This window comes from Micromonospora sp. C97 (genome assembly GCF_018070385.1).
GTDB lineage: Bacteria > Actinomycetota > Actinomycetes > Mycobacteriales > Micromonosporaceae > Micromonospora > Micromonospora parva.
Window position 1 is genome coordinate 114,080 of sequence record NZ_JAGPXU010000010.1, and the last position, 57,671, is coordinate 171,750.

The following is a 57,671-nucleotide window of genomic DNA, read 5'->3' on the forward strand; positions in this document are numbered from 1 at the left end:
CGACTCGGAGCACTCGGCGCTGGCCCAGTGCCTGCGCTCCGGGGCGCGCGGTGAGGTGCGGCGGCTGATCGTCACGGCCAGCGGCGGCCCGTTCCGGGGTCGGCGGCGCGACGAGTTGACGCAGGTCACGCCGGAGCAGGCGCTCGCGCACCCGACCTGGAACATGGGGCCGGTCGTCACGATCAACTCCGCGACCATGGTCAACAAGGCGCTGGAGGTGATCGAGGCGCACGAGCTGTTCGACGTGCCCTACGCCGACATCACCGTGATGGTGCACCCGCAGTCGGTGATCCACTCGATGGTCGAGTTCGTCGACGGCTCGACGATCGCCCAGGCCAGCCCACCGGACATGCGGCTGCCGATCGCGCTCGGCATGGGCTGGCCGGACCGGGTTCCCGAGGCCGCCACCGCCGTCGACTGGACGGCCGCGCACACCTGGGAGTTCGCGCCGCTCGACGACGAGGCGTTCCCGGCCGTCGCCCTGGCCAAGGCCGCCGGGGAGGCCGGGCGCTGCCGCCCGGCGATCTACAACGCGGCGAACGAGGAGTGCGTGGCCGCGTTCGTGGCGGGCCGGCTGCCGTTCCTCGGCATCGTCGACACACTCGAACGCGTGTTGGAGGAGGCTCCGGACTTCGACGAACCAGGTACCGTCGAGGACGTGCTCGCGGCCGAGTCGTGGGCGCGCGCGCACGCGCAGGAGATCATCGCGGGTTCGGTGGAAGGAGCTTGATGTCGTACCTGCTCGGGGTGGTCCTCTTCGCCCTGGCCATTCTCATCTCGGTGAGCCTGCACGAGGCCGGTCACCTGCTGACCGCCAAGGCGTTCGGGATGAAGGTCACCAAGTACTTCGTGGGTTTCGGCCCCACCATCTGGTCGTTCCGCCGGGGTGAGACGGAGTACGGACTCAAGGGCATCCCTCTCGGCGGCTTCTGCAAGATCGTCGGGATGACGCCGCAGGACGACGACGTCGAGCCGGGCGACGAGTCGCGGGTGATGTGGCGCTACCCGGTCTGGAAACGGACGATCGTGATGGCCGCCGGGTCGATCACGCACTTCGCGCTCGCCCTGGTCACCATCTGGATCCTCGCCGTCTCCGCCGGCCTGCCCAACCCCGACTTCCCGACCACCGACGCGCAGGCCCGCCAGGAGCCCGCCGTCATCCAGCTCAGCGATTGCGTGGTCCCGGAGAACGCGGTGCGGGCGTGCACCTCCGCCGACGCGGCCAGCCCGGCCGCCCAGGCGCAGTTGAAGAACGGTGACCGGATCACCTCGATCAACGGCACCCCGATCGGCAACTACGGCGACCTGCTCACCACGCTGCGCAGCCTCAAGCCGGGCGAAACCGCGCAGATCGCGTACGTCCGCGACGGGCAGCCCGCCACCACCAGCACGGTGCTCGCGCAGACCCAGCGCCCGCCGCTGGACGATCCCAACGGCACCGCCGCGCCGGTGGCCGCGCTCGGCGTCGGGCTCGTTCCGAGCACGCCCACCCGCGTGACGTACGGCCCGGTCGGCGCCTTCGGCGCCACCGCCGACTTCACCGGTGACCTGGCCGTCGGCACCGCCCAGGCGCTCCAGCGCCTCCCGCAGAAGGTCCCCGCCCTGTGGACCGCCCTCACCGGCGGCGAACGGGACGTCGACACCCCGATCAGCGTGGTCGGCGCCAGCCGGCTCGGCGGCGAGGCGGTGGAGAACAACGCCTGGCTGGTCTTCTTCATGCTCTTCGTGTCGCTGAACTTCTTCATCGGCGTGTTCAACCTGCTGCCGCTGCTCCCGGTGGACGGCGGCCACATCGCCATCGCCTGGTTCGAACGGGCCCGCTCCTGGGTCTACGCGCGGATCGGTCGGGCCGACCCCGGCCGGGTGGACTACCTCAAACTGATGCCCTTCACGTACGTGGTGATCCTGATCGGTGGCGCGTTCACGCTGCTGACCATCGCCGCGGACGTCGTCAACCCGATCACGCTCTTCTCAAGGTGAGTGCCTGAAGTGACAGCTATCAGTCTCGGTATGCCCGCCGTGCCGCCCCCGTCGCTCGCTCCCCGTCGGGCCAGCCGCCAGATCATGGTCGGTTCGGTTCCGGTCGGTGGTGGCGCTCCGGTGTCGGTGCAGTCGATGACCACGACCCTCACCTCCGACGTCAACGCGACCCTTCAGCAGATCGCCGAGCTGACCGCGTCCGGCTGCCAGATCGTCCGGGTGGCGGTGCCGTCCCAGGACGACGTGGAGGCGCTGCCCGCGATCGCCAAGAAGTCGCAGATCCCGGTGATCGCCGACATCCACTTCCAGCCCAAGTACGTCTTCGCCGCGATCGACGCCGGCTGCGCGGCGGTCCGGGTCAACCCGGGCAACATCCGCCAGTTCGACGACAAGGTCAAGGAGATCGCCCGGGCCGCCGGGGACGCGGGGGTGCCGATCCGGATCGGCGTCAACGCCGGGTCGCTGGACAAGCGCCTGCTGAGCAAGTACGGCAAGGCCACCGCCGAGGCGCTTGTCGAGTCGGCGCTGTGGGAGTGCTCGCTCTTCGAGGAGCACGGCTTCCGCGACATCAAGATCTCGGTGAAGCACAACGACCCGGTCGTGATGATCCGGGCGTACCGGCAGCTCGCCGAGCAGTGCGACTACCCGCTGCACCTCGGCGTCACCGAGGCCGGGCCGGCGTTCCAGGGCACCATCAAGTCGGCGGTCGCCTTCGGCGCGCTGCTGGCCGAGGGGATCGGCGACACGATCCGGGTGTCGCTCTCCGCCCCGCCGGTGGAAGAGATCAAGGTCGGCAACCAGATCCTGGAGTCCCTCGGTCTGCGCGAGCGCGGCCTGGAGATCGTCTCGTGCCCGTCCTGTGGGCGGGCCCAGGTGGATGTCTACAAGCTCGCCGAGGAGGTCACCGCCGGTCTGGAAGGGCTGCCGGTGCCGCTGCGGGTCGCCGTCATGGGCTGCGTCGTCAACGGTCCGGGTGAGGCCCGGGAAGCCGACCTCGGCGTCGCCTCCGGCAACGGCAAGGGCCAGATCTTCGTGAAGGGGCAGGTCGTCAAGACGGTGCCTGAGGCGCAGATCGTCGAGACGTTGATCGAGGAGGCGCTGCGGATCGCCGACGAGATGGGCGCCGAACTCCCCGAGGAGCTGCGCGGGCTGGTCACCGGCCCGACCGTCACCGTGCACTGATTTCCATCTGGACGAAGCGGCCGTTCCCCATTCGGGGAACGGCCGCTTCGCGTCAGTGCTGCTGTGGTTTTCGTGGGTTGTGGCGCTCGTGCTCGTGGTGATGTTCGCGTCTCAGTGGTGGCGTTCGTGTGTCGTGGCGCGGTGCTGGCGTCACTCGGATTCGGCGAGGATCGCGTACAGCTTGCGTCGGGTCTCGTCGAGCACCTGAGCGGCCCGCTCGCGCTGGTCGTCGGTGCCGTGCATCATCACCTGGCGCAGGGCGTTCATCGCCTGTGCGCCGGAGTCGCGGATGTCGTGCCAGCTGCTCACCGTGCCCTGGGCGACGTCCGCCCACGGCGGGGTCTGCGCGGCCTCGGTGGCCTCGGCCTGACCGGCCTCGCTGACGGTGAACCGCTTCCGCCCACCACCGGACTCCTCGGTGCTGGCGACGATCACGCCCTCGTCCTCCAGTAGCTGGAGGGTCGGGTAGATCGAGCCCGGGCTCGGCCGCCACGCACCGCCGGTGCGGGAGTCGATCTCCTGGATCATCTCGTAGCCGTGCATCGGCCGCTCGGTGAGCAGGGCCAGGACGGAGGCGCGGACGTTGGGGCGTCGGCCCCGACCCCGTCCACGGCCCCGGCCGCCCCAGGGGCCGCCGCCGGGTCCGTGCTCGTGGCCATGACCGTGCGGGCCGGGCGGGACCGGCGGGAAGCCGAATCCCCGCATCCGGGCTTCGTGCATCGGGTGGTGCTGTCGGTGGAACCTCATCGGGCTATTCCCTTCGGAGGACTATCGCTGATGCATCAACGATATATCGGCAATGCATCGTCGGCAACCAGCGGTTCCCAAACCGTACGTACGTCTTGCTAAAGTCTCGGTCATGCGCCTGCTACCCCCGCCGGGTCCGTCCCGGGTCCTCACCCTCGGCACCCTGGTCAAGACCGTCGGGCGGGGCCTCTGGCTCGTCGCCAGCGCGCTCTTCCTCACCCGGTCGGTCGGCCTCTCGGCAACCCAGGTGGGCATCGGGCTGACCATCTCGGCTCTGGTCGGGGTGCTGGCCAGCACACCGAGCGGCTACCTGGCCGACCGCGTCGGCCCACGTGGAGTGCAGGTCGGTGCGCTGTTCGCCGCCGGCACCCTCACCATCGGCCTGATCGCCGTCCGGTCGCTGCCCACGCTCGTACTGGTGGGAGCCGCCACCGCGCTCGCCGACGCGATCGAACGCGGCGCCCGCGGCGCGCTGATCGCCGGAGCGATCCCGGCCGGCGAGCGGGTCCGCACCCGCGCCTACCTGCGAGCCACCACCAACGTCGGGATCTCCGTCGGTGCCGTCCTCGGCGGCTTCGCCATCGCCGCCGACACCCGCACCGCTTACGTCGCGCTGATCCTGGCCTCGGCGGCGACGTCACTGGCCGCGGCGGTGATCTTCCTCCGACTGCCGACCGTCGCCCCGGTCGCCGCCCCGGCGCACGGCCCTCGACTGGTCGCCCTCCGCGATCGCCCGTTCCTCGCCTTCACACTGGTCGACGGGCTGATGTCGATGCACTTCAGCCTGCTCACCATCGCTCTGCCGCTGTGGATCGCCGGCCACACCCGGGCCCCCGCCTGGATGATCTCCGCGTTGACGCTTGTCAACACCGTGCTGGTGGTGCTCCTTCAGGTCCGCGCCGCGCGTACCGCCGCCACAGTGCCCGGAGCCGCCCGCGCCGCCCGTCGAGCCGGCGTCGCCATCGCCCTGGCCTGCGTACTCTTCGCCGCCAGCGGTGCGCTGCCCACGGCCGGCGCGGTGAGCCTGCTCGGCCTCGGGGCGGTCGCCCACGTCACCGGTGAGCTGTGGCACTCCGCCGCCGGCTGGGGCATCTCCTTCGGGCTGGCACCGGCGGACGCCCAGGGGCAGTACCAGGGCGCGTACGGCATGGGCTACGAACTGGGCAAGATGCTCGCGCCGGTGGTGGTGACCTCCCTTGCGCTCGGCTGGGGCGTACCCGGCTGGCTTGTGCTCGGTGCCCTGTTCCTCCTGCTCGGAGCCCTGGTGCCCCCGGTCGTCCGATGGGCCGGGCGGACGCCGCCCCGTGAAGCCGGTGCCGGCCTTGTCACTCGACCGGCGGAGCGGGGGGTCAATCTGGCAGGCTGATAGTCGTGCTGACGGTGCCGGTACGCCAACTGGGGGAATCGGAGCGGCGCGCGGTCGAGCGACTGCTCGACCATGACCCGTTCGCGGGCGCGCAGGTCGCCGAGCGGATCGCCGCGCGCGGGCTCTCCTGGTGGCGGGCCGAAGGCAGAATCCTGGGGTACGGAGCCCGCCGCAACCTCGAATCACTCTGCTGGCTCGGCGGCAACCTGACCCCGGTGCTGGCCAGCGATGCCGCGGTGGGCGCCTTCGCCGACCTGCTCGCCGGCGAGGAACGGCTCTGCTCCTCCATCGTCGGCCGGGCCGACGCCGTCCTCGGGCTGTGGGACCGCCTCTCCGACACCTGGGGGCCAGCGCGAGACGTCCGCCCCAATCAGCCGCTGCTGGTCACCGACACGCTGCCACCCGTACCGGCCGACCCGGAGGTACGCCAGGTCCGCTCCGGCGAGGTCGACCGGCTCTTCCCGGCGGCGGTAGCCATGTACACCGAAGAGGTCGGCGTCTCCCCACTCGCCGAGGACGGCGGACGCAGCTACCGCCGGCGGGTCAACGACCTGGTCCGGACCGGTCGCGCGTACGCCCGCATCATCGACGGCAAAGTGGTGTTCAAGGCCGAACTCGCCGTTGTCACCAAGCGGACGGCGCAGATCCAGGGCGTCTGGGTGGCACCGGAGTGGCGGGGCCGGGGGATCGCCACCGCCGCCATGGCAGCCGTGGTGCGCGACGCGCTGCTGCGGGTCGCCCCCACCGTCAGCCTGTACGTCAACGACTTCAACCTCCCGGCCCGCCGCGTCTACGAGCGCTGCGGCTTCCAGCCGATCGGCACCCTGGCCACCGTCCTCTTCTGACCGCTGCGGGTGGGCCGCGGTGGGGTATCCCTGCAGATCTTGCAAAGGCCGCTGGCCGGCACCCCGGGTTGCGGGTGCCGGCCAGCGGTCCGAGTCGTGCGGTGGTCTTGCTGTTCGGTCGTGCGAATCCGGGTCAGCTGTTCCAGTGCTGGGCGACGAGGTCGGTGGCCTGCTGCTCCCACTGGGCGTAGGCGTCCGGGTACGCCGAGACCTGCACGGTCTGCGCGGCGTCGGTCAGTGGCATGTCCTGCCACCCGTCGACCTGCTTGAGGCCCTTGAGGAACGCGGTCGTGGAGTACTCGGGGTCGGTGATCTGCTCCGGGGTACCCCAACCACTGGACGGGCGCTGCTGGAACAGGCCCAGCGAGTCGTGGTCGTTCTTGTCGCCGAGGTGGCCCAGGTTTTCCAGCTTGGACTCCTGCAGGCTCGTCGCGATCGAGATCACCGCGGCGCGCTCGGGCAGGCCGGCCTTCTTCGTCGCGGCGATGATCGCCTTGACGTTGGCCGTCTGCTCGTCGTTGAGGGTGATGTGCGACTGGTCGCCCTGCGGCTTCGGCGCCTGCACCGCCACCGCGGCGGGCTTGGCGTCCACGGCCGGGTTGGCGTGGGCGGCGATCGGGCCGGCGAAGACACCACCGGCGAACGCGAGACCAGCAACGGACAGCATGCTCTTACGGAAGATCGTGTTCATGGGGGTAGCTCCTTCGGGGGTAGGAACACCCGAACCGCCAAAGGGGGGAACGGCGGCGGGGTGTGAGCACCTCGTCCGGCGCTGCACAAACAAACGGGAAAAGTCTCAGGGGTCGGCGACTTCACGGGCGCGGGGGCTCGTGGCGCCGGGGTCCAGGTGTAACGACCGGGGGGCCGGGGTCATTCCGGGGGTGGCCCAACCCGTCGGCACCCAGGTGGAGGCGATGCCTGCGGTCGATCGTGGGGATCACAACGACCGGGCGGCCGGGGTCATTCCCCGGTGGCCCAACCTGTCGGCACCCCCATCACGGCGGTGCCTGCGCTCGGTCGTGGGGACCATAACGACCGGGTGGCGGCGGGCATTCCACCCTGCCAGACCCCGGATCCCGGATCCCGCGCCCGCGAAGACCGGGCGGCGGGAGGTCCTGCTGCGATCGTCAGGGTGTGTAACGACCCCGGCCCGGCCACGATTCCCGCCTGCGGGTGCCCCCGGCCACCACCCACAAACACCCCACAACCCGACACACCACCCACACAACCACGGCCCCACGGCGCCGAAGCGGCCCGCACGCCCGTGATCCACTCGGGTTCCCGGAAACCGGGGTATCCGGGACGCCGGGACACCCCGACTTCATGAAACCCGAGTCGATCAAGAACCCCGAAGACGCCCCGTCGGGTGTTCGGCCGGGCGTACGGGTCGTCCGGGCCGTGCCGTGCGGTAGGGGCGGGCCCGGGACGGATGGTCGATGGCGGACGGGGCCGACGGTCGACGGCGGACAGGGCCGACGGTCGATGGCGGACGGGGCCGACGGTCGACGGCGGACGGGGCCGATGGGTGACGGCGGACGGGGCCTGGGCCGGTCCGCCGCTGCTCCTGGCTGAACCGGCGGAGGCCCTGCTCAGGACCGGAAAATCGGTTGAGTTGACGGGTTGGCGCCGGCAGGCTGAGGTCTCCGCCACCCACGTCCCGGAGGACTTTCCATGCGCCTGCTCCGTGATCTGTGGGGCACCTCGACCCGCCGTATGACGATAGTGGCCGTTCTGATCGTGGTGGGCGCCGCTGGGCAGGCGGGCGCGTCGGCACTGGCCGGCGCGGTGCTGGTGCATCGTTCTGCTGGCTTCTTCGCCGTGTTGGCCGGGGCTCTGGTCGCTGTGGTCCTCAGCGACCTCGCGGTGAGCCTGTTGATGGCCGGCCTGACCGCCGACTGGTCCGCCGACGTGCGTCGCCGGCTCTGTCGCGTCGCTCTCGGGCAGGACCTGCCCACCCTGGAGACCACCCCGGTGGGTGAGCTGCTGGACCGCATCGACGGGGATGTCTATCAGGTGGCGTCGGCGGTTCGTAACCAGGGCACCCGGCTGGCTCAGGGCCTCTGCGTCGGTCTGTTGTCGATGGTGGTCGCGCTTGTCGTCTGGTGGCCGGCGGGGATCGCGATGCTGCTGCTCACGGTGGTGCTCGCAATCGGACTGCGTCGGCCCACGGCACGGATCGGCCCGGCCCGGATGGCCGAGGAGGAGGCGTGGTCCGACCTGGCCGCCGTGATGGAGGAGGCGGTGCACGGCCAGGATGACGTACGCACCAGTTTGGCGCGGCCGTACGTGCTGCGGTTGTACGCCCGGCGGGCCGCTGCCGTGCTGTCGCGGGGCAGTGTGGTCTGGGTGTTGTCCGCCCGGGTGGCGACGGTGGCCACCGCGACGATCCGGGCTGGCATCGGCGCGGTGGTGCTCGGCGGTGCGTGGGCGTTGGCCACCGACCGGATCGACGCCGCCCGGCTCACCGCCATCTGGCTGCTCGCCCTGGCGTTCGGGGCCACCGCGGAACATGTCAGCCGGATGGTGCCGGAGATCCAGGAGGCTCTCGGCGCGTGGGCCCGGGTGCAGTTGCTCTACAAGGCCCGGCAGGAACCGGTCGGCGGGGCCAGCCCGAGCGAGGGCGACCTGCGCATTCGGGACCTGACATTCGGGTACGGGGAGAGTGACCGGGGGGCCGCGCTACGCGGGCTCAGCCTCACCTTCGCCCGTGGTCGGTCGTACGCGCTGATCGGACGGACCGGTTCGGGCAAGTCGACGTTGGCGAAGGTGCTCACCCGGGCGGTCGACGTGCCGCCGGGCACTGTCTTCCTCGGCGGCACCGACCTGTGTGACCTCGACGTCGAGCAGTTGCGCCGCTGGGTGGCGCTGGTGCCGCAGCGTACCGAGATCCTGGCCGGCACGCTCGCCGAGAACGTCGCGCTCTTCGACCCGGAGCTGCTCGACGCGGCGGCCCGGGCGCTCGACGAGTTGGGCCTGGCCGGTTGGATCGCCGAGTTGCCGGACGGGTTGGCGACCCGGCTGGGGGAGGGCGGGCATGTGCTCTCCGCCGGTCAGGAGCAGTTGGTGGCGTTCGCCCGGATCCTGGTGCGGGAGCCGCACGTGGTGATCCTCGACGAGGCCACCGCGCGCCTGGACCCGGTCACCGAGGCGCGGGTGCAGCGCGCCACCGAACGGCTGCTGCGCGACCGGATCGGCATCGTCATCGCGCACCGGCTCTCCTCGGTACGCCGCTGTGACGAGGTGGTCGTCCTGGCCGACGGCGCGGTGGTCGAGGCCGGTCCGCTGGAGACGTCGACCCGCTTCGCCGAACTGTTGGCGACCAGCCACGCCGCCGCGTACGCCACGGTGACGCCGTCGGGTCGCACCAGCGCCGGCACCGACCTGCTGGTCGGCCCCGACCCGGCCAACGCCTGGCCCAGCGAGCCGGTCGCGCCGGTGCCCGCCCTGGTCGGGCCGACCGAGCCGGTCGCGCCGACCCGGGCCGATCCGCCGCCACTGCCGCCCGTGCCGCCGGCCAGGACGCTGCGGGAGATCTTCCGGCTGTGCACCAACGATCCCCGGTACGGTGCGGCGGCGATCGTGCTGTTCCTCGGCCTCAGCCTGCTCGGGCTGGACGGCCCGGTGCTGCCCTGGCTCTGGGCGGACCTGGTCGACGGGACGGGCAGCCCGTACCTGCCGGCGGTGGGGATCGTCGCCGGGTTGTTGATCACCCTGCCGCTGCCGTTCTACACCCATGTCTGGTTCCCGCAATGGTGGGTGCGGCAGATGCTGCGCATCGGCCTTCGCCTGGTGCACGGCCAGACCGGGCCGCGTCGGGTCAGCTCACACACCCCGGCCGAGGTGGTGGCGCAGGGTGGGGACACCGAGCGGGTGGTCCAGCTCGCCGACAACGTGCTGGACCAGACCGTCGCGCTGGTGCTCGTGGTCGCCATGACGGCGGTCACCGGCAGTGTCGTACCCGGGCTGTTCTTCCTCGGCACGATGGTCGTCTCCGGGCTGGCCGCGACGTTGTTCGGGCCGAAACTGGAGCGCGCGGCCCGGGCGACGGTGGCGGCGCGGGCCGCGTTCGCCACCGCGCTGGTCTCCGCGCTCTCCGCGGCGCGGACGGTGAAGCTCGCCGGCGCGACCACTGCGGTGCTGCGTCACCTGGCGGGCCTGGACGTGCTGCGCAGCGACCGGCAGCGGCGGGAGATCGCGGTGCAGGTGTGGGCGCGTTCCACCCCGTCGATGGCCAGCGGGCTGCTGCCGATCGGCGCCTGGGCGTTGTACCTGAACGGTTCGCTCTCCGCCGGGGCGGTCCTGGTGGCCGTCTCCACGCTGGGTGCGGCCCGCTGGTTCGCCTGGACCACGGCGTCGTTGATCTCGCAGCTGCCCTCGGCGCGGGTCTGGACCCGGCGAACCGCGGCGATGACCGGGGTGAGCGCGTACTCGGCGGGGGTGCCGGAGGTCGACCTGACCGCCGGGACGGCGCCCGCGCCGACCATGCCGCCCCGCCACCCGCTGCGTCGGCTGGAGTTGCGCGGCTTCGGGGTGGTGCACTCCGACGGTACGGTGGCCGTCCGCGACGTGGACCTGACCGTGCAGCGGGGCCAGTTGGTGCTGGTCGTCGGGCCGGTGGGGTCGGGCAAGTCGTCGTTGCTGCGCGGGCTGGCCGGGATCGTGCACCACACCGGCGAGCTGGCCTGGAACGGTGACCCGGTCACCGAGCCGGAGCTGTTCCTGCGTCCCAACCAGGTCGGCTACGTCGCCCAGTTGCCCCGGGTGCTGTCCGGCACGGTGGCCGACAACATCGCCCTCGGGCACCAGGTGGACGCGGCCGGGGCGGTCAGCACCGCCCAGCTCGACCATGACCTGGCCGCCGCCGGTGGAGGGCTGGGCCTGCTCATCGGGCACAAGGGCACCCGGCTCTCCGGGGGGCAGTTGCAGCGGCTGGCGCTGGCCCGAGCGCTGGCCCCGCGTACCGAACTGCTGGTCGCCGACGACGTGTCGTCGGCGCTGGACGTCACTACCGAGCTGGCGCTGTGGGAGGCGTTGCGCGGCCATGGCGTGACGGTTGTCGGTTCGACGGCGAAGCGGGCCGCGTTGGTCCGGGCCGACCACGTGGTGGTGCTGCTCGGCGGCACGGTGGCGGCCCAGGGCACCTGGCAGGACCTGGAGGGCGACTGGTCGCACCTGGCCGGTTGACCGACGGTCGGGGTTCAGGCGGCGCGGGCGTACTGGGCGGGCCCGGAGTAGGCGACGCCGAGCTTCGCGGCGGCCCGGCGCGGCCAGTAGGGGTCGCGCAGCAACTCCCGGCCCAGCAGCACCAGGTCGGCCTCGCCGCCGGCGACGATCTGCTCGGCGTGCTCAGGCTCCACGATCAGGCCCACCGCGCCGGTCGGCACGCCGGCGTCGCGGCGGATCTGGGCGGCCAGCGGCACCTGGTAGCCGGGGCCGAGCGGGACGCGCTGGTCCACGCTCACCCCGCCGGAGGACGCGTCGACCAGGTCGACGCCGACGCCGGCCAGCTCACCGGCGAGCACCACGCTGTCGTCGATCGTCCAGCCACCCTCGACCCAGTCGGTGGCGGAGATCCGGGTCAGCACCGGCACGTCCTCGCCGACCGCGGCGCGCACCGCGCGGGCCACCTCCAGGGTCAGTCGCATCCGGGCGGCACGGTCGCCGCCGTAGCCGTCGGTGCGGTGGTTGGTCAACGGCGAGAGGAACTCGTTGAGCAGGTAGCCGTGCGCGGCGTGGATCTCCACGGCGGCGAAGCCGGCGTCCACTGCGCGCTCGGCTCCGGCCGCGAACGCCTCGACCACACCGGCGATGCCGGCCTCGTCCAGGCTGGTCGGCGTCCGGTAGCCGGCGGTGAACGGCTCCGAGCCGGGGGCGACGGGCGTCCAGCCGCCCTCGGCGTCCGGCACGCCGCCGCGCTCCGGCGCCCACGGACGGTAGGTGGAGGCCTTGAAGCCGGCGTGGGCGAGCTGTACGGCCGGCACCGCGCCGTGGGCGGCGACGAACGCGGTCACCGGCCGCCAGGCGTCGACGTGCGCACCTGACCAGAGGCCGGTGTCCTGCGGGCTGATCCGGCCCTCGGGAAGCACGGCGGTCGCCTCGGTCAGGACCAGGCCGGCGCCGCCGACAGCACGACTGCCGAGGTGGATCAGGTGCCAGTCGGTGGGCAGACCGTCGGGGCCGGCGGAGTACTGGCACATGGGTGCCATGGCGATCCGGTTGGGCAGTGTGACAGCGCGCAGGGCCAGGGGAGTGAACAGGGAACTCATGGGGTCATCCTCTCCGACACGACGACGGGCCCCCGGGGAGAGGGGCCCGTCGTCGTCTGGGTGAACCGATCAGGCAGGAACGGGGCTGAGCTCGGGTCGGGTGTCGGCTGCCGGCTCCGGCTCGGTCAGGTCACGCCGGCCGGCGGACTCGTACGCGGTGCGGTCGAGGGTGCCCTCGCGGGCGGCGACCACCGTCGGCACCAGTGCCTGCCCCGCGACGTTGGTGGCGGTGCGGATCATGTCCAGGATCGGGTCGATGGCCAGCAGCAGGCCGGCGCCGGCCAGCGGCAGGCCCAGCGTGCTGAGGGTGAGGGTGAGCATCACGATCGCGCCGGTCAGACCGGCGGTGGCCGCCGAGCCGACCACCGAGACGAAGGCGATCAGCAGGTAGTCGCCGATGCCGAGCTGCACGCCGAACACCTGGGCCACGAAGATCGCGGCGAGGGCCGGGTAGATGGCGGCGCAGCCGTCCATCTTCGTGGTGGCGCCGAAGGGCACCGCGAACGAGGCGTACTCGCGGGGCACACCGAGCCGCTCGACGGAGCGCTGGGTGACCGGCATGGTGCCGACCGAGGAGCGGGACACGAAGGCCAGCTCGATCGCCGGCCAGGCACCGGCGAAGAAGCGCAGCGGGTTGAGCCGGCCGGCAAGGATCAGGACCAGCGGGTAGACCACGAACAGCACGATGGCGCAGCCGACGTAGACGGCGGTGGTGAACTTCGCGAGGGGCGCCAGCAGGTCCCAGCCGTACGAGGCGACGGCGTTGCCGATCAGGCCGAGGGTGCCGATCGGGGCGAGCCGGATGACCCACCAGAGCGCCTTCTGGACGATCTCCAGCAGGGAGCGGTTCAGCGCCACGAACGGTTCGGCGGCCTCGCCGACCAGCAGGGCCGCGGCACCGATGACGACGGCCAGGAAGACGATCTGCAGGACGTTGCCCTCGACGAACGCGCCGACCGGGTTGGTGGGCACGATGCCGGTGAGGAAGTCGGTCCACGAACCGGTCTTCTTCGGCGCCGTGGCGCCACCCAGGTCGAGGGTCACCCCCTTGCCGGGGTTGGTGAGCAGGCCGAGGCCGATGCCGATGCTCACCGCGATCAGCGCGGTGATGCCGAACCACATCAGGGTCTTGAGAGCGAGCCGGGCGGCGTTGGCGACGCCACGCAGGCTGACCACGCTGACCACGATGGCGGTGAAGACCAGCGGCGGCACGGCCAGCTTGAGCAGCTGGATGAAGAGGCTGCCGACGGTGTGCAGGGTGCTGGTCAGCCAGCTCAGGTCGTTGGTGCGGGCCAGGAAGCCCAGCGCCACGCCGAGCACGAGGCCGAGCAGGATCTGCACGGAGAAGGGAATTTTGCGCAGGCTGAAGGGCATGAAGATCTATCCAATTGTCCGGTCCGATCGGGGCAGGCGTAGAAACGGCTAGCCCGGACAGATGCCACTGGCCTGCAGTCGGAGATCGACATACAGGCGGACAGTGAGGCCCCAGACATTGGTCATCGCTCGCCGACGTTACGCCGATTCCCGCTTATTGGAAGGACCGATCGGGGTGAGGCTCCTTACAGAGGGCCAGTGCGGTGGCGGTGCACAGGCCCCACAGCACCGCGAGGGCGAGGATCAGTCGTTCCAGCACCCCCACCAGTGTGCCCCGGCCGATGACGAGCATCGCCAACCCCACAGTGGCGCAGAGCGGCAGGGCCAGCACGGCGGCCCCGCCCGCCAGTCGGCGCACCATGCTGCCGACCGACCCGGAGACGGCAAGCGTGATCATGGCGAAGACCACCGCCGCGGTCGCCGCGATGCTCGCGCCGCCGTGCACCAGGTCCGCCGTCGTCGCCCGCTCGAACGGTGGCAACGGGCAACCGTCGGAGCAGGTCACCGCCCCGGACACGGCGGTGAACACGGCCCCGGTGGCGAGCAGCGCCGGAGCCGCCGCCCACACCCCCGGGGGCAGCGCCGCGCCGATCAGCAGCAACGCGGCGGCGAGGGCCAGGATCCCGATCCGGTACGTAGCGGCGTGGGCGCTGCCGGCGATGCCCGCCTCGCTGACGTACCCCGTGAGCCCTGGACCGGGACCGGCGACCACGGCGAGCGTCACCGCCACCGCGCCGGCCAGGGTGCAGCCGGCCGCGGCGGACCCGGCGGCCCGGCGGGCGATGTCCCCGCCCGTCGTGGGCGCGCTCGGGGCGGCGGACCGAACCGGCTCAGCCACGCCCGTGCGGCGTGCGCCAGCCCGACTCGTCCGGCCCGAGTGGCACGATGCCGCTGGGATTGATCTCCCGGTGCGTGCCGTAGTAGTGCCGCTTGATGTGGTCGAAGTCCACCGTCTCGCCGAAGCCCGGCGTCTGGAACAGGTCCCGGGCGTACGCCCAGAGCACCGGCATCTCGGTCAGCTTGTCGCGGTTGCACTTGAAGTGCCCGTGGTACGCCGCGTCGAAGCGGACCAGCGTGGTGAACAGCCGCACGTCCGCCTCGGTGATCGCGTCGCCCATCAGGTAACGCTGCCCGGCCAGCCGCTCGGAGAGCGCATCCAGCCGGGCGAAGAGTGCCCGGAACGCCTCGTCGTACGCCTCCTGCGAGGTGGCGAACCCGCACCGGTAGACGCCGTTGTTGACGTCGGCGTGGATCTCGGCCATCAGCGCGTCCATCTCGGGGCGCAGGTCGACCGGGTACAGATCCGGTGCGTCGGGCCGGTGCAGCCGCCGCCACTCGGTGGAGAAGTCGAGGGTGAGCTGCGGGTAGTCGTTGGTGACCACCCGGCCGGTCAGGGTGTCCACCAGCGCCGGCACCGTCACCCGGCCGGTGTAGTCGGGGTCGGTGGCCAGGTACGCCTCGGAGAGGAAGCTCACCCCGAGGACCGGGTCGAAGCCGTCCGGGTCGAGGGCGAACGCCCAGCCCCGCTCGTCCCGGATCGGGTCGACGGTGCCCAGCGAGATCGCGTCGTCCAACCCGAGCAGGCCGCGCACGATCCTCGCCCGGTGTGCCCAGGGGCAGGCGCGGCACCAGATCAGCCGGTAACGGCCGGCCTCCAGTGGCCAACGGTCCTCCTCGTCCGGGCCGCCGCCGGGTGGGGCTGTCGAGTCGGCGGTGACCCGACCGGTGAACCGGTTCGGCTGGCGGACGAACGCGCCACCGCCGCTGGTCTCTGCGCTGAACTGGGCCCGGGCCATGCCGTCAACCTATCCGCTGCCGGCGCGGATATCCTGGCGGCCGGCAGCCCCCGCGACCCGGTGGGCGTGCCCCACCCCCGCCGTCTGCACCCCCTAAGGACTCGCGATGACCGTGGCATACCTGGTGGCCGGTGTCCGTACCCCGATCGGCCGGTACGCGGGCGCGCTGGCCGGCGTCCGCCCCGACGACCTGGCCGCGCACGTGATCCGTGAACTGGTCGCCCGCCACCCCTCGGTGGACTGGGCGCGGGTCGACGACGTCGTGCTCGGCTGCGCCAACCAGGCCGGCGAGGACAACCGCAACGTGGCCCGGATGGCGGCGCTGCTGGCCGGCCTGCCCGAGGAGGTGCCGGGCGGCACCGTCAACCGGCTCTGCGGCTCGGGGCTGGACGCGCTCGCCACCGCCGCCCGATCCATCGTCGCCGGGGACGCGGAGTTGGTGATCGCCGGCGGGGTGGAGAGCATGAGCCGGGCGCCGTTCGTCATGCCGAAGGCGACGTCGGCGTACTCCCGCTCGGCGGAGGTGTACGACACCACGCTGGGCTGGCGGTTGGTGAACCCGTTGATGCGTGACGGCTGGGGGGTCGACTCGATGCCGGAGACGGCGGAGAACGTGGCCGCCGAGTACGGCGTCAGCCGGGCCGAGCAGGACGCCTTCGCGTACCGCTCGCAGCAGCGCGCGGCCAAGGCACAGGCCGACGGCCGCTTCGCCGAGGAGATCGTGGCGGTGTCCGTGCCGGCCGGTCGTCGGGAGACCCGGCTTGTCGAGGTCGACGAGCACCCCCGGGAGACCACGCTCGCGAAGCTGGCCGCGCTGCCCACCCCGTTCCGCGACGGTGGCACGGTCACCGCCGGCAACTCCTCGGGCGTCAACGACGGCGCGGTCGCGCTGCTGGTGGCCAGCGAGGCGGCGGTTTCCCGGTACGGCCTGACCCCGCTGGCCCGGATCGTCGGTGCCGCGGTGGCCGGTGTGCCGCCGCGGATCATGGGGATCGGCCCGGTGCCGGCCACCCGCAAGCTGCTCGACCGCGTCGGCGTCGGATTGGACGCCGTGGACGTGGTGGAGCTGAACGAGGCGTTCGCCGCGCAGTCCGTGGCGGTGCTGCGTGAACTGGGGCTGCCGGTGGACGCCGACCACGTCAACCCGAACGGTGGGGCCATCGCGCTGGGGCACCCGCTCGGTGCCAGCGGGGCACGGCTGGCGCTGACCGCCGCCCTGGAGCTGCGCCGTCGCGGCGGCCGACGGGCGCTGGCCACCATGTGCATCGGCGTTGGTCAAGGCATCTCGCTGTTGCTGGAGTCAGCCGCCTAGAGTGGTCCACACCACACGACCCGCGGGTCGGCCGGCGCTCGCGCGTGCCCGTGGCACGCCCGTCCGCCGGTGCCGTCCCGCGCCGCGGCGATGAACTGGGGAGCACACTGATGCCGGACGGACTGCCGACCGAGATCGATCTGACCAGGCCGAGCGCGGCCCGGGTGTATGACTACTTTCTGGGTGGGGCGCACAACTTCGAGATCGACCGGCAGCTGGCCGAACAGATTGCCAGCATGACCCCGAATCTCGCCGCCACCATGCGGTCCGGTCGGGAGTTCCTCCGCCGGGCCGTCCGGGTGCTGCTCGACGCCGGCATCGACCAGTTTCTCGACATCGGCTCCGGGATCCCCACCGTGGGCAACGTGCACGAGGTGGCGCAGGGAGTGAACCCCAAGGCCCGCGTGGTGTACGTCGACATCGACCCGGTGGCCGTCGCGCACAGCCGGGAGCTGCTCGCCGGCAACGAGCTGACCGGGGTGATCCACGCCGACCTGCGGGAGCCGGAGCGGATCCTCGCCGAGACCCGACAGCTCGGGCTGATCGACTTCAGTCGACCGGTGGGCATCCTGCTGGCCGGGGTGGTGCACTTCATCCCGGACGCCGACCGTCCCGAGGCGATCCTGGCCACCCTGCGGGAGGCCGCCGCGCCGGGCAGCTTCCTGGTCATCTCGCACTCCACATTCGAGGACCAGCCGCAGGAGATGCTGGACGCCCAGCGGCTCTCCGCCCGTACCGCCACCGAGATCACCCTGCGCTCCCGCGCACAGGTCACCGGTTTCTTCGGCGACTGGACCGTCCTGGAACCGGGTGTCGTGCACATGCCGCTCTGGCGTCCCGACTCACCGTCCGACGTGGACGAGCACCCGGAGCGGTTCGGCGCCTTCGGAGGCGTCGCCCGGTACGACCAGCCCGCCGGCTGACCCCGTGGCCGCCGTCCCGGACCCCGCCGGGGTCGACGCCGGCCGGGACCCCGCCGGGGTCGTTGCCGGCTGGGCCGATGCCGTGGGGTACGCCGCCGACTGGGCCCGCGCGGTGCGCCGTCTCGGTTTCGTGCCACTGAGCCTGGCCGAGACCGAGCGGCTGCTGCTGGCGCACACGGTCCGGCTGGCCCAGGCGATACGGGCGGAGCCGTTCAGCGTCGGCCCCGCCGAGGAGGTCGGGCGGGCCCTGGTGGAGGCGCACCTCACCGAGCCGCAGGCGCTGGAGTGGACGCTGCACGCGCTCGGCGCGACCTTCGGGCGGCGGGTTCTCAGCGACGGTGACCGGCCGGCCGACCTCGCCGACCGGATCGCCGCGATGCAGGGCGGCCTGGCCGCCGGGTTCGCCCGCGCGCTGCGCGACCGCACCTTCAGCCAGCAGGAGCGCATCGCCCGGTCGGCGTGGCAGGCGCGTGACGAGGTGGAGCAGGCGCTGCGCGCCAGTGAGGCGCGGTTCCGGGCGGTGTTCACCGGAGCCGCGATCGGGATCGGCATCGCCGGCGTGGACGGCCGGATCATCGACGTCAACCAGGCGTTCGCCGACATGCTCGGCTACTCGATCGAGGAGTTGCGCGAGATCAACGTGGCGGGGCTGTTCCACGCCGACGACGCCGCCGGGATGTGGGAGCTCTACCAGGAACTGATCGAGGGCAAGCACGACGCGGTCCGGGTGGAGAAGCGCTACTACCGCAAGGACGGCAGCGTGGTCTGGACGGATCTGGCCGTCTCACTGATCCGACACGAGGGACGGCCACGATTCACCGTCGCGATGATGGAGGACATCACCGAGCGGTACCAACTCCAGCAGCGCCTGCGTTTCCAGGCGCTGCACGACCCGCTGACCGGGCTGCCCAACCGGACGTTGTTCTTCGAGACGTTGGGACGGGTGCTGGACACCGCGGGTGTCGGGCAGCGGGTCGGGGTGTGCTTCCTCGACCTGGACGGCTTCAAGGCGATCAACGACAGCCTCGGTCACGACCTCGGTGACCGGCTGCTGGTGATGATCGGTCGCAGGCTGGCCGCGTGCGTGGCCGACCACGGTCACCTGGTTGCCCGGATGGGGGGCGACGAGTTCGTGATCCTCGTCGCGGGCGGCGACGACGCCGACGACCCGGTCGCCGTCGCCGAGGCCGCGCTGGCCGCCGTCGCGGCCCCGGTCCACGTCGGTGAGCACCAGTTGGCCGTCTCGGCCAGTGTGGGCATCGTGCAGTGCCCCGCCTCGGAAACCACCGCGTCGGAGCTGATGAAGGCCGCGGACACCACGCTCTACTGGGCCAAGGCGGCGGGCCGGGGCCGGTGGGCGGTCTACGACCCCGAGCGCGGCGCCCGGGACATCGCCCGGTCGGCGCTGGTCGCCGGGTTGCCCGCCGCACTCGACCGGGGCGAGTTCGTGTTGCACTACCAGCCGATCGTGTCGCTGCTGGAGGGCAGCATGCTCGCGGTGGAGGCGCTGGTCCGTTGGGAGCACCCGGAGCTGGGCCTGATCGGGCCGGACCGGTTCATCGGGCTGGCCGAGGAGACCGGCCTGATCGTCCGGCTCGGCGAGTGGGTGCTGCGGCGGGCCTGCGCGGACGCCGAGCGGTGGTGGCGGGAGTTCCCGGACGCCCGGCTGGTGGTCAGCGTCAACCTCGCCGCGCGGCAGGCCGACGAACCCGCCATCGTGGACACTGTGGCCGACGCGTTGCGGACCAGTGGGCTGCCCGCCGAGCTGCTCCAGCTGGAGTTGACCGAGAGCGCCGTGATGGGCAGCGCCGGAGAGCCGCTGCGCAGCCTGCACCGGCTCGCCGCGCTCGGTGTCCGGCTGGCAGTGGACGACTTCGGCACCGGTTACTCCAACCTGGCGTACCTGCGCCGGTTGCCGATCCACTGCCTGAAGCTCGCCGGCCCGTTCGTCGAGGGCATCCGCGCGGACGGGACCGACGAGGCCGCCGACCACCGCGACGAACGGATCGTCGACGCGTTGGTCCGGTTGGCGCACGCCCTGGAGCTGTGGGTCACGGCCGAGGCGGTGGAGACCGGCGTGCAGGCGGAACGGCTGCGGGCGCTGCGCTGCGACACCGGGCAGGGCCGCTTCTTCGGTGCCCCGGCCCCGGCTGACGCGATCACCGCCCGGCTGCGTGGCGAGGGAGCACTGCCGTGAGCGGGGGACCGTTGCGGTCTGGTCGGCGGCGACGGAGGGTGGCGGCGTGGACCTGACGGACTCGCAGACGGTGGTGACCGTGGTGGCCGGGCTGGCCATCCTGGCCGGGTTGGCCGGCGTGGTGGTGCCCGGTCTGCCGGCGCTGCCGCTGTGCTGGGGTGGCGTGCTGGTCTGGGCCGTGTTCGGCGGTGCCGGGCTGGGTGGCTGGGCGGTGTTCGCCGCCGCCACACTGGTCGCCGCGACCGGCGCCGTGATCAAGTACGCGTGGCCTGGCCGGAACTTGAAGCGCACCGGTGTGCCGACGTCCACGCTGCTCGCCGGCGGGGTGCTCGGCATCATCGGGTTCTTCGTGGTGCCGTTCGTCGGGTTGGTGCTCGGCTTCGTGGCGGGGGTGTGGGCGGCGGAGCGGCTGCGGCTGGGCAGCAACCAGCTCGCCTGGCCGTCCACCGTGCAGGCCCTCAAGGCCGCCGGCCTGTCGATCCTTGTGGAGTTCCTGGCCGGCCTGCTCATAGCCGCCCTCTGGGTGGCCGGCCTCCTCCTGACCTGACCTGCCCCCCAACCCGGGGGTTGGGGGCGCGGGGCACTTTTGGGTACGGGCGACGTGCCCGTGCGTGAGAGAGAGGCGTGCCCCGCGCCACCGGTGTCGGGCGGTCCGAGCGCCCGGGGTGGGGCCCTGATCGGGCCTGGTCACTGGTCCAGGATGCGGGCCGGGGTGGCTGGACGGCAACGCAATTAGCCCACCGGGAGTGAGATTCCCACCGACTACGTATTGACCGCCTTGATCGGCCGGGTCGACACTTTGCCCACTCGCACGCGGAACCACCTCAGGGAGGTGTGCAGTGGCCACGACGCCCGTGCCGACCGCCGAGCAACCGATGGACGACGACGCCCGACGGCTCGCTGAACTCGGCTACAAACAGGAACTACGCCGCAAGTGGAGTGGCTTCTCCAACTTCGCCATCTCCTTCTCGATCATCTCGATCCTGGCCGGTTGCTTCACCACCTTCGGTCAGGCGTGGAACAACGGCGGGCCGGTCGCCATCTCCTGGGGCTGGCCGCTGATCTCGCTGTTCATCCTGATCATCGGCTTCTGCATGGCGGAACTGGTGTCGGCGTACCCGACAGCGGGCGGGATCTACTGGTGGGCGGCCACGATGGGTCGTCCCGTACACGGCTGGTTCACCGGCTGGCTGAACCTGATCGGTCTGGTGGCGGTCACCGCCTCGGTCGACTACGGCTGCGCGACGTTTCTCAACCTCACCCTGTCGGCGCTCTTCGACGGCTGGGCCGGGACGCTGCGGCAGGCGTTCATGCTCTTCGTGATCATCCTGGTGCTGCACGGGCTGATCAACATCTTCGGGCACCGGATCATCGACGTACTCCAGAACGTCTCGGTCTGGTGGCACGTGGCCGGCGCGGCCGTCGTGGTGGCCATCCTGGTCTTCGTTCCCGACAACCACCAGAGCTTCCAGTTCGTGTTCACCGAGCGGTTCAACAACTCCGGCTTCGGTGACGGCGACATCGGCGGGCTGACGTTCTGGTTCTACGTGCTGCCGCTGGGTTTCCTGCTCACCCAGTACACGATCACCGGCTTCGACGCCTGCGCGCACGTCTCCGAGGAGACCCGGGGCGCCTCGCAGGCCGCAGCCCGTGGCCTCTGGCAGTCGATCTTCTACTCGGCGGTCGGTGGCTGGATCCTGCTGCTGGCGTTCCTCTTCGCGGCCACCGACGTCGAGGCGGTCAACGCCGCGGGCGGCTTCTCCGGCGCCATCTTCGAGTCCGCGTTGACCCCGGTCTTCTTCAAGATCGTCATCATCATCTCCACCATCGGCCAGTTCTTCTGCGGCATGAGCTGCGTGACCTCGATGAGCCGCATGGCATACGCGTTCAGTCGGGACCGGGCGGTGCCCGGATGGCGGCTCTGGTCGACCGTCGACCGCAACGGCACCCCGGTCAACGCCATCATCGGCGCCACGCTGGCCGGTCTGGTGCTGACCCTGCCGGCGCTCTACGAGAGCTCCGCCGGCATCCCGATCGCCTTCTACGCGGTGGTCTCCGTCGCGGTGCTCGGGCTCTACCTGTCGTTCCTCATCCCGATCGCGCTGCGGCTGCGGATGGGCGACCGGTTCGTCCCCGGGCCGTGGACGCTGGGCCGCAGGTACAAGCTGCTCGGCTGGATCGCGGTGATCGAGATCGCGATCATCGCCGTGTACTTCGTGCTGCCGATCGTGCCCGCCGGGGTGCCCGGCAACGACGGGTTCACCTGGTCGGCGGTGAACTACGCGCCGTTGGCCGTGGGCGGGGTGCTGCTGGTCGTCGCCGTCTGGTGGTACGCCTCGGCCCGCAAGTGGTTCACCGGCCCGGTCCGCACTGTCGACGAACGTCGTGAGTGATCGGTGACCGTCGAGGAGCGGCTCTGAACTCGTCCAACTTCCGGCGGGCGAGAGTTCAAGGGATGTGAGCGCATGATCCGCAACGAAATCACCGCTGAGCTTGAGGCGCCGGACCGGCTGTTCCAGATCACGCACGTCAGTCGGACGCACACCCAGCTGTGGCTCCAGGCAGATGCCAGCTCCACCCACGAGTACCGGCTTGAGGTGCTGTTCCAGGACGTGACGTACCTGTGCACGCCGTTCGTGCTGCGCGGCCTGTCGCTGCGCAGGGCGCATCCCGAGCAGACGCGCCGTCTGACGGGGCTGCACGAACTGGCGGTCGAACCCGGGTGGGGCGTCTATCTGCTGTCCCGCAGCCACGACTGGTTCGTGGTTTCGTCGAGCCCTCTGTGGGCCGAGGCGAAACTGAGCTACTCGGCCGAGCCGGTGTTCTGGTCGTACACCGGCAAGGAGGACATCGTGGTGTCGATGGGGACTGTGAAGTGACGTGAGGGTGGGGCCGGCGTTCGGAGTTCGGACACCGGCCTCGCCGTGTCACCTCGGCGGCGACCGACGGCTCCCGGTCTGCCCGGATGTGCATCGCACCAAGCCCGGGCGCGGCGACGAACGATCGGACGACGCGGACGAACTCGCGGTTTCGTTCCCAGGCGGCACGGGGCATTGACGGTGATCCGGTTTGCCAGTAGACCTTGGTGATGGAGGCCCGCGAATGAGGAAAGCACCGCTCACGCTGGAACAACTGCGGGTCGCCGTCGCCGAGGGTGAGATCGACACCGTGGTGCTGGCCCTCGTCGACATGCAGGGTCGCCTCCAGGGGAAACGGTTTCACGCGCCGTTCTTCCTCGATCAGGTCGCCGAGCACGGCAGCGAGGGGTGCAACTACCTGCTCGCCGTCGACGTGGACATGAACACCGTCGACGGGTACGCGATGTCGAGCTGGGACCGCGGCTACGGCGACTTTGCGATGGTGCCCGACTTCGCGACCCTGCGCCGGGTGCCCTGGCAGCCCGGCTCCGCCCTGCTGCTGGCCGACCTGACCTGGCTGGACGGCTCGGGTGACGTGGTTGCCTCGCCCCGGCAGATCCTGCGCCGGCAACTGGACCGGCTGGCCGAGCACGGGCTGACCGCGTACGCCGGCACCGAGCTGGAGTTCGTGCTGTTCCGCGACTCGTACGAGGACGCCTGGCGGCGCGGCTACCGGGACCTGACCCCGGCGAACCAGTACAACGTGGACTACTCCCTGCTCGGCACCGCCCGGGTGGAGCCGCTGCTGCGCCGCATCCGCACCGAGATGGCCGGCGCCGGGCTCACCCCGGAGAGCGCCAAGGGCGAGTGCAACCTCGGCCAGCACGAGATCGCCTTCCGGTACGACGAGGCGGTGGCCTGCGCCGACCACCACGTCATCTACAAGAACGGGGCCAAGGAGATCGCCGCCCAGGAGGGCATGGCGATCACCTTCATGGCCAAGCCGAACGAGCGGGAGGGCAACTCCTGCCACATCCACTTCTCGCTGCGGGACTCGTCGGGTTCGTCGGCGATGCTCGGCGACGGGCCGGCGCACCTGAGCGAGACCGGGCAGCGGGTGCTCGCCGGGCTGTTGGCCACCATGCGGGAGTTCAGCCTGCTCTTCGCCCCGAACATCAACTCCTACAAGCGGTACCAGCCGGGCTCGTTCGCCCCGACGGCGCTGCGCTGGGGCGTCGACAACCGCACCTGCGCGTTGCGGGTGGTCGGGCACGGGCAGGGCATGCGGGTGGAGAACCGGGTGCCCGGCGCCGACGTCAACCCGTACCTGGCGATCGCCGGGCTGGTCGCCGGCGCGTTGCACGGCATCGACGGTGAGTTGGAGTTGGGGCAGGAGTGCGCCGGCAACGCGTACGACGACCCGGAGGCGGAGCGTGTCCCCACCACGTTGCGCGACGCCCTGGCCCTGTGGGAGGGCTCGACGGTGGCCCGCGAGGCGTTCGGCGACGAGGTCGTGGCCCACTACGCCAACCAGGCGAGGGTCGAGCTGGCGGCCTTCGACGCCGCGGTGACGGACTGGGAGCTGACCCGTGGCTTCGAACGCCTCTGACCCCCCGAAACCCGCCGCGATCTTGCACTTTGTGTCGCCGGTCTGCGTACAGATAAGGCTTTTGCCCGGGCAGAAACTGCAAGATCGCGTAGGGGAGGGGTGGGTGGGGCGTGACAGTTGTTGTTGACCCGGCCTCGGGGCAGGGGTTTCGGGAGGTTCCTGGGGCCTTGGTGGGGGACGTCGACGCCGCGATCTCGCGGGCGGCGGCCGCGTTCGAGGCGTGGCGGGGCGTCGGGCCGGGGGACCGGGCGCGGTTGCTGCGGCGGTTCGCCGCCGTTGTGGACGCGCACGTGGACGAGCTGGCCGGGCTGGAGGTGCGCAACTCCGGGCACACCATCGGCAACGCCCGCTGGGAGGCCGGCAACGTCCGTGACGTGCTCGACTACTACGCCGGAGCCCCGGAGCGGCTGACCGGCCGGCAGATCCCCGTGCCCGGTGGGCTGGACGTCACCTTCCACGAGCCACTCGGTGTGGTCGGCGTGATCGTGCCCTGGAACTTCCCCATGCCGATCGCCGCCTGGGGGTTCGCCCCGGCGCTCGCCGCCGGCAACACAGTGGTGCTCAAACCCGCCGAGTTGACCCCGCTCACCGCGCTGCGCCTGGCCGAGCTGGCCCGTGAGGCGGGCCTGCCCGACGACGTCTTCACAGTGATCCCGGGAGCCGGTGACGTGGTGGGGGAACGGTTCGTCAGCCACCCGGCGGTCCGCAAGATCTGCTTCACCGGCTCCACCGAGGTCGGCACCCGGATCATGGCCGGCTGCGCCGCCCAGGTGAAGCGACTCACCCTGGAGTTGGGCGGCAAGAGCGCGAACATCGTGTTCGCCGACGCCGACCTGGAACGCGCCGCCGCCACCGCGCCGGGCGCGGTCTTCGACAACGCCGGCCAGGACTGCTGCGCACGGTCGCGGATCCTGGTCCAACGTCCGGTGTACGACCGGTTCCTGGAACTGCTCGAACCAGCGGTACGCGCGGTACGCGTCGAGGACCCGTCCCGCGACACCGCCGAGATGGGCCCGCTGATCTCCGCCGCCCAGCGGGACCGGGTCGCCGGTTACCTCACCGGTGCGACAGTCGCCTTCACCGGCTCCTGCCCCGACGGCGGCGGTTTCTGGCACGCGCCCACGGTGCTGCTGGCCGACTCGCCAGCCGACCGGCACTGGCGGGAGGAGATCTTCGGCCCGGTGGTCTCGGTGCTGCCGTTCGACGACGAGGCGGACGCGATCCGGCTCGCCAACGACACCGAGTACGGCCTCTCCGGCTCGATCTGGACCCGGGACGTCGGTCGGGCCCTGCGCCTGGCCCGTGCCGTCGACTCGGGCAACCTCAGCGTCAATTCGCACTCCTCGGTGCGCTACTGGACCCCGTTCGGCGGGATGAAGCGGTCCGGGCTCGGCCGTGAGCTGGGCCCGGACGCGCTGCACTCCTTCACCGACGTCAAGAACGTCTTCATCGCGACAGAGGAGTGAGGCCAGTGCAGGGTCGGTTGCAGGACCAGGTGGCAGTGGTCACCGGAGCGGGCAGCGGCATCGGGTTGGCCACCGTGCGACGGTTCGCCGCCGAGGGGGCCCGGGTGGTCTGCGTGGACATCGATACGGACGCCGGCGCGAAGGCCGCGCAGGAGTGCGGCGGCGAGTTCGTGGCCACCGACGTGGCCGACGAGTCGGCGGTACGCGACCTGTTCGACGGGGTGGCCGACCGGCACGGCCGGGTGGACATCGCGTTCAACAACGCCGGCATCTCACCGCCGGACGACGACTCCATCCTGGACACCGGCCTGGACGCCTGGGAGCGGGTGCTGCGGGTCAACACCACGAGCGTCTACCTGTGCTGCAAGTACGCCATTCCGCACATGCGGCGGCAGGGCAAGGGCTCGATCATCAACACCGCGTCGTTCGTGGCGTTGATGGGCGCGGCGACGTCGCAGATCGCGTACACCGCCAGCAAGGGCGGGGTGCTGGCGATGACCCGGGAGCTGGGGGTCCAGTTCGCCCGGGAGGGCATCCGGGTGAACGCGCTCTGCCCCGGCCCGGTCGCCACCCCGTTGCTGCTGGAGCTCTTCGCCGCCGACCCGGAACGGGCCGCCCGCCGGCTGGTGCACGTGCCGATGGGCCGCTTCGGGCAACCGGAGGAGATCGCCGCCGCGGTGGCGTTCCTGGCCAGTGACGACGCCTCGTTCATGACCGCCGCGCAGTTCGTGGTCGACGGTGGCATCACCGGCGCCTACGTGACCCCCCTGTGAGGAGCGCGGGTGTGCGAGCCCCGCAGTCGCGAACGGTGCCAACTCAGCGGAGGCCGCTGATCGGGGTCAGCGCGTACGTCGAGCCGGCCGACTGGGCTGTCTGGCGGGGTGTGCGGGCGGTGCTGGTGCCGGAGGCGTACACCCGGGCGGTGACGGCCGCTGGTGGCCGGGCGGTGGTGCTGCCGCCCGACGACGTGGACGCGGACGTGGTGGGTGTCCTGGACGGGTTGTTGCTGGCCGGTGGCGCGGACGTCGGCCCGGGGCGGTACGGCCAGCCGACCGACCCGCGTACCGAGGACCGGCCGGACCGGGACGCCGGCGAGCTGACGGTGTTGGCCGCCGCGCTCGCCGCCGGGCTGCCGGTGCTGGGCGTGTGCCGGGGGATGCAGTTGCTCGCGGTCGCGTATGGTGGCGCCCTGCACCAGCACCTGCCCGACGTGGTGGGTCACGAGGCGCACCGTCCGGCGCCCGGCGTGTACGGGGCGCACCCGGTGCGGTTCGCGCCGGGGAGCCTGGCCGCGTCGGTGCTGGCGGGGGTCGACCAGGTCAACTCGTACCACCACCAGGCAGTGGCCGATCCGGGCCGGCTCACGGTGACCGGGTGGGCGGGGGACGGGGTGGTCGAGGCGGTGGAGGATCCGGCCCGGCCGTTCGTGCTCGGGGTGCAGTGGCATCCGGAGAACGAGCGGGATCCCCGTCCGATCACGGCGTTGGTGCGGGCGGCTGACCAGCGGGTGTGACTGAGATCGCCCCCGCCGGCCGATGGCGCGGATGGGAGGATCGACGGATGGGCAAGGTCTACCCGGAGATCGACGGTCGTCTGCGTGAGTTCATCGCGGCCCAGCCGCTCTTCTTCGTGGCCACCGCGCCGTCCGGTGCCGAGGGGCACGTCAACGTGTCGCCGAAGGGCATGCGGGGCACGTTCGTGATCCTCGGCCCGCACCGGGTGGCCTACCTCGACTATCACGGCAGCGGCGCGGAGACCATCGCCCACCTGCGGGACAACGGCCGGATCACGCTGATGTTCTGTGCCTTCGACGGCCCGCCGAAGATCGTCCGGTTGCACGGTCGGGGCAGCAGCGTCGCGGTGACCGAGGACGGGTTCGCCGATCGGCTCGCCGAGTTTCCGGCACCGCCGGACGTGCACGCCGTCCGGGCTGTCATCAGTGTCGAGGTGGAGCGGGTCAGTGACTCCTGCGGGTACGCGGTGCCACTGATGGACTTCCGGGCCGAACGTGATCTGTTGCTCACCTCACACTCCCGCCGCAGCACCGACGACCTGGTCGTCTACCGGGCCACCAAGAACGCGGCGAGCATCGACGGCCTGCCCGTCTTCTGACCCGTCAGCGCACTGGGATCACCGCCGTTCGACGCCGTGGTCGTCCGTACTGTCCGGTGCCCGACGGTTCAGGCGTAGCTAACCAGCGTCGCGCGCCCGTGATGCGTTACGTTGCCGGTTCGCTTGGGTACAAGTCGGAGCACGGCGGGGTGAAGATCAACGGCTGAGGGGTACGGCCGGAGCGGGAGGCTGCATGAGCTCGGCCCAGGGGGGCGCGGACATCGGGCATCCCGGCGTGTCCGGTCACGAGATCTCCCCGATGCTGGCTGCCGCCTTCTCGGCCGGTGGCGAGATGGGCGACCGGTTGGCCCGCTTCGACTGGTCCTCCGGCCCGCTGGGTGACCCCGGTCAGTGGCCCCCGGCGCTCACCACCGCGGTCGGGATGATGCTCGCCTCCAGTTCCCCGATCGTGATGTTCTGGGGCGACGAGCAGTTGGCCTTCTACAACGACGCGTACCGGCCGACCATCGGCGCCAAGCATCCGGACGTGATCGGCCAGCCGGCCCGCGCGTACTGGTCGGAGACGTGGGCGGTGCTCGGTCCGCTGCTCGACGGGGTACGGCGCACCGGGCGCTCCTACCGGGGCGAGGACCATCCCTTTCTGCTGGACCGGCACGGCTTCGTCGAGCAGACGTACTTCAACGTCTCGTACGACCCGATCCGGGGTGACGACGGTTCGGTCAGCGGCGTCTACTGCATCGTCAGCGAGACCACCGGGCGGGTGCTCGGTGAGCGCCGGCTGCGGGCGCTCTCCGAGCTGGGTGCCGAGCTGAGCGACATCGGCAGCGCCGTGGAGCTGGGCCGGACCGCCGCCGGGGTGCTCGGCCGGTACCGGGCCGACGTGCCGTTCGCCCTGATCTATCTGGTTGACGAGAGCGACCAGGTCATCCTGGCCGGCAGCACCGGCACCACCCCGCCCGCCGCTGATGTCACCCAGGTGCTGACCCGGTTGATCGCCGATGGTTCGCCCGCCACTGTCGAGGTGGCCGGTCTGCTCGACGCGTCGCCGGTCGACGCCGCCGACCAAGCCCTCGTGCTGCCGCTCACGGCGACCAACCAGACGGTCGGCGCGCTGATCGTCGGTGTGGCCCGCCAGCTGCCGCTCAGCGACGACTACCGCAACTTCTTCGGCCTGGTCGCCGCCCAGATCTCCAAGGCGCTCGGCACCCAGCGGGCGTACGAGGAGGAGCGGGCCCGGGCAGCCGAGCTGGCCGCGTTGGACCGGGCGAAGACCAACTTCTTCGCCAACGTCAGCCATGAGTTCCGCACCCCACTGACCCTGGTGCTCGGCCCGCTGGAGGACATGCTGGCCGACCCGGAGCTGCCCGCTGCCGAGACCGACCGGCTCACCATGATGCACCGCAACGCGCTGCGCCTGCTCAAGCTGGTCAACACCGTGCTGGACTTCTCCCGGCTGGAGTCGGGTCGGCTCGCCGCCCGCTACCAGCCCACCGATCTCGCCGGTTACACCGCCAGGCTGGCCAGCACCTTCCGCTCGGCCACCGACCGGGCCGGGTTGCGACTGGTGGTGGACTGTCCGCCGCTGCCCACTGCGGTCTTCGTCGACCGGGACATGTGGGAGAAGATCGTCCTCAACCTGGTGTCGAACGCTGTCAAGTTCACCTTCGACGGCGAGATCCGGGTGCGGATCCGGGCCGTGCAGGGCGCGGCCCGGCTGGAGGTGACGGACACCGGCATCGGCATCGTGCCGGAGGAGCTGCCGCACGTCTTCGAACGGTTCCACCGGGTGCCGGGGGTGCGGGCACGCACCCACGAGGGCACCGGCATCGGCCTCGCGCTGGTCCGGGAGCTGGTCGAGATGCACGGCGGTGAGGTCGGACTGACCAGTCAGGTCGACGTGGGCAGCACCTTCACGGTGACCGTTCCGTTCGGCTCGGCGCACCTGCCGGCGGAGCGGGTGGTGGCGTTCGACCCGCTGCCCGTCGGTGAGCCCGAGCAGGCCCGACTCTTCGTGGCGGAGACCGCGCTGTGGGCCGGTGTCGCGCCGGCACCCGAGGTCGACCGTCAGCCGGCGACGGCCCTGCCGGCCGGCCGGATCCTGGTCGTCGACGACAACGCCGACCTTCAGGAGCACGTCAGCCGGCTGCTCTCCCCGACCTGGGAGGTGGTCACCGCCAACGACGGGCTCGACGCCCTGCCGATGGCCCGCGAGGGCGGGTTCGACCTGGTGCTCACCGACGTGATGATGCCTCGGCTGGACGGGTTCGGGCTGGTGAGCGCGCTGCGCGCGGACCCGCGTACCCGGTATGTGCCGATCGTGCTGCTCTCCGCCCGAGCCGGCTCCGCGGAGGCCGTCGCCGGCCTCGCCGTCGGCGCCGACGACTACCTCACCAAGCCGTTCTCCGCCCAGGAGCTGATCGCCCGGGTGCGGGCCAACGTGGAACTGGGCCAGCTGCGCGGGCAGATCATCCGCCGGCTCCGGGCGTTGGCCGACGCGGCGGTGGCGGTGAACACCGCCCGATCCACCGCCGACGTGCTCCAGGTCGCCGCCCGGCACGCGTTGAGCCTCGCCGAGGCCGCCCGGGTGGTGGTCACCGCGGCCGAGGCCCGTTTCGAGGCGGACGGCGGCGGCATCACCGCCGCCGACCCGTCCTTCGTGGCCGAGCTGACCGGCACCGCCGGAAGGAAGCTCGGTGAGCTGCAGGTCTGGCGGGCGGACGGCGATGAGGCGCAGGCCGACGACGCGGCGCTGACCCAGCTGGCCCGGCTCGTCGGGGTGCGACTGGAGAACGCCCAGCTCTACGAAGCCGAACACCGGATCGCCACCACCCTGCAGCACAGCCTGCTGCCCCGATCGCTGCCCCAACTGCCCGGCGCGGTCGTGGCCAGCCGCTACCTGCCCGGCAGCGCCGACGTCGAGGTCGGCGGCGACTGGTACGACGCTGTCGCGTTGAACGGCGACGAACTGGTGCTGGTCATCGGGGACGTGGTCGGTAAGGGCGTTCCGGCCGCCGCGGCGATGGGCCAGCTGCGTAACGCGCTGCGGGCGTACGTGCTGGAGGGCTTCGATCCGGGTGAGTCGCTGACCCGGCTCAACCGGCTGGTCGGCTCCACCGAGGGCCGATCCTTCGCGACGGTGGTCTGTCTGATGTTCAACCCCCGCACCGGTCGACTGCGGTACGCGAGCGCCGGTCATCCGTCCCCACTGCTGATTACCGGAGGCGATGTGGCGTTCCTGCACGACCGGGCGCTCGGTCCACCGGTCGGCGCCCTTCCCGGTGCCACGTACGAGTCGGTCGAGGCCGAGTTGCCGGCCGGCAGTCGGCTGCTGCTCTACACCGACGGGCTGATCGAGGACCGTCAGATCGGCATCGACGCCTCACTGGCCCAGCTCCGCGTCGACGCGGCCGCCCCGAGTGAGCACGTGGTGGACCTGATCGACGCGGTGGTCGAGCGGGTCACCGGGCGGCCGCGCCGCGACGACGTCGCCGTCCTCGCCCTGGAGGCGGCGGAGCTGAACCGTTTCGCACTGCGGCTGCCGGCGGACCCGACCCGGCTCAGCGTGCTGCGCAAGCGGTTGGAGGACTTCCTGGTCGCGCACTCCGTCGGCGAGACCGACCTGTTCGACCTGACCGTCGCCGTGTCCGAGGCCGCCGCCAACGCCATCGAGCACCCGATCCACCCCGCCGAGGCCATGATCAGTGTGGAGGTGGCCATCGAGGGTCGGACGGTGACGGCCACGGTGCGCGACAGCGGGCAGTGGCGGGAGTCGACCGGCTCCGGCTTCCGGGGCCGCGGCCTTGCCCTGATCAGAGCGCTCGGCGACCTGTCGGTGCAGCGTACCGATGAGGGCACCGAGGTGACGCTGCGCCGGCAGCTGCAGGACTGACCGCGCGCCCGGCGGCGGCCGGGCACAGTGGGCCGGCGGGAGACTGTGACGCCGACCCTAGGCCGGGTCGAGCCAGCTCTGCTCGCCGAGGCCGGAGATCTCCAGCACGCGACGGACCTGCCGGGACGGACGAACGGTGAGCGCGCCCGGAACCTGCTGGGCGAGCCGGACCAGGGCGTGGATGGCGGCCGAGTCGAAGAAGGTGACAGCGCTCAGGTCGAGAGTGATCTTCCCGGCGGGCTCGCGCAGGGCTGTCTGGAGCATCGTGTCCGCGGTCGCCATGTCGACCTCACCGGCTACCACCACGTAGAGGTGGCCATCGTCGAGTTCGGCGCTGGCGGAGAAGACAGGCGGTGCTTCCCCTTGATCCACGCAGACACCTTGACACAGCCGTCCAGACAGGGCAACAACCCCCACCGGGCGGCCGTGGCGCGGCTCACCGGCGGTCCCGGCGATAGGCTTGCGACATGACCGTCCGCCCGCCGCTGACACCAGGCACGCTCTCCCCGATGCGACCGGTGCCGTCCCAGATCGCCCGACCGGAGTACGTGGGCAAGACGCGCCCGCAACAGTGGCGTGGCTCGCACGTGCAGACGCCGGAGACCATCGAGAAGATGCGGGTCGCCAGCCGGCTCGCCGCCCAGGCCACCCAGCTCGCCGGCGAGCACTGCAAGCCCGGTGTGACCACCGACGAGATCGACAAGGTGGTGCACGAGTTCCTCTGCGACCACGGCGCGTACCCGTCGACGTTGGGCTACAAGGGCTTCCCGAAGTCCTGCTGCACCAGCCTGAACGAGGTCATCTGCCACGGCATTCCGGACTCCACGGTCCTGCAGGACGGCGACATCATCAACGTCGACGTGACCGCGTACATCGGTGGGGTGCACGGTGACACCGACGCCACCTTCTGCGTCGGAGAGGTCAGCGAAGAGGCCCGGCTGCTGGTCGAGCGGACCCACGAGGCGATGATGCGAGGCATCCGCGCGGTCGCCCCGGGCCGCCAGATCAACGTCGTGGGCCGGGTCATCGAGTCGTACGCCAAGCGGTTCGGCTACGGCGTGGTCCGCGACTTCACCGGCCACGGCATCGGCGAGGCATTCCACAGCGGCCTCTATGTGCCGCACTACGACAGCCCGCGTCCCACGGACATCATGGAGCCGGGCATGACGTTCACCATCGAGCCGATGATCACCCTGGGCACCTACCAGTACGACATGTGGGACGACGGGTGGACCGTGGTCACCAAGGACCGGAAGTGGACGGCACAGTTCGAGCACACCATCGTGGTGACCGACGACGGCCACGAGATCCTGACGCTTCCGTGAGCGCGAGGAACGCAGCGCAGCGGAGTCCCGCAGTCGCGAACAGGGCCAGCGCGGTGAGCGCGAGGAACGCAGCGCAGCAGAGTCCCGCAGTCGCGATCGAAGGGCAGGCGCCGTGACCGACACCCCGGCGGCGCTGCGTGAGGCGCACCACGCGGACGTCTCCGGCGGCTGGTTGCGCCCGGCCGTCTTCGGCGCGATGGACGGCCTGGTCACCAACATCGCCCTGATCGCCGGCGTCGGCGGCGGCGGGGTGTCGCCCCGCAGCATCGTGCTCACCGGCACCGCCGGCCTGGTGGCCGGCGCGATCTCGATGGGGCTCGGCGAGTACACCAGCGTGCGCTCCGCCAACGAGCAGGTCGCCGCCGAGGTGGCGAAGGAGCGCCGGGAGTTGGAACGGCACCCCGAGGCGGAGGCCCGGGAGCTGGCCGACGCGTGGGTGGCCCGGGGTCTGCCCCGGGACCTCGCGACCCAGGTCGCCGAGGCGGTGCGGCGCGACCCGGAGGAGGCGCTGCGGGTGCACGTCCGCGAGGAGTTGGGCGTCGACCCCGACGACCAGCCCAGCCCGTGGGCCGCGGCGATCTCGTCGTTCCTGTTCTTCTCGATCGGCGCGCTGGTTCCGCTGTTGCCGTACCTGCTCGGCGCCACCGAACTCTGGCTGACCCTCGCGGTCGGCGGGCTGGGGTTGTTCGTCGCCGGTGCCGTGGTGGCCCGCTTCACCAACCGTCCGTGGTGGACCAGTGGGCTGCGCCAGCTGCTGCTGGGTGCCGCAGCGGCCGGCGCCACCTATCTGATCGGCGCGCTGATCGGTGTGTCGGGCGGGCTGTGACGCGCGTCAGGTGCTGAGCAGCTCGTCGATGGTGCCGTCGACGGCGCGGCCCCGGGCGGCCAGCTCCTCGGCCTGCCGGGCCAGCACCACACCCACCTCGGTCATGTCCGCGCCGGCCAGACCGGTGCGGCGTACCGCGTCACCCGGATCACGGAAGTAGGTGCGACTCAGCAGGCCGGTCACCGTGGCCGCCGCCAACCGGGCCTCACCGAGCATCAGCAGAGCCTGATCGGTCTCGTACCACTCGGCGAGCCGGGCCGCCCGGGAGTGCGCCGCGCTGCCCCGGTACCACGCCTGCCGGGCCGCGGAGCTGAACTCCGCCGGACGGGCCCGGGCCAGCCGGCCCAGATGTTCGTCGCGCAGCGTCCGCAACCAACCCGTCGGATCGTGCAACGCCTGCGTGGTGACGTACCGGTCGGCGGTCAGCGGCCACAGCGGGGTGAGCACCCGGGCCTGGGCCAGGTAGTCGTCGGCGGCAGCCACGGTCAGGTCGACGAGCACCCCGTCCACCCGCCGGGTCGCCGGTGGCGGGCCGGTCCCAGGTCGGTAGGTGACCACCAGCATGCCCGCCTCGCGGTCCCCACCGCCGTCGTCGTCACCGTGCGCCAGTGGCCCGTGCACCGCGATCGCGAGCACGTCGGCCGGGAACCGCCGCTGGACGGCCTCGGCGACCCGCTCCGCGACCGTCCACCGTCGGTCGTCGAGGCCCCGGTCGACACTGGCCTGTTCACTCACGGGTCCGCCTTTCGCTACCGAACGTCAGCCTAGCCAGCCGACGGCGGACCGTCGGGCGCGCCGCGCCCGGTCGGGGCCAGCCGGAAGATGTGGATCTCCCGGTCGCCGGCCCGCTGCACGTACGTCCGGTACGCGGGCCACTCGGTGACCAGCAGCTGCCACAACCGGTCCCGTTCGGCGCCGGTCGCCCGCTCGGCCCGCACCGCGACCCGCCGGCCCTTCACGTCCACCTCGGCGGCGGGATCGGCGAGCAGGTTCATCGCCCAACCGGGGTGGTGCGTCTGCCCCCAGTTGGAGCCGATCACGACGTACGCGTCGCCGTCGGGCACGTAGACGAGCGGATTGCTGCGCGGCTTGCCGGAGCGGCGGCCGGTCGTGGTGATCACCAGGGACGGGATCAGGCCGAGCGCTACCACCCGGCCCCGGGTGAGGCGACCGACCACCCGATCGGCGGGAACCAACAGCCGTGCGGCCGCGCCGAACCAACGATGATGACCGAGCCGACGGGTGACTCTTCCCAGCACTGACACGCCGATCAGTCTGCCGGCTGCCCGGCCCCGACGGCACCCCTGAGCGGTCCCCTTTCGATCGCCGGCGGATCAGTCAGTCCAGCCGCCGCTCGATCGGCAGTCGGGCCCTGGTGAACAGGCCCGCCCCGAGCATCGCCACCACCGGCACCAGCACCAGGATCCCGAGCGCGGGCCACGGCACCAGGAAGGGGTACGGGTCGGACACCGGCCAGTCGGTGGCGTACTGCCGGTTCACCGAGACCAGCACGATAGCGGCGGTGCCGAGGCCGGCCACGATGCCGAGCACCGACCCGAGACCGGCGATGACCCCGGCCTGGCAGATCGCCAGCAGCCGGCGTACCGCCGGGGCCGCGCCGACGGCCGCGAGGGTGGTCAGCTCGGCGCGCCCCTCGGCGGCGGCGAGCGCGGTGGCGATCCCCGCCGCCCCCACGGTGATCAACCCGGCCGCGGCCGCGAGCAGGAGAAGCAACGGTGAGACGTCGCGTGGCGCGCCGCCGTACTCCACCATCAGCGAGAACGTCCCGAAGGGCCGTATGGCGGCGGTGAACCGTGCCTGTTGCTCCTCGTCGGGCGGGGTCGTGGTGCCGATCACCCAGCCGGTCGGAGACCAGGTCAGGTCGAGTTGCCGGGCGGCGGCGGCGGAGAGCAGCAGACGGGGCTGGCCGGTCGCCCGGGGCAGCGCGTACCCCGGAAGGTCGCGGACCGTGATCGGACGGTTTGGCTCGCCCCCCACGTCGCCGACCCGGACGGTCACCAGTCCGTCGTGCAGGTAGCGCGGGTCGGTCACCACCACGCCACCGGCGCGCAGGACGGCCGTGGCGGCGGCGGTCGTCGCCGGGTCCACGCCGGTGAGCAGGGGGAGCGCGGTCCCGTCGTCGACTCCGGTTTCCACGTAGCCGCCGAAGTAGTCCGCCTCGCGGATCTGGCAGCGGGGGTCGGCGCGGGCCTGCTGGCGCTGCGCCGCGGGGAGTTGGACGCCGGGCTGCCAGGGGCAGGCCCGGGTGAGCGGAAGCACTGGTGTGACATCGCAGTAGCCGGTGGGCCCTGCCCCGCAGGTCGGTGTCTGCACCTGGGCGACCGCGCCGACGCCGAACTGGGTGCGGGCCGCGTCGGTGATCTGGGCCAGCGTGGGCTGCCCGGCCGATCCGATCGGGTTGACCATCACGTGGCCGGTCGGCAGCGCCGGCCGGTAGGCGCGCGCGTCGCGGGCGACGTCGCTGGCGAGGTATCCGCCGAGGGCGACGCTGCTGGCGACGGCGGCCATCACGGCGCAGATGGCAGGTGCCGCGGCGGCCCGGTTGCGGCTGGCGTCGCGCAGCGCGATCCGTGGTGCCAGCGGCAACACCCGGCCCAGGCCGGCGAGCGCCCCGAGCAGCGTGGGCGTGCAGCAGACCAGGCCCAACTCGCCGAGAATCAGCCCGGTGAGAACCACCGCCGGGGACGTCTGGGTGGCCCCGAACGCCGCCAGCCCCGCCCCGCCGACCACCAGCGTCAGTCCGAGAACCAACCACCGGCCCTGGGATTTCGCCGGGGTGCGTCGCCCGGCGAGCCCGGCGCTGACGTCCTGCCGGGCGGCGGTCCAGGCCGGCGCCAGCGCGGCGAGCACCCCGGCCAGCACCGCGACACCACCGAGCAGGACCAGCGCGCTCGGCCAGCAGCGGTAGCCACCGAAACGGGCGCTGAAGACGTACTGCTCCATCAGCGGGCGACCGGCGAACGCCGCGCCGACGCCGACCAGCAGGCCGGCAGCGGCCCCCAGCACGCCCAGCACCACACCGTCGGCCAGGACGACCCGGCGGAGTTGGGCGGCGTCCCCACCCGCCACCGCGACCAGCGCCAGATCCCGCCGGCGGCGACGGACGCCGACGGCGAAGGCGGGCCCGACCAGCAGGACGACCTCCAGCAGCCCGAGGCCGGCGATCAGGATGCCGGTGCTCAGGTCGTTGGGGTCGCTTCCCACGATCGACCCGAACCAGGTCCGGTCCGCTCCGGTCGTCGGGGCAATCCAGTGTCGCGCGGTGACCACCACCCCACGGTCGTTGAGCCGGGACACCAGCGCCGCGTCGACGGTGCCCGGCACGTCCGCCAACCAGACACCGTCCGGCTCCGGACCGGTCGACGGCACGGCCCCCGGATGCAGCGCCACCACCGGCCCGAGGTCGTCGGGGAACTCGACCACCCCCACCACTGTGTACGCCCTGCTCCCGTCGGCGGCGGCCACGGCGCGGCCGAGGCGCAGGTCCAGCCGGCGCAGCGCCACCGGACTGACAGCGACCTCACCGGCCTGCTGCGGCGCCCGGCCGGCCCGGAACCGCACCAGCCCACGGGCTAGCGGATCGGCGAGGTCCAGCACCCGACCGTTCACGACCTCGTCGCGGTGCGGGCCGCGCAGTGTCAGCGGAACGCGCTGACGAACCTCGGTGACCCGGCTGCCCGGCCCGAGCAGCTCGGTCAGCTGGGCCGCGGTCACCTTGGCGGGGAGCTCGCCGTCGCGGGTGTACCAGCCCTCACCCCACTCGTCCTGCCCCACCGGGGCGTTGGCGATCCACTGCAGCTGCGCGTCGGCCACGCCGAGGCGGCGGTCGACGCGTTCCTGTGGGGTCAGCTCGGCCATGTCGTAACTGGCGGCCAGGAAGGCCAGCGCCGCGACCGGCATGGCGATCATCGCGAGCACCAGGACGGTCCGCCGTCGGGACCGGCGTGACTCCCGCCGGGCGATCCGCAGCGCCGCCCGCCAGGAGCCGGTCAGCTCGGCGAACCGCCGTCGGCCGACCGGGGCGGGCGGCGCGACCGGCTGCCGTGACGCGCTGTCGGCCCGACCGGGGGCCCGTGGCAGGCGGCGGATGGTCACCGTTCGCTGCCGGACAGCAACTGCTCGACGCTGCCCAGCGGCGCCGTGGTGTCGACGAGGACGCCGTCGCGGAGGAACACCACCCGGTCGGCCCAGCCGGCGTGCCGCGCCTCGTGGGTGACCAGCACTCCGGCGGCACCCGCGTCGATCCGGCGGCGCAGCAGGTGCAGCACCGCCTCACCGGTCTGCGAGTCCAACGCCCCGGTGGGCTCGTCGGCGAGGACCAGCCGGCGTTCGCCCACCAGCGCGCGGGCGATCGCCACCCGCTGCTGCTGCCCGCCGGAGAGTTGGTCCGGGAAGCGGTCGCCCAACGCGGGCAGGCCCACCTCGGTGAGCGCAGTCATGGCCAGTGCGCGGGCCCGACGCCCGCTGGTTCCGTCGAGTTCCAACGGGAGCGCCACGTTCTCCAGCGCGCTGAGGCTGCCCAGCAGGTTGAGCTGCTGGAAGATGTAGCCGATCCGGCGGCGACGCAGCTGGGCCAGCCCGCGGCGGTCCAGTGCCCCCAGCGGTTGCCCCTCGACCCGGACCTCGCCGCCGGTCGGGCGGTCCAACCCACCGGCGAGAGCCAGCAGGGTCGACTTGCCGGAGCCGGAGGGCCCCATCACGGCGACCAGCTCGCCGGGCCGAACGACAAGGCTGACGCCGCGCAGCGCGTGCACCGCCGCCGGCCCGGTGCCGTGGGTGCGGTGGACGGCGCGTAGCTCCAGCACCGCGTCGTCCGCCCCGCTCACCGTCGTGCCCCGGTCACCGTCGTGCCTCCTCGCCAGCCCATCGAGCAGCGTCCCGCGCGTCGGCGTCACCGGGCGGGGGAGCGGGAGGCGCCGGGCCGCTGGGCTGGTGCCGGACCAGACTGGTCTCGCAGTGGTCCAGCCAGCGCACCTCGGCCTCGGCCTGGAACACCATCGAGTCCAGTACGAGGCGCCAGGGGAGGTCCTCCGGCCGGTTGCTGCCGTACTTCAACCGGGTCAACTCCTGCAGGGCCCGCATCGTCGCGCTGCGCTGGGCCTGCACCACCGAGCGGACGTCGACCCCGGGCGTGGTCAGCGCCAACGCCAGCTTGATCGCCAGCTCGTCGCGGGGTCGGTCGGTGCGGCTGATCGGGGTGGCGAACCACAGCGCCAGGTCCGCGCGGCCGGCGTCGGTGATCTCGTACGGGCGCTGCCCGGCCTCGCTCTCCGGCAGCGGGCGTACCAGACCGTCCCGCTCCAGCCGGGACAGCGTGGTGTAGACCTGCCCGATGTTCAGCGGCCAGGTCGAGCCGGTCGACTCCTCGAACGCGGCGCGCAGCTGGTAGCCGTACATCTGGCCGCGTTCGAGCAGGGCGAGCAACCCGTGACGGATGGACATGGCAACGGAGTATGCATACCTGGTATGCGTACTGCAACCGGAGCGGACCGGTTCAGGTCGGTCGTCCGGGAAACGGGACAGTCAGCGGGGTCAGCCCGGCCGTCTTCCGCCACCGGGTGGCCCGCACGGCGTACTCGACCAGGGCGGCCAGTGCCTGGTCCCGATCGGCGCCGGTGGTGGACGCCAGGGCGGCCCGCCAGTGCGCGGCGGTGCGCTCCTCCACCTCGGCGGCGAGCCGCAGGGCGCTGGCCCGGTCGGTGACGGGGAACGGCAGCGCGTAACCGGCGCGGTCCGGCGGGACGACGCCACCGGCCGTGGTGAGCTGCACCACCAGCGCGTCGCGTCGGCGGCGGTGCGCCGCCTCCGCCTGGCGTGCCGCGTCCCGCGCCGCTCCGCTGAGCCGGACGCCGATCCGTCCGTAGGCGTAGATGGCCGCGTACTCGGCGGACAGTGCGGAGGCGAGCGCCTCCCCGGCGGACGGCTGCCTCACTTCAGTGCCTCCTGGTGGGTGGCCCGGGCGGCGACGATCGACCCGAGCAGTGCGGCCCGTTCCGCGGGCGCCGCCGCGCAGGCCGCGGTGGCGGACTGCTGGGCGGTCTTCTCCAGCGCCCGCAGGGCAGCCCGCGCGCCGTTCGGGTCGGCCGCCGGGGCGGTGCTCGGGGCGGCGGAGGCCGCCGACGGCAGCGTCACGCCGATCACCCGGGCCAGCTCGGTGGCGTGCGCGGTGTGCGTCTCGGCGATCGGGTTGAGCCGGTCGGCCAGCTCGGGATGCGCTGTCGCGCTCGCCCGGTACGCGGCGGCCAGCGCGAGTGACTCGTCCACCATCGGCCGCAGCGGGTCGGGCGGTGGCGTCGGCTCATCGTCACGGTCGAAAAGATCACAGCCGGTCAGCGGCGTCACGGTGCCACCGAGCACCAGCAGCACCCCGGCGCTCAGGAGCTTTCGCCGGGAATGTCCGGATGTTTGGTCGCGCTGTGTCGTTCTGCCGATCCCCACCGGCCAAGTCAACACCATGCGTGCCCGTCCAGGGGGCACCGGCGTCGGTGCGCCGCCCGGTCCGCCGCCGGGCAGGCGCGTTACGCTCTGCGCAACCACCGGCGTGTCCACTCCGGTGGCGTGCCGGCATGGCGGGACTTCCGGTCCCCGTCGACCAGGGAGAGGTGCGGAGATGACGCAGCGTGGCCGTGCCACCAGGCCGACGGGTCGACCCCGCGACACCGCGGGTCCCCGCGGCGGTGACCTCGCCGCGCGGCGGACCCGACTGCGGGCCGTGATCGAACCGGTGGTCAACGACGCCGGCTACGACCTTGAGGACCTGTCGGTCTCCCGGGCCGGCCGCCGACATGTGGTGCGGGTGCTGGTGGACACCGACGGCGGGATCGACCTGGACGCCGTCGCGGACGTCTCCCGCGCGGTCTCGGCCGCGCTGGACGCCGCCGAGGAGACCGGTGGCGACATCGTCTCCGGCGAGTACCAGCTGGAAGTCAGCTCGCCCGGTGTGGACCGGCCGCTCACCCTGCCCCGCCACTGGCGGCGCAACGTGGGCCGACTGGTCAAGGTCACCGTCCGGGGCGCGGCCACGCTGCCCGGCCAGCGTGGCGAACAGCCCGCCGGTGACCGTCAGCTGACCGGCCGGGTGGTCGCTGCCGACGACGAGGGCGTGCACCTGGAGACCGACGGCGGCCGTGCCGCCTGGGCGTACGCCCAGCTGGGCCCCGGCCGCGTGCAGGTCGAGTTCACCCGGCTCGCCGAACTCGGCGAGCCGGACGACGAGATCGACGACGCGGACGATTCCGACGAGATCGACGATTCAGACGACATCGACGACGAAGATGATGTGGAGGACGAGGAGAGGTGAACATCGACCTCGCGGCGCTGCGCGCACTCGAGCGCGAGCGGGAGATCCCGTTCGACACGATTCTCGCGGCGATCGAGACCGCGTTGCTGACCGCCTACCGGCACACCGACGGGGCCGAACCGCACGCCCGGGTGGAGATCGACCGCAAGTCGGGCGCCGCCCTGGTGTACGCGCAGGAGATGGACTCCGACGGCAGCCTGGTACGCGAGTGGGACGACACCCCGCACGACTTCGGCCGGATCGCCGCCATGACCGCCAAGCAGGTGATCCTGCAGCGGTTGCGGGAGGCCACCGACGAGGTGCACTTCGGTGAGTACGTGGGCCGCGAGGGTGACCTGGTGACCGGTGTGGTGCAGGCGCACGAGACGCGTACCGAGAAGGGCATCGTCAGCGTCGACCTCGGCAAGCTGGAGGGCGTGCTGCCGCAGTCCGAGCAGGTGCCCGGTGAGCGGTACGCGCACGGCGAGCGGGTCCGCTGCGTCGTGGTGCACGTCGCCAAGGGCATGCGTGGGCCGCAGATCACCCTGTCCCGGTCGCACCCGGCGCTGGTCAAGAAGCTGTTCGCCCTGGAGGTCCCGGAGATCGCCGACGGCACCGTGGAGATCGGCGCGATCGCCCGTGAGGCGGGCCATCGCACGAAGATCGCCGTCCGCTCCACCACCCCTGGCGTGAACGCCAAGGGCGCCTGTATCGGCCCGATGGGTCAGCGGGTGCGGGCCGTGATGAGTGAGCTGCACGGCGAAAAGATCGACATTATCGACTGGTCGGACGACCCGGCCACCTTCGTCGGCAACGCGCTGTCGCCGGCCAAGGCGTTGCGGGTCGAGGTGGTCGACCTGGCCGGTCGGGCCGCCCGGGTGACAGTTCCCGACTTCCAGCTCTCGCTCGCGATCGGTCGGGAGGGGCAGAATGCCCGACTCGCGGCCCGATTGACCGGTTGGCGGATCGACATCCGCTCCGATGCGGAGCAGTCCCCGCCTGCCGCGCGTGGGGTAACTGATCACGTGCGGGAGCCGGGCGGCGCGATCTCGGGTAGCTAGGGGTAGACTTCCTCCAGTGGTACGACGCGCGCAGCCGGAGCGCACCTGTGTGGGTTGCCGGCAACGTGCGCCGGCCAGCGAATTGCTGCGGATCGTCGCGGTCAGGGACGAGGCTGGTCACAGCCTCCGGCCTGATCCGCTCCGCAGGCTGCCGGGTCGGGGAGCGAACATGCACCCGGATCCGGCCTGCTTCGCGCTGGCGGTGCGGCGCCGCGCCTTCGGGCGTGCGCTGCGCAGCACCGAGGTCCTTGACCACGGTGTGCTGGCAGAGCACGTCGATGCGCCAACCACTACGTCCGGTCAGCCCGACCGGGCGAGGGTCGCTAGCAGGGTAGGACGACCGACATGAGCACACGATGAAGTCCCTGAAATGACCAGGCTTCAAGTGCACGAGTGAGGTCGCTGCGGGTGCTGCCCGCACGACCTCGGAGTGAGGAGTGCAGTGGCAGGCAAGGCCCGCGTACACGAGCTTGCAAAAGAGCTCGGGGTCGAGAGTAAGACCGTTCTCGCCAAGTTGAAGGAAATGGGCGAGTTCGTGAAGTCCGCGTCCAGCACCGTCGAGGCGCCCGTCGCCCGGCGGCTGCGTAACGCATTCGTCGCGTCCGCCGGTGCCCCGGCACCGGCCGCCCCGTCGGCGCCCGCGTCGACGCCGGCTTCAGCCCCGACCCCGACGCCAACCCCGACCCCGGGCGCGCCCCGGGTCTCGGCCAAGCCGATGCCGCCTCGGCGGCCGGCCGCGCCGGCACCCGGTCCGAAGCCCAAGGGTCCGGTGCCCGGTGCGCCGCAGTCGGCGACTCCGGTCGCCAAGCCGGCGAGTGCCCACGACATCGAGGTGGCGGCCGCGGAGGCGCGTGCCGCCGCGCTGAAGGCTGAGCAGGAGGCCGCGGTCAAGGCCGCGCAGGCCGCCCGCCAGCAGCAGCGGGAGAACCCGGTTCGCCGGGAGCCCCCGGCGGACGGTGGCAGCGGTAACCGTCCCGGCCCTCGGCCGGGTCCCGCGGCGATGCCGCCCCGTCCCGGTTCGCCGGCAGCTCGTCCGAGCGCGCCGGCTCCCGGTCCGGGTGCCCGGCCGGGCGGTCGCCCGCCGGCGCGCGGTGCCGGTAACAACCCGTTCGGCATCCAGGGTGGCCAGCAGCAGCGGCCCCCGGCCGCCGGTGCGGGTGGCCCTCGGCCCAACAGCCCGGCGGGCATGCCGCCGCGGCCGAGCCCGAACTCCATGCCGCCGCGGCCCAGCCCGGCGTCCATGCCGAGCCAGCGTCCGGCTGCCGGTCGCCCCGGTCCCGGTGGGGCTGGTCGTCCCGGCGGCGGCGCAGGCCGTCCCGGTGGCGGTGGCGGCGGCTTCCGTGGCGGTCCCGGCGGTGGCGCCGGTGGCGGTGGCGGTTACCGCGGCGGCCCTGGTGGCGGCGCGGGTGCCGGCGGTGGCGGTGGCTACCGTGGCGGTCCCGGTGGCGGCGGCGGTGCTCCCGGTGGCGGTTTCCGTCCGGGTGCTCCGGCTGGCGGCGGCGGTCGTCCGGGTGCCGGTGGTCGTGGCCGTGGCGGCGGTGCCGCGGGTGCCTTCGGGCGTCCGGGTGGCCGGCCGACGCGCGGTCGCAAGTCCAAGAAGCAGCGCAGACAGGAGTTCGACAACCTGTCGGCTCCGACCATGAGCTCGGGTGCTCCCCGGGGTCAGGGTCAGGTCGTCCGGCTCTCCCGTGGCGCCTCGCTGTCGGACTTCGCCGACAAGATCAACGCCAACCCGGGTTCGCTGGTCCAGGAGATGTTCAACCTGGGCGAGATGGTCACCGCGACCCAGTCCTGTTCTGACGACACCCTGCAGCTGCTGGGTGAGCACCTGGGCTTCGACATCCAGATCGTCAGCCCGGAGGACGAGGACCGCGAGCTGCTCGCGCAGTTCAACATCGACCTCGACGCGGAGGTGGCCGAGGAGCGTCTGGTCAGCCGTGCGCCGGTGGTGACCGTCATGGGTCACGTCGACCACGGTAAGACCAAGCTGCTCGACGCCATCCGCAAGGCGAACGTCGTGGCCGGTGAGGCGGGTGGCATCACCCAGCACATCGGTGCCTACCAGGTGCACGTTCCGCACGATGGTGTGGACCGCGCGGTGACCTTCATCGACACCCCGGGTCACGAGGCGTTCACCGCCATGCGTGCCCGTGGTGCCCAGGTGACGGACATCGTGATCCTGGTCGTCGCGGCCGACGACGGCGTGATGCCGCAGACCATCGAGGCGTTGAACCACGCCAAGGCGGCCGACGTGCCGATCGTGGTCGCGGTCAACAAGGTCGACAAGCCGGAGGCCAACCCGGACAAGGTCCGCCAGCAGCTGACCGAGTACGGCCTGGTCGCCGAGGAGTACGGCGGCGAGACCATGTTCGTCAACGTGGCCGCCAAGCCCGGCATCGGCATCGAGGAGCTGCTCGAGGCCGTCCTGCTGACCGCCGACGCGTCGCTGGAGCTGACCGCTCCGATCGACGGGCCGGCGCAGGGTGTGGCCATCGAGGCGCACCTGGACAAGGGCCGCGGTGCGGTGGCGACGGTGCTGGTGCAGAAGGGCACCCTGCGGGCGGGCGACTCGATCGTCGCCGGTGGGGCGCACGGCCGGGTCCGGGCCATGCTCGACGAGAACGGCAACCAGCTCTCCGAGGCTGGGCCGGCGCGTCCGGTCATGGTGCTGGGTCTGACCGCGCCGCCCGGTGCGGGTGACACGTTCCTCGCCGCGGCGGACGACCGCACGGTGCGGCAGATCGCCGAGCAGCGACAGGCACGGCGGCGGGCGGCGGCATTCGCCAACTCCCGTGGTCGGGCCACCCTCGAGACGCTCATGGAGCAGCTCAAGGAGGGCGAGAAGACCTCGCTCAACCTCATCCTCAAGGGCGATGTCTCCGGTTCGGTGGAGGCCCTGGAGGACGCGCTGTTCAACCTCGACATCCCCGAGGAGGTCCAGCTCAAGGTCCTCGACCGGGGCGTCGGCGCGATCACCGAGAGCAACGTCATGCTCGCGAGCGCCTCGTCCGAGCCAGTCACGATCATCGGCTTCAACGTGCGGGCCTCGAACAAGGTCCGTGAGATGGCCGACCGCGAGGGCGTGGAGATCCGGTACTACACCGTCATCTACCAGGCCATCGAGGAGATCGAGGCAGCGCTCAAGGGCCTGCTCAAGCCGGAGTACGAGGAGGCCGAGCTGGGCACCGCGGAGATCCGCGATGTCTTCCGCTCGTCCAAGATCGGCAACATCTCCGGTTGCATCGTCCGGTCGGGCGTCATCCGACGCAACGCGAAGGCTCGCCTGCTTCGGGACGGGACGGTCGTGGCGGACAACCTCACGATCACCTCGCTCAAGCGGTTCAAGGACGACGCCACCGAGGTCCGCGAGGGCTTCGAGTGCGGTCTGACCCTGGGTGGTTACAACAACGTCCAGGTCGGCGACGTCATCGAGACCTTCGAGATGCGGGAGAAGGTTCGCGCCTGATCCGGCAGTGACACGCTGATCAAGGGGTTTACGCCGACCGGCGTAAACCCCTTGATCATGCGGGGCGGGTTGGCGGTATCGTCCGGGGCGATGTTCACCGGAACCGCGGTCTTCGACCTGCTGCTGCCAGGCGACTCCAGGTCGCTCAAAGCCAAGAGATCATATGTACGGCCGATCGTGGCGGCGCTGCGCCGTTTCGAGGTGTCGGCCGCCGAGGTGGGCGCGCTGGACCTGCATGGTCGAGCGCAGCTCGCGGTGGCCGTGGTGGCCGCCGAGACGACGCACGTCCGTGAGGTGCTGGACTCCTGTGAGCGCCTGGTGGCCGCGCGCCCCGAGGTCGAGTTGCTGTCGGTCCGTCGCCGGCTCTACGGGGCGGACGACGACTGACCATGGTGCCGGCTGTGCCGGGCGACCGGCGCGGCCGCGAAGGTAGTGTTCGAGATGTTGGCCGGTCGGCCGGCGGCCTCCGGGCCGCCGGGTCGACCGGGAGCAGGACGCCGTGGAGGTGGCGAGATGTCTGATCCGGCCAAGGTACGCCGGCACGCGGAACGGGTGCGTGAGCTGGTCGCGTCGGTGGTGCGGAGCCAGATCAAGGACCCGCGGCTCGGGATGATCACCATCACCGACGCCCGGATTACCGCTGACCTGCGCGACGCGACGGTCTTCTACACCGTGCTCGGTGACTCGGTGGCCCAGGCGGACACCGCCGCAGCGCTGGAGAGCGCCAAGGGGATGCTGCGCAGCACTGTCGGCAAGGCGCTCGGGCTGCGCCACTCGCCGACCCTCACCTTCGTCCTCGACGACGTGCAGGACCAGGTCAAGCACATCGACGACCTGCTCGCCGCCGCCCGTAACGCCGATGCCGAGGTGCAGCGGCTCGCCGCCCAGGCGAAGTACGCGGGCGAAGCCCAGCCGTACCGGGTGGACGACGACACGGACGAGGTCGACGAGACGGAAGAGGCCGACGAGGCCACCGACGTCAAGGATTCCCCGCGGGGTGGGGAAACGCGGTGACCAGCACCGCCGACGCCCCGCTCGCCGGGGCTACCGGGCTCGGCCCCGCCGAGGCGGACTGGGCCGCGGCCGAGGCGTTGCTGCGGGCTCTCCCGCCGACCGGCCGTACGCTGCTGATCTGCCACGTCAACCCGGACGGCGACGCGCTGGGCAGCATGCTCGGCTTCGGTCTGGGCCTGCGGCAGTTCGGCGTACGCGACGTCCAGGCGACCTTCCCCGGGCCGCCGGAGGTGCCGGAGCCGTTCCGTGGGCTGCCCGGTCTGGATCTGCTGGTCCCGGCGGACGCCGCCGACCCGGCGCCCGATCTGGTGATCTGCTTCGACGCGGCGAGCGTGTCGCGCCTCGGCGACCTGGCCGGGCGGTTGTCGACGGCGGGTGCGGCGCTGGTGCTCGACCACCATGCCTCGAACCCCGGTTTCGGCACGGTCAACCTGGTCGATCCGAGTGCGGCGGCCACGTCGGTCGTGGCCGAGCAGCTGCTGGCCCGGCTCGGGGTGGTGGTCGATCCGGCCATCGCCGAGTGCCTCTACACGGCGCTGACCACTGACACCGGCTCGTTCCGGTTCGAGGCGACCACGCCGGCGGTGCATCAGATGGCTGCCCGGTTGCTGGCGACCGGCATCTCGCCCGGTGACATCTCCCGCCGGGTCTTCGACACCCGGCCCTTCGGCGCGGTTCGCCTCTTCGGCGAGGTGCTCGGTCGGGCCCGGCTGGAGCCGGCCGCCGCTGCCGGCCGGGGGTTGGTCTGGACCTTCGCCACGCTGGACGACCTGGCCCGGCACGACCAGCGGCCGTACGTGCTGGAGGCGTTGATCGACTCGGTGCGGTGCACCGCCGAGGCGGATGTGAGCTGCGTGGTGAAGCAGACCCGGCCCGCCGAGTGGGCGGTGTCGATGCGCAGCAAGGGCGCGGTGGACGTCAGTCGGGTCGCGGTCGCCCTGGGCGGTGGTGGGCACACGTTCGCGGCCGGGTTCACCGGTCGGGGCAGTGTCGAGCAGGTGGTCGAGTCGATCCGTGCTCAGCTGGACGCGGCACTGATCGGCTGAGGCCGAACTTCGACCGTCGTCGATCGGATCCGGAAGATCAGGGTCAGCTCCGGGGAGTGTCGGTCTTCCCGCCCTCCGTGTGACCGGGAAGAATTGCGGGATGGAGCAGCCGCACGACCTCACCGTGGAGGCCCCCCGCGCCTGGGACCGGCCCGCCGTCTCCGTTCCCGTTCTCGTCTGCCTGTCGCTCGTCGGTGGCCGGTTCGCGTCCTTCTCCACCGAGGCGAATCTGTTCACCCTCGGCACGGGTGGGGTGCTGATCTGGCTCGGTCTGAGCAACCGGGTGCCGCGCCGGCCGGCACCGCGCCAGCTGGGCGCGGGGGCCGTCTGGTGGGCGGTGCCGGTGGTGGTCTTCGGGGTCTTCGAGGGCGTGACCTTCGTGATGGCTGCCGGCGATGACTTCCCCACCTTCTCCCGGCTGGCCGACCCTCTCCTGGAAGATCATCTGACCCGGTCGGCAGCCTGGTTCGCCTGGTTGGCCGCCTTCTGGGGGCTGGTGCGGCGATGATGCGGGCGATCGCGATCGGCGGGTTCCTCACCGCGCTGGTCCTCTTCGCGGTGGTGGAGTGGATGGCCCGCCGGGAGGGGTCCCGCATCCCCACGTTGGGCGAGGTCTGCGCGTACGTGATGCGGTACGAGGTCGGCTCGGTGCCGGTGGGCCGGATCGGTCTGTTCGGGTTCTGGTGGTGGCTGGGCTGGCACTTTCTGGCCCGCTGAGCTGGGTTGTCGCGTGTCCAGATGGCGGGAACCGTAAGCAGTATGTGGACCTGAACGATAACTTGGGAGAAGGCCTGCGCCGCCTGGCGGTGCAGGTCACGGGCGGTGGTGCCACACCCTGTGCCGCCTCCCTCCAGGGTCGACCGACCCGGGCTCACGTTGCCCAGCCGGCTGCTCCGGTAACCCCGGACCGCCGTGGGGCGCTCAGCACGATCGCCCGTGAGGGCCGCCGCGTGCCGGCGGCTCCCGCCCTGGAAGAGGAGCGCCACCATGCCGAACAAGCCCAAGCCCGAGACCACCACCGACGACGCCCGCGAGCAGGCCCGCCGCGCGCTGCAGACATCGATGGACACCCGTCAGTGAGCCGACCGCACCAGTGGTGATCCCCTCTGCCGACACGGCCGGGGAGGATCCGACGCCTCTTGGTGCGCCTTTGGAGCTGAATCGTCTACGACATCGCAGGACCTGCCCTGTCTGCGACGTCACGGCCCGCCTCGCCTGGATGTCACAGCCTGCTTCGTCTGCGACGTCACGGCCTGAGTTGTCTGCGACGTGACCACCCGCTTTGTCTGCGACGTCACGACGTGATTCGTCTGCGACATCAGCTCCAAAGCCTCTGACCCCAGTTACTCGCCCCGGCCGGCCCGACCGCACCCGGCCGCCCGGCGACCGGGTAAGCCCTGGGCGGGATTGCGATCCTTACTGTCGTCGTGCCAGGATCGGCGGCGATGAGTCAGACCGCCCCCACCGCCCACCGACCCGCCTCGCCGCGCCGGATCGCCGCGCTGGCCCTGCCGGCCCTCGTGGTGCTCGCCGCCGAGCCGCTCTACGTGCTGGTCGACACGGCAGTGGTCGGTCACCTCGGCCGGGTGCCGCTCGCCGCGCTCGCCGTCGGTGGCACGGTCATGACGCTGACCGCCTGGGTCGGCACCGTGGTCGCGTACGGCACCACCGGGCGCGCGGCCCGCCGGTTCGGCGCGGGTGACCGGGCGGCCGCCGTCTCCGAAGGCGTCCAGTCGTCCTGGCTGGCGTTCGGTGTCGGTCTGCTGATCGCGGTCGGCATGCAGTTCGGCGGTGGCGCGCTCGCACGTACCCTCGTCGGTGGTGGTGGCGAGGTGGCCGACGCCGCCGCGCAGTGGCTGCGGATCGCGGCCCTCGGCGCCCCCGGCCTGCTGCTCGCCGCCGCCGGCAACGGCTGGCTGCGCGGCGTGCAGGACACTCGCCGCCCGTTGGTCTTCGTGCTCGGCCCCAACCTGCTCTCCGCGCTGCTCTGCCCGCTGCTGGTCTACCCCGGCGGGCTGGGCCTGGTCGGCTCGGCGGTGGCCAACGTCGTCGCGCAGACGCTCTGCGGGGTGCTCTTCGCGGCCGCCCTGGTCGCTGAGCGGGTGTCGCTGCGACCCCGGCCCCGGGTGATCCGCCAGCAGCTGGTGCTCAGCCGCGACCTGCTGATCCGTGGGCTGGCGTTCCAGGCCAGCTTCCTGTCCGCGACCGCCGTCGCCGCCCGGTTCGGCGCCGCCGCCGTCGGTGCCCACCAGATCGCCCTGCAACTCTGGTTCTTCACCGCGCTGGTGCTCGACGCCCTCGCCATCGCCGCGCAGTCCCTGGTCGGCGCCGCGCTCGGCGCCGGCGACGACGCGGGGGCGCGGGCGCTCGCCCGCCGGATCGGGCTGCTCGGCGGCGTCTGCGGCGTGGGCTTCGCGCTGCTCATCGCCGCCGGCGCCGGCATCGTGCCGTCGTGGTTCAGCTCCGATCCGGGGGTACGCGAGCAGGCCGCCGTCGCCTGGCCATGGTTCGTCGTCATGCTGCCGCTGGCCGGGGTGGTGTTCGCCCTCGACGGCGTGCTGATCGGCGCGGGCGACGTGCGTTACCTGCGCAATCTCACCATCGTGGCGGCGCTCGGCGGCTTCCTGCCGGCCATCTGGCTGGCGTACGCGCTCGATCTCGGGCTGGGCGGCATCTGGGCCGGGCTCACGGTGTTCGTGGTGATCCGGCTGGTCGCCCTGCTGCTGCGGCTGCGCAACGGCGGCTGGGCGGTGACCGGCGCGGTCCGCTGAGCACCCCGCCGGTCGTCCGGGTCACCCGGGGGCCCGCCCACGCACTCTCCGACAGCGGTCATCTGGCAGGCTTGGCCGACGTGAGCACCGATGGTCTGATCGTGGTCGACAAGCCCGGCGGCATGACGTCGCACGACGTGGTGGCGCGGATCCGCCGACTGGCCAGGACCCGACGGGTCGGGCACGGCGGCACCCTCGACCCGATGGCCACCGGGGTGCTGGTGATCGGTGTCGGCCGGGCCACCCGGTTGCTGACGTACGTGATCGGCGCGGGCAAGAGCTACACCGGCACCATCCGGCTCGGCCAGACCACCGTCACCGACGACGCCGAGGGCGACGTGACCGCCACCGTGCCGGCCGGCCACGTCACCGACGACGCGATCCGCTCGGCGCTGGCCGGGCTCAGCGGCGAGGTGGACCAGGTGCCGAGCGCGGTCAGCGCCATCAAGATCGATGGGCAGCGGGCGTACAAGCGGGTCCGCGACGGGGAGAGCGTCGAGCTGCCGGCGCGGCGGGTCACCATCTCCCGGCTGGCGGTGCTGGCGATCCGCCGCACCGAACCGGACGTGGTGGACGTGGACGTGGACGTGACCTGTTCCTCCGGCACGTACATCCGGGCCATCGCCCGGGACGCGGGCCTGGCGCTCGGCGTCGGTGGACACCTCACGGCGTTGCGGCGCACCGCGGTGGGTGGCTTCACCCTCGCCGAGGCGGCCACCCTCGACGAGTTGGAGCAGCGCGCCCCGGACGTGGTGAACCTGCCCCTGGACGCGGCGGCCGACCGGTTCTTCGCGCGCCGGGAGGCCACGCCCGACGAGGCCCGGGTGCTCGCCCACGGTGGGCCACTGGACCCGGCCGGCCTCACCGGGCCGTACGCCGTGTTCGGGCCGGCCGGCGGCTTGATCGCTATCGTCAGCGAGCGGGACGGCCGGGCTCGGGCGGAGATCGTGCTCGCCCCGGCCTGACCGTGGGCGCAGGTCCGTCGGCCGGCAGCCGGCGGTGTCGACCCGCCGGCGGCGGGACAGCAGAGAGGAACGGCATGCAGCGGTGGCGGGGCTACGACGCGGCGCCCGGCGGGTGGGGACGCTCGGTGGTCACCATCGGCGTCTTCGACGGCGTGCACAAGGGGCACCAGGCGACCATCGGGCACACCGTGGCCCGGGCCCGCGAGCTGGGCGTGCAGTCGGTGGTGGTCACCTTCGACCCGCACCCGGCCGAGGTGGTCCGCCCCGGTTCGCACCCGGCGGTGCTCACCGAGCCGGCCCGCAAGGCCGAGCTGATCGAGGCGCTCGGCGTGGACGTGCTCTGCGTGGTGCCGTTCACCCCGGAGTTCTCCCGGGTGCCGGCCGAACAGTTCGTGCACGACGTCCTGGTCGAGCACCTGCACGCGGCGCTGGTGGTGGTCGGCAGCAACTTCCGCTTCGGGCACCGGGCGGCCGGCGACGTCGCGTTGCTGGAGCAGTTGGGTCGGACGTTCGGCTTCGGCGTGGAGGGCGGCCCGCTGGTCGCCGAGGACGGCACCGTCTTCTCCTCCACGTACATCCGGTCCTGCGTCGACGCTGGCGACGTGGGCGCGGCGGCCGCCGCGCTGGGCCGCCCACACCGCCTGGAGGGGGTCGTGGTCCGCGGCGACCAGCGGGGCCGGGAGCTGGGCTTCCCCACCGCCAACCTGCTCTGCCACCGGTACGCGGCGGTGCCCGCCGACGGGGTGTACGCGGCCCGGCTGATCCGGCGCGGTCAGCGTGAACCGCTGCTCGCGGCGGTCTCGGTGGGCACCAACCCGACCTTCTCCGGCCGGGAGCGGCGGGTGGAGGCGTACGCGCTGGACTTCTCCGGCGACCTGTACGGCGAGCGGCTGGCCCTGGACTTCGTGGCGCACCTGCGTGGTCAGGTCCGGTACGACTCGATCGAGCCGTTGATCGCCCAGATGAACCAGGACGTCGAGCGCACCAGGCGCGCGTTGGCCTGATCGTCGTGGCGTGACGGGCCGCCACCGAGGCCCTTCGCCGGGTGTTACCGGCGAGTGCTGGTAGTCTTGCCGGGACGTCGGGTGACCGGCGTGGGGCCTCGCGTGCCTGCTCGACGCCGCGGGTGCGAGGTACCGGTCCGTTCCCGGTCCATCGGGACGACGGACACCCACTTGATCAACCCATCGAAACAGGGAGAACATGGCGCTCGATCAGGAAGCCAAGGCCAGCATCCGCGCGGAGTACGCGACCGCCGAGGGCGACACCGGTTCGCCGGAGGTTCAGGTCGCGGTCCTCACCAAGCGGATCGCGGAGCTGACCGAGCACCTGAAGGTGCACAAGCACGACCACCACAGCCGCCGTGGGCTGCTGCTGCTGGTCGGCCGGCGCCGTCGGTTGCTCAACTACGTCCAGAAGAAGGACATTGCCCGCTACCGGTCGCTCATCGAGCGGCTCGGTCTGCGTCGGTGACGTGACGGGGGAGTGGCCGGACGGCCGCTCCCCCGTGCCGCGTCCCACCTGAAGAACACGGGCCGCGCGACCACCCGAGAGGGAGCCGGTCAGCGTACCGGTCTCCGGTAGTGGCCCCCGGGAACTCGGCATCATGCCGACCACCCGGGCGCTTCGATCGAAGACCGGCCGGCTGAGCAGCTCCCCGATGTCGTGGGCCCACGACGCGAAGGAGCACGACAGCACATGACCGAGACCAAACTCGGCACCGAATCCCGCACCGCCGTGATCGACAACGGGTCCTTCGGCACCCGTGAGATCACCTTCTCCACCGGTCGGCTGGCTCGCCAGGCCGCCGGTTCCGTCATCGCCCAGCTGGGCGAGACGGTGGTTCTCTCCGCCACGACCGCCGGTAAGCACCCGAAGGAGCAGTTCGACTTCTTCCCGCTGACCGTCGACGTCGAGGAGCGGATGTACGCCGCGGGCCGCATCCCCGGCTCGTTCTTCCGCCGTGAGGGTCGGCCCAGCGAGGACGCCATCCTCACCTGCCGGCTGATCGACCGGCCGCTGCGCCCGTCCTTCGTCAAGGGCCTGCGCAACGAGGTCCAGGTCGTCGAGACCGTCCTCGCGCTCGACCCGCAGCACCCGTACGACGTCGTGGCGATCAACGCCGCCTCGATGTCGACCAAGCTCTCCGGCCTGCCGTTCTCCGGCCCGATCGGGGCGACCCGCGTCGCCCACATCGACGGCCAGTGGGTCGCCTTCCCGACCCTGGAGGAGCTGGCCCGCGCCACCTTCGACATGGTCGTGGCCGGCCGCACGCTCGACGACGGCGACGTCGCGATCATGATGGTCGAGGCCGAGGCCACCCCGAACGCCGTCGCCCTCATCTCGGCCGGTGCCACCGCCCCGACCGAGGAGATCGTCGCCAGCGGCCTGGAGGCCGCCAAGCCGGCGATCCGTGAGCTGTGCCGCGCGCAGAGCGAGCTGGCCGAGGTCGCCGCCAAGCCGGTCACCGAGTTCCCGGTCTTCCTGGACTACCAGGACGACGTGTACGACGCCGTGGCCGAGCTGGCCCGCGCCGACGTGGCCGAGGCGATCACCATCGCCGGCAAGGCCGACCGTGAGGAAGCCCTGGACCGGGTCAAGGCCCGCGTCGCCGAGGAGCTGGGCGCTCGGTTCGAGGGTCGGGAGAAGGAGCTCAGCGCCGCCTTCCGCTCGCTGACCAAGTCCGAGGTGCGCAACCGCGTGCTGCGCGAGCAGGTCCGCATGGACGGGCGTGGCCCGCGCGACATCCGGGCGCTGACCGCCGAGGTCGGGGTGCTGCCCCGGGTGCACGGTTCGGCGCTGTTCGAGCGGGGCGAGACCCAGATCCTGGGTGTCACCACGCTGAACATGCTCCGGATGGAGCAGATGGTGGACACGCTCTCCCCGGAGAACCGCAAGCGCTACATGCACAACTACAACTTCCCGCCGTACTCGACCGGTGAGACCGGCCGGGTCGGCTCGCCGAAGCGTCGGGAGATCGGCCACGGCGCCCTCGCCGAGCGGGCGCTGATCCCGGTGCTGCCGTCGCGCGAGGAGTTCCCGTACGCCATCCGGCAGGTCTCCGAGGCGCTCGGCTCCAACGGCTCCACCTCGATGGGTTCGGTCTGCGCCTCGACGCTGGGTCTGCTCTCCGCCGGTGTCCCGTTGAAGGCGCCGGTCGCCGGCATCGCGATGGGCCTCATCTCCGACGAGGTGGACGGCAAGACCCAGTACGTGACGCTGACCGACATCCTCGGTGCCGAGGACGCGTTCGGTGACATGGACTTCAAGGTCGCCGGCACCCCGGAGTTCGTCACCGCGCTGCAGCTCGACACCAAGCTCAACGGCATCCCGTCGGACGTGCTCGCCGCCGCGCTTCAGCAGGCGAACGAGGCCCGGCAGGTCATCCTCGGGGTCATGAAGGCGGCGATCGAGGCTCCGGCCGAGATGTCTGACTACGCGCCGCGGGTCACCACCGTCAAGATCCCGGTCGACAAGATCGGCATGGTGATCGGCCCGAAGGGGCAGACCATCAACGCGATCCAGGACGAGACCGGCGCCGAGATCTCCATCGAGGACGACGGCACGATCTACGTCGGCGCCACCAACGGCCCGTCGGCCCAGGCGGCCGTCGACCGGATCAACGGCATCGCCAACCCGACGCTCCCGAAGCAGGGCGAGCGGTTCCTCGGCACGGTGGTCAAGACCGCCGCGTTCGGCGCGTTCATCTCGCTCCTGCCGGGCCGCGACGGCCTGCTGCACATCTCCAAGGTGGGCGACGGCAAGCGGGTCGAGCGGGTCGAGGACTTCCTCAACGTCGGTGACCGGGTCGAGGTCGAGATCGCGGACATCGACGCCCGCGGCAAGATCTACCTGGACAAGGTCCGCCCGGAGGGCACCGAGGCTCCGGCCGCCGGTGAGGCCGCCGCTGGCGACCGGCCGGCTGGTCGGGACCGCGGCGACCGGGCTCCGCGTGACCGCGGTGACCGTGAACGCGGCGGCGACCGTGGCGGGCGTGGCCCGGAGCGCGGCGGCGAGGGCGGTAACGGCGGCGAGGGTGGCGAGGGCGGCGAGCGTCCGCGCCGCCGGACCCGGCACAGCTGATCGTCGTACCTCGCATCACCCACCCCTCGTCGAACCGGGAGCACCACGTGAGTCGGGCCTTCAGCGCGCCGTTTCCACCGGATCGACGGGGGGTGGCTGCGTCTCGGGGCACCGGGGCGGGCCGTTCCGGCGGCACCGCCCGCGCGGTGACCCGGACGCTCAGCGACGACCCGCTGGGCGGCACGGTACGACGTACCGTGCTGCCCAGCGGCCTGCGCGTCCTCACCGAGGCGATTCCGGCGATGCGCAGCGTCTCGTTCGGCATCTGGGTGGCGGTCGGCTCGCGCGACGAGACCGGCCCGCAGGCGGGTGCCGCGCACTTCCTGGAGCACCTGCTCTTCAAGGGCACCCACAAGCGCACCGCACTGGAGATCTCCTCGCAGATCGAAGCGGTGGGCGGTGAGACCAACGCCTTCACCACGAAGGAATACACCTGCTACTACGCGCGGGTGCTGGACGAGGACCTGCCGCTGGCGATCGACGTGATGTGCGACCTGGTCGCCGACTCGTTGTTGGAGCCGGCCGACGTCGAGACCGAGCGCGGCGTGATCCTGGAAGAGATCGCCATGCACGACGACGAGCCGGGCGACGAGGTGCACGACCTCTTCGTCCAGGCCGTCTACGGCGACCACCCGCTGGGCCGGCTCATCTCCGGCACCGCGGAGACCGTCACCCCGATGACCCGCCGGCAGATCCAGAACTTCTACCGGGGGCGTTACACCGCGCCGCAGATCGTCATCGCCGCCGCCGGCAACCTCGACCACGCCACGGTGGTCAAGCTGGTCCGCCAGGCAGTGCGTGGCACCCCGCTGGACAGCGACCCGGCCAGTCCGGCACCGCACCGCGCGGCGACCCCGGCGGTACGCACCAGGCCGGTGACCACGGTGGTGGAGCCGAAGGAGACCGAGCAGGCGCACGTCATCCTCGGCTGCCCCGGCATCGACCGGCTCGACGATCGCCGGTTCGCCCTCGGGGTGCTCAACAACGTGCTCGGTGGCGGCATGTCCAGCCGCCTGTTCCAGGAGATCCGCGAGCAGCGCGGCCTGGCCTACTCGGTCTACTCCTACGCCAGCCAGTACGCCGACAGCGGCCTGTTCGCCGTCTACGCCGGCTGCGCGCCGGGCAAGGTGGACGAGGTGCTGGCCCTGACCCGCGCCGAGTTGGCCCGGGTGGCCGCCGACGGGTTGACCGAGGCCGAGGTGGCCCGGGGCAAGGGGATGAGCAAGGGCTCGTTCGTGCTCGGCCTGGAGGACACCGGTTCCCGGATGAGCCGGCTGGCGAAGGGTGAGCTGCTCTACGGCGACCTGATGCCCGTCGACGAGCTGCTCCGCCGGGTCGACGAGGTCAGCGTGGAGGACGTCAACGTCCTCGCCGCCGAGTTGCTCAGCCGCCCGATGTCGTTGGCAGTGGTGGGCCCGTTCGGCGCTGGCGACTTCGCGGTCTGAGGGCTGTCGCGGCCCGGTCCGGGGCGCGTCCCGGTCGGTGGAGCGGCCCGGATCCGACGACTGGGGCACGTCCCGATTGGGATAGGTTGTGCCCCGTGACTGACGAGCAGGAGAAGATTCGGGTCGGCGTGTTCGGCGCGCGCGGCCGGATGGGCGTCGAGGTCTGCAAGGCCGTCGACGCCGCCGACGACCTCACCCTGACGGCGTCGATCGACCAGGGCGACAGTCGTTCGGCCGTCTCCGCCGCCGAGGTGGTCGTCGACTTCACCACGCCGGACGTCGTGATGGACAACCTCCGGTGGTGCGTCGAGCAGGGCATCAGCGCGGTGGTCGGCACGACCGGCTTCACCGAGCAGCGGTTGGAGCAGGTGCGCGGCTGGCTGGCCGACCGGCCCGAGGTGGGTGTGGTCATCGCCCCGAACTTCGGCATCGGCGCGGTGCTGATGATGCAGTTCGCCGCCCGCGCCGCCCGACACTTCGAGTCCG

50 protein-coding genes (2 of these 50 running past the window's edge) are annotated in these 57,671 nt (G+C 72.0%); 36 read left to right on the forward strand and 14 right to left on the reverse strand.

Annotation, left to right across the window (positions count from 1 at the left end):
* The 3 genes in view from dxr to ispG are tightly spaced (at most 9 nt apart) and all read left to right on the forward strand, a layout consistent with a single transcriptional unit that may run on beyond the window.
* Positions 1-730, forward strand: partial view of a 1-deoxy-D-xylulose-5-phosphate reductoisomerase gene (gene dxr, locus KBX26_RS16160; protein ID WP_030335169.1) — the 3' portion only. Its footprint begins 482 nt before the window's first position; 730 of the gene's 1,212 nt are visible here — the last part of the coding sequence; its start codon lies beyond the left edge, outside the window; the stop codon is at positions 728-730.
* The gene (locus KBX26_RS16165) at positions 730-1,980 is read left to right on the forward strand and encodes an RIP metalloprotease (RefSeq protein ID WP_030335167.1); all 1,251 of its coding nucleotides are present in this window, start codon (positions 730-732) and stop codon (positions 1,978-1,980) included. Before dxr ends, KBX26_RS16165 begins: the two co-directional genes overlap by 1 nt.
* Positions 1,981-1,989: 9 nt before the next feature.
* The gene (ispG, locus tag KBX26_RS16170) at positions 1,990-3,162 is read left to right on the forward strand and encodes a flavodoxin-dependent (E)-4-hydroxy-3-methylbut-2-enyl-diphosphate synthase (protein ID WP_030335165.1); all 1,173 of its coding nucleotides are present in this window, start codon (positions 1,990-1,992) and stop codon (positions 3,160-3,162) included.
* Positions 3,163-3,312: 150 nt separating this feature from the next.
* Here ispG and KBX26_RS16175 read toward each other — a convergent pair whose 3' ends face one another.
* A complete protein-coding gene (locus KBX26_RS16175; RefSeq protein WP_030335162.1) occupies positions 3,313-3,909 on the reverse strand; it encodes a PadR family transcriptional regulator in 597 nt (198 codons plus the stop codon).
* A 112-nt stretch (positions 3,910-4,021) separates the two neighbouring features.
* Between KBX26_RS16175 and KBX26_RS16180 the strand changes: the two genes are divergently transcribed.
* Positions 4,022-5,275, forward strand: coding sequence for an MFS transporter (locus tag KBX26_RS16180; RefSeq protein ID WP_030335161.1), 1,254 nt, complete (start codon positions 4,022-4,024; stop codon positions 5,273-5,275).
* A gap of 5 nt (positions 5,276-5,280) precedes the next feature.
* Positions 5,281-6,120, forward strand: coding sequence for a DUF4081 domain-containing GNAT family N-acetyltransferase (locus KBX26_RS16185; RefSeq protein ID WP_030335160.1), 840 nt, complete (start codon positions 5,281-5,283; stop codon positions 6,118-6,120).
* A gap of 133 nt (positions 6,121-6,253) precedes the next feature.
* On the opposite strand, the gene KBX26_RS16190 is transcribed toward KBX26_RS16185, so the two are convergent.
* Complete coding sequence (locus tag KBX26_RS16190; RefSeq protein WP_210865780.1) at positions 6,254-6,811, reverse strand: hypothetical protein; 558 nt, start codon at positions 6,809-6,811, stop codon at positions 6,254-6,256.
* 980 nt (positions 6,812-7,791) lie between these two features.
* On the opposite strand from KBX26_RS16190, the gene KBX26_RS16195 reads away from it, so the two are divergent.
* A complete protein-coding gene (locus tag KBX26_RS16195) occupies positions 7,792-11,304 on the forward strand; it encodes an ABC transporter ATP-binding protein/permease (protein ID WP_210865781.1) in 3,513 nt (1,170 codons plus the stop codon).
* Between the two features lie 14 nt (positions 11,305-11,318).
* On the opposite strand, the gene KBX26_RS16200 is transcribed toward KBX26_RS16195, so the two are convergent.
* The 4 genes from KBX26_RS16200 to KBX26_RS16215 all read right to left on the reverse strand — a co-directional run bounded on the left by KBX26_RS16200 (position 11,319) and on the right by KBX26_RS16215 (position 15,556).
* Complete coding sequence (locus KBX26_RS16200; protein WP_030337635.1) at positions 11,319-12,386, reverse strand: NADH:flavin oxidoreductase/NADH oxidase; 1,068 nt, start codon at positions 12,384-12,386, stop codon at positions 11,319-11,321.
* A 69-nt stretch (positions 12,387-12,455) separates the two neighbouring features.
* The gene (locus tag KBX26_RS16205) at positions 12,456-13,748 is read right to left on the reverse strand and encodes a dicarboxylate/amino acid:cation symporter (protein ID WP_030337634.1); all 1,293 of its coding nucleotides are present in this window, start codon (positions 13,746-13,748) and stop codon (positions 12,456-12,458) included.
* Between the two features lie 166 nt (positions 13,749-13,914).
* Complete coding sequence (locus KBX26_RS16210; protein ID WP_210865782.1) at positions 13,915-14,598, reverse strand: DUF998 domain-containing protein; 684 nt, start codon at positions 14,596-14,598, stop codon at positions 13,915-13,917.
* Positions 14,591-15,556, reverse strand: coding sequence for a glutathione S-transferase family protein (locus tag KBX26_RS16215; RefSeq protein ID WP_030337632.1), 966 nt, complete (start codon positions 15,554-15,556; stop codon positions 14,591-14,593). The genes KBX26_RS16210 and KBX26_RS16215 overlap by 8 nt, the downstream gene beginning before the upstream one ends.
* Positions 15,557-15,662: 106 nt before the next feature.
* Between KBX26_RS16215 and pcaF the strand changes: the two genes are divergently transcribed.
* The 12 genes from pcaF to KBX26_RS16275 all read left to right on the forward strand — a co-directional run bounded on the left by pcaF (position 15,663) and on the right by KBX26_RS16275 (position 31,883).
* Complete coding sequence (gene pcaF, locus KBX26_RS16220) at positions 15,663-16,868, forward strand: 3-oxoadipyl-CoA thiolase (RefSeq protein WP_210865783.1); 1,206 nt, start codon at positions 15,663-15,665, stop codon at positions 16,866-16,868.
* A 110-nt stretch (positions 16,869-16,978) separates the two neighbouring features.
* Positions 16,979-17,791, forward strand: coding sequence for an SAM-dependent methyltransferase (locus tag KBX26_RS16225; RefSeq protein WP_030337630.1), 813 nt, complete (start codon positions 16,979-16,981; stop codon positions 17,789-17,791).
* Between the two features lie 4 nt (positions 17,792-17,795).
* On the forward strand, positions 17,796-19,988 hold the full coding sequence (locus KBX26_RS16230) for an EAL domain-containing protein (protein WP_036412579.1): 2,193 nt from the start codon (positions 17,796-17,798) through the stop codon (positions 19,986-19,988).
* Between the two features lie 46 nt (positions 19,989-20,034).
* A complete protein-coding gene (locus KBX26_RS16235) occupies positions 20,035-20,535 on the forward strand; it encodes a DUF456 domain-containing protein (protein WP_030337628.1) in 501 nt (166 codons plus the stop codon).
* A gap of 292 nt (positions 20,536-20,827) precedes the next feature.
* On the forward strand, positions 20,828-22,381 hold the full coding sequence (locus KBX26_RS16240; RefSeq protein WP_030337627.1) for an amino acid permease: 1,554 nt from the start codon (positions 20,828-20,830) through the stop codon (positions 22,379-22,381).
* A 72-nt stretch (positions 22,382-22,453) separates the two neighbouring features.
* Positions 22,454-22,867 (forward strand): hypothetical protein, encoded by a 414-nt coding sequence (locus KBX26_RS16245; RefSeq protein WP_030337626.1) that lies wholly within the window; start codon positions 22,454-22,456, stop codon positions 22,865-22,867.
* Positions 22,868-23,090: 223 nt separating this feature from the next.
* Positions 23,091-24,455: a glutamine synthetase family protein gene (locus KBX26_RS16250; RefSeq protein WP_210865784.1), complete on the forward strand. Its 1,365-nt coding sequence runs from the start codon at positions 23,091-23,093 to the stop codon at positions 24,453-24,455.
* Positions 24,456-24,565: 110 nt separating this feature from the next.
* On the forward strand, positions 24,566-25,921 hold the full coding sequence (locus KBX26_RS16255) for an aldehyde dehydrogenase (protein WP_210865785.1): 1,356 nt from the start codon (positions 24,566-24,568) through the stop codon (positions 25,919-25,921).
* 5 nt (positions 25,922-25,926) lie between these two features.
* Positions 25,927-26,694, forward strand: coding sequence for a 3-oxoacyl-ACP reductase (locus KBX26_RS16260; protein ID WP_210865786.1), 768 nt, complete (start codon positions 25,927-25,929; stop codon positions 26,692-26,694).
* Positions 26,695-26,729: 35 nt separating this feature from the next.
* Positions 26,730-27,434, forward strand: a complete 705-nt coding sequence (locus KBX26_RS16265) for a gamma-glutamyl-gamma-aminobutyrate hydrolase family protein (RefSeq protein WP_307857824.1) — start codon at positions 26,730-26,732, stop codon at positions 27,432-27,434.
* Positions 27,435-27,481: 47 nt separating this feature from the next.
* Positions 27,482-28,033, forward strand: a complete 552-nt coding sequence (locus KBX26_RS16270) for a pyridoxamine 5'-phosphate oxidase family protein (RefSeq protein ID WP_030337621.1) — start codon at positions 27,482-27,484, stop codon at positions 28,031-28,033.
* 193 nt (positions 28,034-28,226) lie between these two features.
* Positions 28,227-31,883 (forward strand): SpoIIE family protein phosphatase, encoded by a 3,657-nt coding sequence (locus tag KBX26_RS16275; RefSeq protein ID WP_210865788.1) that lies wholly within the window; start codon positions 28,227-28,229, stop codon positions 31,881-31,883.
* A gap of 57 nt (positions 31,884-31,940) precedes the next feature.
* Here the strand turns inward: KBX26_RS16275 and KBX26_RS16280 are convergent, their stop codons facing one another.
* The gene (locus KBX26_RS16280; RefSeq protein ID WP_030337619.1) at positions 31,941-32,255 is read right to left on the reverse strand and encodes an STAS domain-containing protein; all 315 of its coding nucleotides are present in this window, start codon (positions 32,253-32,255) and stop codon (positions 31,941-31,943) included.
* 95 nt (positions 32,256-32,350) lie between these two features.
* Between KBX26_RS16280 and map the strand changes: the two genes are divergently transcribed.
* Together map and KBX26_RS16290 are read left to right on the forward strand one after the other, a co-directional pair.
* Positions 32,351-33,208: a type I methionyl aminopeptidase gene (gene map, locus KBX26_RS16285; protein WP_030337618.1), complete on the forward strand. Its 858-nt coding sequence runs from the start codon at positions 32,351-32,353 to the stop codon at positions 33,206-33,208.
* Between the two features lie 112 nt (positions 33,209-33,320).
* The gene (locus KBX26_RS16290) at positions 33,321-34,034 is read left to right on the forward strand and encodes a VIT1/CCC1 transporter family protein (protein WP_030337617.1); all 714 of its coding nucleotides are present in this window, start codon (positions 33,321-33,323) and stop codon (positions 34,032-34,034) included.
* 6 nt (positions 34,035-34,040) lie between these two features.
* Here the strand turns inward: KBX26_RS16290 and KBX26_RS16295 are convergent, their stop codons facing one another.
* The 7 genes from KBX26_RS16295 to KBX26_RS16325 form a co-directional block, all read right to left on the reverse strand.
* Positions 34,041-34,769: a hypothetical protein gene (locus KBX26_RS16295; RefSeq protein ID WP_030337616.1), complete on the reverse strand. Its 729-nt coding sequence runs from the start codon at positions 34,767-34,769 to the stop codon at positions 34,041-34,043.
* 29 nt (positions 34,770-34,798) lie between these two features.
* Positions 34,799-35,299 carry a nitroreductase/quinone reductase family protein gene (locus KBX26_RS16300; protein ID WP_036412576.1) on the reverse strand — a complete coding sequence of 167 codons (501 nt, stop codon included), beginning with the start codon at positions 35,297-35,299 and terminating at the stop codon, positions 34,799-34,801.
* Between the two features lie 73 nt (positions 35,300-35,372).
* Positions 35,373-38,150 (reverse strand): ABC transporter permease, encoded by a 2,778-nt coding sequence (locus KBX26_RS16305; RefSeq protein WP_210865789.1) that lies wholly within the window; start codon positions 38,148-38,150, stop codon positions 35,373-35,375.
* Entirely contained in the window at positions 38,147-38,881 is a 735-nt protein-coding gene (locus KBX26_RS16310) for an ABC transporter ATP-binding protein (protein WP_030337612.1), read from the reverse strand. The genes KBX26_RS16305 and KBX26_RS16310 overlap by 4 nt, the downstream gene beginning before the upstream one ends.
* A 13-nt stretch (positions 38,882-38,894) precedes the next feature.
* The gene (locus KBX26_RS16315) at positions 38,895-39,497 is read right to left on the reverse strand and encodes a PadR family transcriptional regulator (protein ID WP_030337611.1); all 603 of its coding nucleotides are present in this window, start codon (positions 39,495-39,497) and stop codon (positions 38,895-38,897) included.
* Positions 39,498-39,549: 52 nt separating this feature from the next.
* Positions 39,550-39,987, reverse strand: a complete 438-nt coding sequence (locus KBX26_RS16320) for a ferritin-like domain-containing protein (protein ID WP_030337610.1) — start codon at positions 39,985-39,987, stop codon at positions 39,550-39,552.
* A complete protein-coding gene (locus tag KBX26_RS16325) occupies positions 39,984-40,511 on the reverse strand; it encodes a hypothetical protein (protein ID WP_247680684.1) in 528 nt (175 codons plus the stop codon). Before KBX26_RS16325 ends, KBX26_RS16320 begins: the two co-directional genes overlap by 4 nt.
* A gap of 154 nt (positions 40,512-40,665) precedes the next feature.
* Here KBX26_RS16325 and rimP point away from each other — a divergent pair, with 154 nt between their 5' ends.
* The 16 genes from rimP to dapB all read left to right on the forward strand — a co-directional run.
* On the forward strand, positions 40,666-41,355 hold the full coding sequence (gene rimP / locus KBX26_RS16330; protein WP_210865791.1) for a ribosome maturation factor RimP: 690 nt from the start codon (positions 40,666-40,668) through the stop codon (positions 41,353-41,355).
* The gene (gene nusA / locus KBX26_RS16335) at positions 41,352-42,395 is read left to right on the forward strand and encodes a transcription termination factor NusA (RefSeq protein WP_030337606.1); all 1,044 of its coding nucleotides are present in this window, start codon (positions 41,352-41,354) and stop codon (positions 42,393-42,395) included. Before rimP ends, nusA begins: the two co-directional genes overlap by 4 nt.
* Before the next feature lie 16 nt (positions 42,396-42,411).
* Positions 42,412-42,744: a YlxR family protein gene (locus tag KBX26_RS16340; RefSeq protein WP_081884157.1), complete on the forward strand. Its 333-nt coding sequence runs from the start codon at positions 42,412-42,414 to the stop codon at positions 42,742-42,744.
* Between the two features lie 93 nt (positions 42,745-42,837).
* Positions 42,838-45,861 carry a translation initiation factor IF-2 gene (gene infB / locus KBX26_RS16345; protein WP_030337605.1) on the forward strand — a complete coding sequence of 1,008 codons (3,024 nt, stop codon included), beginning with the start codon at positions 42,838-42,840 and terminating at the stop codon, positions 45,859-45,861.
* Between the two features lie 90 nt (positions 45,862-45,951).
* On the forward strand, positions 45,952-46,248 hold the full coding sequence (locus KBX26_RS16350) for a DUF503 domain-containing protein (RefSeq protein WP_030337604.1): 297 nt from the start codon (positions 45,952-45,954) through the stop codon (positions 46,246-46,248).
* 126 nt (positions 46,249-46,374) lie between these two features.
* Complete coding sequence (gene rbfA, locus KBX26_RS16355) at positions 46,375-46,875, forward strand: 30S ribosome-binding factor RbfA (protein ID WP_210865792.1); 501 nt, start codon at positions 46,375-46,377, stop codon at positions 46,873-46,875.
* The gene (locus tag KBX26_RS16360) at positions 46,872-47,921 is read left to right on the forward strand and encodes a bifunctional oligoribonuclease/PAP phosphatase NrnA (RefSeq protein WP_030337601.1); all 1,050 of its coding nucleotides are present in this window, start codon (positions 46,872-46,874) and stop codon (positions 47,919-47,921) included. Before rbfA ends, KBX26_RS16360 begins: the two co-directional genes overlap by 4 nt.
* Before the next feature lie 100 nt (positions 47,922-48,021).
* On the forward strand, positions 48,022-48,429 hold the full coding sequence (locus tag KBX26_RS16365) for a hypothetical protein (protein WP_030337600.1): 408 nt from the start codon (positions 48,022-48,024) through the stop codon (positions 48,427-48,429).
* A complete protein-coding gene (locus tag KBX26_RS16370) occupies positions 48,429-48,638 on the forward strand; it encodes a DUF6186 family protein (protein ID WP_030337599.1) in 210 nt (69 codons plus the stop codon). Before KBX26_RS16365 ends, KBX26_RS16370 begins: the two co-directional genes overlap by 1 nt.
* A 728-nt stretch (positions 48,639-49,366) precedes the next feature.
* Complete coding sequence (locus KBX26_RS16375; protein WP_030337597.1) at positions 49,367-50,692, forward strand: MATE family efflux transporter; 1,326 nt, start codon at positions 49,367-49,369, stop codon at positions 50,690-50,692.
* 62 nt (positions 50,693-50,754) lie between these two features.
* Complete coding sequence (gene truB, locus KBX26_RS16380; RefSeq protein ID WP_282102213.1) at positions 50,755-51,657, forward strand: tRNA pseudouridine(55) synthase TruB; 903 nt, start codon at positions 50,755-50,757, stop codon at positions 51,655-51,657.
* A gap of 74 nt (positions 51,658-51,731) precedes the next feature.
* Positions 51,732-52,661 (forward strand): bifunctional riboflavin kinase/FAD synthetase, encoded by a 930-nt coding sequence (locus KBX26_RS16385; protein ID WP_030337595.1) that lies wholly within the window; start codon positions 51,732-51,734, stop codon positions 52,659-52,661.
* A 199-nt stretch (positions 52,662-52,860) separates the two neighbouring features.
* Complete coding sequence (gene rpsO, locus KBX26_RS16390; protein WP_030337594.1) at positions 52,861-53,130, forward strand: 30S ribosomal protein S15; 270 nt, start codon at positions 52,861-52,863, stop codon at positions 53,128-53,130.
* Positions 53,131-53,355: 225 nt separating this feature from the next.
* A complete protein-coding gene (locus KBX26_RS16395; RefSeq protein WP_030337593.1) occupies positions 53,356-55,740 on the forward strand; it encodes a polyribonucleotide nucleotidyltransferase in 2,385 nt (794 codons plus the stop codon).
* A gap of 47 nt (positions 55,741-55,787) precedes the next feature.
* Positions 55,788-57,185, forward strand: a complete 1,398-nt coding sequence (locus KBX26_RS16400; protein WP_210865794.1) for a pitrilysin family protein — start codon at positions 55,788-55,790, stop codon at positions 57,183-57,185.
* A 95-nt stretch (positions 57,186-57,280) separates the two neighbouring features.
* Positions 57,281-57,671 carry the 5' portion of a 4-hydroxy-tetrahydrodipicolinate reductase gene (gene dapB / locus KBX26_RS16405; protein ID WP_210865795.1) on the forward strand. The gene runs 362 nt beyond the window's last position, so the window shows 391 of its 753 coding nt (coding positions 1-391); it begins with the start codon at positions 57,281-57,283; its stop codon lies beyond the right edge, outside the window.

Excerpts from the sequence above, each read along its gene's own strand:
- KBX26_RS16165 (WP_030335167.1), top strand. The coding sequence starts at position 730 with ATGTCGTACCTGCTCGGGGTGGTCCTCTTCGCCCTGGCCATTCTCATC.
- KBX26_RS16175 (WP_030335162.1), bottom strand. The coding sequence starts at position 3,909 with ATGAGGTTCCACCGACAGCACCACCCGATGCACGAAGCCCGGATGCGG.
- KBX26_RS16180 (WP_030335161.1), top strand. The coding sequence starts at position 4,022 with ATGCGCCTGCTACCCCCGCCGGGTCCGTCCCGGGTCCTCACCCTCGGC.
- KBX26_RS16190 (WP_210865780.1), bottom strand. The coding sequence starts at position 6,811 with ATGAACACGATCTTCCGTAAGAGCATGCTGTCCGTTGCTGGTCTCGCG.
- KBX26_RS16195 (WP_210865781.1), top strand. The coding sequence starts at position 7,792 with ATGCGCCTGCTCCGTGATCTGTGGGGCACCTCGACCCGCCGTATGACG.
- KBX26_RS16200 (WP_030337635.1), bottom strand. The coding sequence starts at position 12,386 with ATGAGTTCCCTGTTCACTCCCCTGGCCCTGCGCGCTGTCACACTGCCC.
- KBX26_RS16215 (WP_030337632.1), bottom strand. The coding sequence starts at position 15,556 with ATGGCCCGGGCCCAGTTCAGCGCAGAGACCAGCGGCGGTGGCGCGTTC.
- pcaF (WP_210865783.1), top strand. The coding sequence starts at position 15,663 with ATGACCGTGGCATACCTGGTGGCCGGTGTCCGTACCCCGATCGGCCGG.
- KBX26_RS16225 (WP_030337630.1), top strand. The coding sequence starts at position 16,979 with ATGCCGGACGGACTGCCGACCGAGATCGATCTGACCAGGCCGAGCGCG.
- KBX26_RS16245 (WP_030337626.1), top strand. The coding sequence starts at position 22,454 with ATGATCCGCAACGAAATCACCGCTGAGCTTGAGGCGCCGGACCGGCTG.
- KBX26_RS16250 (WP_210865784.1), top strand. The coding sequence starts at position 23,091 with ATGAGGAAAGCACCGCTCACGCTGGAACAACTGCGGGTCGCCGTCGCC.
- KBX26_RS16270 (WP_030337621.1), top strand. The coding sequence starts at position 27,482 with ATGGGCAAGGTCTACCCGGAGATCGACGGTCGTCTGCGTGAGTTCATC.
- KBX26_RS16275 (WP_210865788.1), top strand. The coding sequence starts at position 28,227 with ATGAGCTCGGCCCAGGGGGGCGCGGACATCGGGCATCCCGGCGTGTCC.
- map (WP_030337618.1), top strand. The coding sequence starts at position 32,351 with ATGACCGTCCGCCCGCCGCTGACACCAGGCACGCTCTCCCCGATGCGA.
- KBX26_RS16315 (WP_030337611.1), bottom strand. The coding sequence starts at position 39,497 with ATGTCCATCCGTCACGGGTTGCTCGCCCTGCTCGAACGCGGCCAGATG.
- KBX26_RS16325 (WP_247680684.1), bottom strand. The coding sequence starts at position 40,511 with ATGGTGTTGACTTGGCCGGTGGGGATCGGCAGAACGACACAGCGCGAC.
- rimP (WP_210865791.1), top strand. The coding sequence starts at position 40,666 with ATGACGCAGCGTGGCCGTGCCACCAGGCCGACGGGTCGACCCCGCGAC.
- KBX26_RS16350 (WP_030337604.1), top strand. The coding sequence starts at position 45,952 with ATGTTCACCGGAACCGCGGTCTTCGACCTGCTGCTGCCAGGCGACTCC.
- rbfA (WP_210865792.1), top strand. The coding sequence starts at position 46,375 with ATGTCTGATCCGGCCAAGGTACGCCGGCACGCGGAACGGGTGCGTGAG.
- KBX26_RS16365 (WP_030337600.1), top strand. The coding sequence starts at position 48,022 with ATGGAGCAGCCGCACGACCTCACCGTGGAGGCCCCCCGCGCCTGGGAC.
- KBX26_RS16370 (WP_030337599.1), top strand. The coding sequence starts at position 48,429 with ATGCGGGCGATCGCGATCGGCGGGTTCCTCACCGCGCTGGTCCTCTTC.
- KBX26_RS16375 (WP_030337597.1), top strand. The coding sequence starts at position 49,367 with ATGAGTCAGACCGCCCCCACCGCCCACCGACCCGCCTCGCCGCGCCGG.
- KBX26_RS16385 (WP_030337595.1), top strand. The coding sequence starts at position 51,732 with ATGCAGCGGTGGCGGGGCTACGACGCGGCGCCCGGCGGGTGGGGACGC.
- rpsO (WP_030337594.1), top strand. The coding sequence starts at position 52,861 with ATGGCGCTCGATCAGGAAGCCAAGGCCAGCATCCGCGCGGAGTACGCG.
- KBX26_RS16395 (WP_030337593.1), top strand. The coding sequence starts at position 53,356 with ATGACCGAGACCAAACTCGGCACCGAATCCCGCACCGCCGTGATCGAC.